General features: G+C 72.5%; 54 protein-coding genes. 31 read left to right on the top strand and 23 right to left on the bottom strand.

Annotated elements, in window-relative coordinates; translation table 11 throughout:
* Nucleotides 1-210: 210 nt before the first annotated feature.
* Nucleotides 211-981: a hypothetical protein gene (locus tag ACIGO8_RS22155; protein ID WP_399733188.1), complete on the bottom strand. Its 771-nt coding sequence runs from the start codon at nucleotides 979-981 to the stop codon at nucleotides 211-213.
* Between the two features lie 92 nt (nucleotides 982-1073).
* Between ACIGO8_RS22155 and ACIGO8_RS22160 the strand changes: the two genes are divergently transcribed.
* From ACIGO8_RS22160 to amaP, 5 genes are read left to right on the top strand one after another with little or no spacing between them, the layout of a single operon-like run.
* A complete protein-coding gene (locus ACIGO8_RS22160; protein WP_399733191.1) occupies nucleotides 1074-1535 on the top strand; it encodes an Asp23/Gls24 family envelope stress response protein in 462 nt (153 codons plus the stop codon).
* A 30-nt stretch (nucleotides 1536-1565) separates the two neighbouring features.
* Complete coding sequence (locus ACIGO8_RS22165; protein ID WP_399733194.1) at nucleotides 1566-1757, top strand: hypothetical protein; 192 nt, start codon at nucleotides 1566-1568, stop codon at nucleotides 1755-1757.
* Nucleotides 1754-2131, top strand: a complete 378-nt coding sequence (locus ACIGO8_RS22170; RefSeq protein ID WP_399733196.1) for an Asp23/Gls24 family envelope stress response protein — start codon at nucleotides 1754-1756, stop codon at nucleotides 2129-2131. The genes ACIGO8_RS22165 and ACIGO8_RS22170 overlap by 4 nt, the downstream gene beginning before the upstream one ends.
* Nucleotides 2128-2844: a DUF6286 domain-containing protein gene (locus ACIGO8_RS22175; protein ID WP_399733199.1), complete on the top strand. Its 717-nt coding sequence runs from the start codon at nucleotides 2128-2130 to the stop codon at nucleotides 2842-2844. Before ACIGO8_RS22170 ends, ACIGO8_RS22175 begins: the two co-directional genes overlap by 4 nt.
* Nucleotides 2845-2849: 5 nt before the next feature.
* Nucleotides 2850-3437 carry an alkaline shock response membrane anchor protein AmaP gene (gene amaP / locus ACIGO8_RS22180; protein ID WP_399733202.1) on the top strand — a complete coding sequence of 196 codons (588 nt, stop codon included), beginning with the start codon at nucleotides 2850-2852 and terminating at the stop codon, nucleotides 3435-3437.
* Between the two features lie 225 nt (nucleotides 3438-3662).
* Here amaP and ACIGO8_RS22185 read toward each other — a convergent pair whose 3' ends face one another.
* The 6 genes from ACIGO8_RS22185 to ACIGO8_RS22210 all read right to left on the bottom strand — a co-directional run bounded on the left by ACIGO8_RS22185 (nucleotide 3663) and on the right by ACIGO8_RS22210 (nucleotide 9508).
* Entirely contained in the window at nucleotides 3663-4418 is a 756-nt protein-coding gene (locus tag ACIGO8_RS22185; protein ID WP_399733205.1) for an SDR family oxidoreductase, read from the bottom strand.
* A gap of 4 nt (nucleotides 4419-4422) precedes the next feature.
* Nucleotides 4423-6213 (bottom strand): glycoside hydrolase family 15 protein, encoded by a 1791-nt coding sequence (locus ACIGO8_RS22190; protein ID WP_399733208.1) that lies wholly within the window; start codon nucleotides 6211-6213, stop codon nucleotides 4423-4425.
* Between the two features lie 63 nt (nucleotides 6214-6276).
* Nucleotides 6277-7206: an SURF1 family protein gene (locus tag ACIGO8_RS22195; protein ID WP_399733211.1), complete on the bottom strand. Its 930-nt coding sequence runs from the start codon at nucleotides 7204-7206 to the stop codon at nucleotides 6277-6279.
* Nucleotides 7207-7286: 80 nt separating this feature from the next.
* Nucleotides 7287-7520 carry a hypothetical protein gene (locus ACIGO8_RS22200; protein ID WP_393647220.1) on the bottom strand — a complete coding sequence of 78 codons (234 nt, stop codon included), beginning with the start codon at nucleotides 7518-7520 and terminating at the stop codon, nucleotides 7287-7289.
* A gap of 187 nt (nucleotides 7521-7707) precedes the next feature.
* Complete coding sequence (locus ACIGO8_RS22205; RefSeq protein ID WP_399733213.1) at nucleotides 7708-8682, bottom strand: DEDDh family exonuclease; 975 nt, start codon at nucleotides 8680-8682, stop codon at nucleotides 7708-7710.
* Nucleotides 8683-8875: 193 nt separating this feature from the next.
* Nucleotides 8876-9508 carry a TetR/AcrR family transcriptional regulator gene (locus tag ACIGO8_RS22210; protein WP_399733216.1) on the bottom strand — a complete coding sequence of 211 codons (633 nt, stop codon included), beginning with the start codon at nucleotides 9506-9508 and terminating at the stop codon, nucleotides 8876-8878.
* 104 nt (nucleotides 9509-9612) lie between these two features.
* On the opposite strand from ACIGO8_RS22210, the gene ACIGO8_RS22215 reads away from it, so the two are divergent.
* The 6 genes from ACIGO8_RS22215 to ACIGO8_RS22240 are packed head-to-tail and all read left to right on the top strand — an operon-like array spanning nucleotide 9613 to nucleotide 15691.
* Nucleotides 9613-10419 (top strand): acetoacetate decarboxylase family protein, encoded by an 807-nt coding sequence (locus ACIGO8_RS22215; protein ID WP_399733219.1) that lies wholly within the window; start codon nucleotides 9613-9615, stop codon nucleotides 10417-10419.
* Nucleotides 10419-11303, top strand: coding sequence for an SDR family NAD(P)-dependent oxidoreductase (locus tag ACIGO8_RS22220; RefSeq protein ID WP_399733222.1), 885 nt, complete (start codon nucleotides 10419-10421; stop codon nucleotides 11301-11303). Before ACIGO8_RS22215 ends, ACIGO8_RS22220 begins: the two co-directional genes overlap by 1 nt.
* Before the next feature lie 12 nt (nucleotides 11304-11315).
* Nucleotides 11316-12599 (top strand): amidohydrolase family protein, encoded by a 1284-nt coding sequence (locus tag ACIGO8_RS22225; RefSeq protein ID WP_399733224.1) that lies wholly within the window; start codon nucleotides 11316-11318, stop codon nucleotides 12597-12599.
* Nucleotides 12596-13852 (top strand): amidohydrolase family protein, encoded by a 1257-nt coding sequence (locus tag ACIGO8_RS22230; protein ID WP_399733227.1) that lies wholly within the window; start codon nucleotides 12596-12598, stop codon nucleotides 13850-13852. Before ACIGO8_RS22225 ends, ACIGO8_RS22230 begins: the two co-directional genes overlap by 4 nt.
* A 24-nt stretch (nucleotides 13853-13876) precedes the next feature.
* The gene (locus tag ACIGO8_RS22235) at nucleotides 13877-14590 is read left to right on the top strand and encodes a VIT family protein (protein WP_399733230.1); all 714 of its coding nucleotides are present in this window, start codon (nucleotides 13877-13879) and stop codon (nucleotides 14588-14590) included.
* A 57-nt stretch (nucleotides 14591-14647) separates the two neighbouring features.
* A complete protein-coding gene (locus tag ACIGO8_RS22240; RefSeq protein WP_399733232.1) occupies nucleotides 14648-15691 on the top strand; it encodes a zinc-dependent alcohol dehydrogenase family protein in 1044 nt (347 codons plus the stop codon).
* On the opposite strand, the gene ACIGO8_RS22245 is transcribed toward ACIGO8_RS22240, so the two are convergent.
* Both ACIGO8_RS22245 and ACIGO8_RS22250 read right to left on the bottom strand, forming a co-directional pair.
* Nucleotides 15681-16982 carry a CoA transferase gene (locus ACIGO8_RS22245; RefSeq protein ID WP_399733235.1) on the bottom strand — a complete coding sequence of 434 codons (1302 nt, stop codon included), beginning with the start codon at nucleotides 16980-16982 and terminating at the stop codon, nucleotides 15681-15683. The two genes, ACIGO8_RS22240 and ACIGO8_RS22245, sit on opposite strands and share 11 nt — an antisense overlap.
* A 107-nt stretch (nucleotides 16983-17089) precedes the next feature.
* Nucleotides 17090-18628 carry a S8 family peptidase gene (locus ACIGO8_RS22250; RefSeq protein ID WP_399733238.1) on the bottom strand — a complete coding sequence of 513 codons (1539 nt, stop codon included), beginning with the start codon at nucleotides 18626-18628 and terminating at the stop codon, nucleotides 17090-17092.
* Between the two features lie 307 nt (nucleotides 18629-18935).
* On the opposite strand from ACIGO8_RS22250, the gene ACIGO8_RS22255 reads away from it, so the two are divergent.
* The 3 genes from ACIGO8_RS22255 to moaA all read left to right on the top strand — a co-directional run bounded on the left by ACIGO8_RS22255 (nucleotide 18936) and on the right by moaA (nucleotide 22099).
* Nucleotides 18936-19310, top strand: coding sequence for a DUF485 domain-containing protein (locus ACIGO8_RS22255; RefSeq protein ID WP_399733241.1), 375 nt, complete (start codon nucleotides 18936-18938; stop codon nucleotides 19308-19310).
* Nucleotides 19307-20944 (top strand): cation acetate symporter, encoded by a 1638-nt coding sequence (locus ACIGO8_RS22260; RefSeq protein ID WP_399733244.1) that lies wholly within the window; start codon nucleotides 19307-19309, stop codon nucleotides 20942-20944. The genes ACIGO8_RS22255 and ACIGO8_RS22260 overlap by 4 nt, the downstream gene beginning before the upstream one ends.
* A 165-nt stretch (nucleotides 20945-21109) precedes the next feature.
* Nucleotides 21110-22099, top strand: coding sequence for a GTP 3',8-cyclase MoaA (gene moaA, locus ACIGO8_RS22265; protein ID WP_399733247.1), 990 nt, complete (start codon nucleotides 21110-21112; stop codon nucleotides 22097-22099).
* Here moaA and ACIGO8_RS22270 read toward each other — a convergent pair.
* Both ACIGO8_RS22270 and ACIGO8_RS22275 read right to left on the bottom strand, forming a co-directional pair.
* The gene (locus tag ACIGO8_RS22270) at nucleotides 22082-22300 is read right to left on the bottom strand and encodes a hypothetical protein (protein WP_399733250.1); all 219 of its coding nucleotides are present in this window, start codon (nucleotides 22298-22300) and stop codon (nucleotides 22082-22084) included. The two genes, moaA and ACIGO8_RS22270, sit on opposite strands and share 18 nt — an antisense overlap.
* Before the next feature lie 194 nt (nucleotides 22301-22494).
* Nucleotides 22495-22830 carry a DUF3099 domain-containing protein gene (locus tag ACIGO8_RS22275; protein WP_399733253.1) on the bottom strand — a complete coding sequence of 112 codons (336 nt, stop codon included), beginning with the start codon at nucleotides 22828-22830 and terminating at the stop codon, nucleotides 22495-22497.
* A 168-nt stretch (nucleotides 22831-22998) separates the two neighbouring features.
* Here ACIGO8_RS22275 and ACIGO8_RS22280 point away from each other — a divergent pair, with 168 nt between their 5' ends.
* Nucleotides 22999-23274, top strand: a complete 276-nt coding sequence (locus tag ACIGO8_RS22280; protein WP_399733256.1) for a GlsB/YeaQ/YmgE family stress response membrane protein — start codon at nucleotides 22999-23001, stop codon at nucleotides 23272-23274.
* 79 nt (nucleotides 23275-23353) lie between these two features.
* Here ACIGO8_RS22280 and tyrS read toward each other — a convergent pair whose 3' ends face one another.
* The 3 genes from tyrS to ACIGO8_RS22295 all read right to left on the bottom strand — a co-directional run bounded on the left by tyrS (nucleotide 23354) and on the right by ACIGO8_RS22295 (nucleotide 27628).
* On the bottom strand, nucleotides 23354-24622 hold the full coding sequence (tyrS, locus tag ACIGO8_RS22285; RefSeq protein ID WP_399733258.1) for a tyrosine--tRNA ligase: 1269 nt from the start codon (nucleotides 24620-24622) through the stop codon (nucleotides 23354-23356).
* A gap of 85 nt (nucleotides 24623-24707) precedes the next feature.
* A complete protein-coding gene (locus tag ACIGO8_RS22290) occupies nucleotides 24708-26099 on the bottom strand; it encodes a metallopeptidase TldD-related protein (protein ID WP_399733262.1) in 1392 nt (463 codons plus the stop codon).
* Nucleotides 26096-27628 (bottom strand): TldD/PmbA family protein, encoded by a 1533-nt coding sequence (locus tag ACIGO8_RS22295; RefSeq protein WP_399733265.1) that lies wholly within the window; start codon nucleotides 27626-27628, stop codon nucleotides 26096-26098. Before ACIGO8_RS22295 ends, ACIGO8_RS22290 begins: the two co-directional genes overlap by 4 nt.
* 186 nt (nucleotides 27629-27814) lie before the next feature.
* Here ACIGO8_RS22295 and fabG point away from each other — a divergent pair, with 186 nt between their 5' ends.
* The 3 genes from fabG (at nucleotide 27815) to ACIGO8_RS22310 (ending at nucleotide 29887) form a co-directional block, all read left to right on the top strand.
* Complete coding sequence (fabG, locus tag ACIGO8_RS22300; protein WP_399733268.1) at nucleotides 27815-28534, top strand: 3-oxoacyl-[acyl-carrier-protein] reductase; 720 nt, start codon at nucleotides 27815-27817, stop codon at nucleotides 28532-28534.
* A 4-nt stretch (nucleotides 28535-28538) separates the two neighbouring features.
* Nucleotides 28539-29315, top strand: a complete 777-nt coding sequence (gene fabI / locus ACIGO8_RS22305) for an enoyl-ACP reductase FabI (RefSeq protein ID WP_399733271.1) — start codon at nucleotides 28539-28541, stop codon at nucleotides 29313-29315.
* Between the two features lie 173 nt (nucleotides 29316-29488).
* Nucleotides 29489-29887: a hypothetical protein gene (locus ACIGO8_RS22310; protein ID WP_399733274.1), complete on the top strand. Its 399-nt coding sequence runs from the start codon at nucleotides 29489-29491 to the stop codon at nucleotides 29885-29887.
* On the opposite strand, the gene ACIGO8_RS22315 is transcribed toward ACIGO8_RS22310, so the two are convergent.
* Nucleotides 29856-30545, bottom strand: a complete 690-nt coding sequence (locus ACIGO8_RS22315; RefSeq protein ID WP_399733277.1) for a FadR/GntR family transcriptional regulator — start codon at nucleotides 30543-30545, stop codon at nucleotides 29856-29858. The genes ACIGO8_RS22310 and ACIGO8_RS22315 overlap by 32 nt on opposite strands.
* Nucleotides 30546-30610: 65 nt before the next feature.
* Here ACIGO8_RS22315 and ACIGO8_RS22320 point away from each other — a divergent pair, with 65 nt between their 5' ends.
* The 4 genes from ACIGO8_RS22320 (at nucleotide 30611) to ACIGO8_RS22335 (ending at nucleotide 33033) form a co-directional block, all read left to right on the top strand.
* The gene (locus ACIGO8_RS22320; RefSeq protein ID WP_399733280.1) at nucleotides 30611-31969 is read left to right on the top strand and encodes a CynX/NimT family MFS transporter; all 1359 of its coding nucleotides are present in this window, start codon (nucleotides 30611-30613) and stop codon (nucleotides 31967-31969) included.
* A 17-nt stretch (nucleotides 31970-31986) separates the two neighbouring features.
* Nucleotides 31987-32103, top strand: coding sequence for an SGM_5486 family transporter-associated protein (locus ACIGO8_RS22325; protein WP_399733283.1), 117 nt, complete (start codon nucleotides 31987-31989; stop codon nucleotides 32101-32103).
* Nucleotides 32104-32263: 160 nt separating this feature from the next.
* Nucleotides 32264-32479, top strand: coding sequence for a hypothetical protein (locus ACIGO8_RS22330; RefSeq protein WP_399733286.1), 216 nt, complete (start codon nucleotides 32264-32266; stop codon nucleotides 32477-32479).
* 35 nt (nucleotides 32480-32514) lie between these two features.
* Nucleotides 32515-33033 (top strand): SixA phosphatase family protein, encoded by a 519-nt coding sequence (locus tag ACIGO8_RS22335; RefSeq protein ID WP_399733289.1) that lies wholly within the window; start codon nucleotides 32515-32517, stop codon nucleotides 33031-33033.
* 71 nt (nucleotides 33034-33104) lie between these two features.
* Here ACIGO8_RS22335 and serB read toward each other — a convergent pair whose 3' ends face one another.
* Nucleotides 33105-34346 carry a phosphoserine phosphatase SerB gene (serB, locus tag ACIGO8_RS22340; protein WP_399733292.1) on the bottom strand — a complete coding sequence of 414 codons (1242 nt, stop codon included), beginning with the start codon at nucleotides 34344-34346 and terminating at the stop codon, nucleotides 33105-33107.
* A 223-nt stretch (nucleotides 34347-34569) separates the two neighbouring features.
* Here serB and ACIGO8_RS22345 point away from each other — a divergent pair, with 223 nt between their 5' ends.
* Nucleotides 34570-37131: an FHA domain-containing protein gene (locus tag ACIGO8_RS22345; protein WP_399733295.1), complete on the top strand. Its 2562-nt coding sequence runs from the start codon at nucleotides 34570-34572 to the stop codon at nucleotides 37129-37131.
* Between the two features lie 94 nt (nucleotides 37132-37225).
* Here the strand turns inward: ACIGO8_RS22345 and ACIGO8_RS22350 are convergent, their stop codons facing one another.
* From ACIGO8_RS22350 to ACIGO8_RS22360, 3 genes are all read right to left on the bottom strand, one after another.
* Nucleotides 37226-37990, bottom strand: coding sequence for a transglycosylase SLT domain-containing protein (locus ACIGO8_RS22350; RefSeq protein ID WP_399733297.1), 765 nt, complete (start codon nucleotides 37988-37990; stop codon nucleotides 37226-37228).
* 291 nt (nucleotides 37991-38281) lie between these two features.
* Nucleotides 38282-39367 (bottom strand): S-adenosylmethionine:tRNA ribosyltransferase-isomerase, encoded by a 1086-nt coding sequence (locus ACIGO8_RS22355; RefSeq protein ID WP_399733300.1) that lies wholly within the window; start codon nucleotides 39365-39367, stop codon nucleotides 38282-38284.
* Nucleotides 39367-40062, bottom strand: a complete 696-nt coding sequence (locus ACIGO8_RS22360) for an SDR family NAD(P)-dependent oxidoreductase (protein WP_399733303.1) — start codon at nucleotides 40060-40062, stop codon at nucleotides 39367-39369. The genes ACIGO8_RS22355 and ACIGO8_RS22360 overlap by 1 nt, the downstream gene beginning before the upstream one ends.
* A gap of 189 nt (nucleotides 40063-40251) precedes the next feature.
* On the opposite strand from ACIGO8_RS22360, the gene ACIGO8_RS22365 reads away from it, so the two are divergent.
* The 3 genes from ACIGO8_RS22365 to ACIGO8_RS22375 all read left to right on the top strand — a co-directional run bounded on the left by ACIGO8_RS22365 (nucleotide 40252) and on the right by ACIGO8_RS22375 (nucleotide 42452).
* On the top strand, nucleotides 40252-41397 hold the full coding sequence (locus tag ACIGO8_RS22365) for a GAF domain-containing sensor histidine kinase (RefSeq protein WP_399733306.1): 1146 nt from the start codon (nucleotides 40252-40254) through the stop codon (nucleotides 41395-41397).
* Complete coding sequence (locus ACIGO8_RS22370) at nucleotides 41390-42040, top strand: response regulator (RefSeq protein WP_399733309.1); 651 nt, start codon at nucleotides 41390-41392, stop codon at nucleotides 42038-42040. The genes ACIGO8_RS22365 and ACIGO8_RS22370 overlap by 8 nt, the downstream gene beginning before the upstream one ends.
* Nucleotides 42041-42212: 172 nt before the next feature.
* On the top strand, nucleotides 42213-42452 hold the full coding sequence (locus tag ACIGO8_RS22375) for a chaplin (protein WP_399733312.1): 240 nt from the start codon (nucleotides 42213-42215) through the stop codon (nucleotides 42450-42452).
* Between the two features lie 213 nt (nucleotides 42453-42665).
* Here ACIGO8_RS22375 and ACIGO8_RS22380 read toward each other — a convergent pair whose 3' ends face one another.
* Complete coding sequence (locus ACIGO8_RS22380; protein ID WP_399733316.1) at nucleotides 42666-43457, bottom strand: hypothetical protein; 792 nt, start codon at nucleotides 43455-43457, stop codon at nucleotides 42666-42668.
* 176 nt (nucleotides 43458-43633) lie between these two features.
* Here ACIGO8_RS22380 and ACIGO8_RS22385 point away from each other — a divergent pair, with 176 nt between their 5' ends.
* The 4 genes from ACIGO8_RS22385 (at nucleotide 43634) to ACIGO8_RS22400 (ending at nucleotide 46849) form a co-directional block, all read left to right on the top strand.
* The gene (locus ACIGO8_RS22385; RefSeq protein WP_399733320.1) at nucleotides 43634-44431 is read left to right on the top strand and encodes an ABC transporter ATP-binding protein; all 798 of its coding nucleotides are present in this window, start codon (nucleotides 43634-43636) and stop codon (nucleotides 44429-44431) included.
* Between the two features lie 71 nt (nucleotides 44432-44502).
* Complete coding sequence (locus ACIGO8_RS22390) at nucleotides 44503-44931, top strand: NfeD family protein (RefSeq protein ID WP_399733323.1); 429 nt, start codon at nucleotides 44503-44505, stop codon at nucleotides 44929-44931.
* Nucleotides 44932-45035: 104 nt separating this feature from the next.
* Nucleotides 45036-45983 (top strand): SPFH domain-containing protein, encoded by a 948-nt coding sequence (locus ACIGO8_RS22395; RefSeq protein WP_399733326.1) that lies wholly within the window; start codon nucleotides 45036-45038, stop codon nucleotides 45981-45983.
* Nucleotides 45984-46075: 92 nt separating this feature from the next.
* Nucleotides 46076-46849 carry a sulfite exporter TauE/SafE family protein gene (locus tag ACIGO8_RS22400; RefSeq protein WP_399733329.1) on the top strand — a complete coding sequence of 258 codons (774 nt, stop codon included), beginning with the start codon at nucleotides 46076-46078 and terminating at the stop codon, nucleotides 46847-46849.
* A gap of 72 nt (nucleotides 46850-46921) precedes the next feature.
* Here ACIGO8_RS22400 and ACIGO8_RS22405 read toward each other — a convergent pair whose 3' ends face one another.
* The 3 genes from ACIGO8_RS22405 to ACIGO8_RS22415 form a co-directional block, all read right to left on the bottom strand.
* On the bottom strand, nucleotides 46922-47428 hold the full coding sequence (locus ACIGO8_RS22405) for an HNH endonuclease (RefSeq protein WP_399733332.1): 507 nt from the start codon (nucleotides 47426-47428) through the stop codon (nucleotides 46922-46924).
* A gap of 174 nt (nucleotides 47429-47602) precedes the next feature.
* Entirely contained in the window at nucleotides 47603-48136 is a 534-nt protein-coding gene (locus ACIGO8_RS22410; protein ID WP_399733335.1) for a YbhB/YbcL family Raf kinase inhibitor-like protein, read from the bottom strand.
* Nucleotides 48137-48198: 62 nt separating this feature from the next.
* Entirely contained in the window at nucleotides 48199-48981 is a 783-nt protein-coding gene (locus tag ACIGO8_RS22415; protein WP_399733338.1) for a sporulation protein, read from the bottom strand.
* A gap of 106 nt (nucleotides 48982-49087) precedes the next feature.
* On the opposite strand from ACIGO8_RS22415, the gene ACIGO8_RS22420 reads away from it, so the two are divergent.
* Nucleotides 49088-49729, top strand: coding sequence for a DNA-3-methyladenine glycosylase (locus tag ACIGO8_RS22420; RefSeq protein ID WP_399733340.1), 642 nt, complete (start codon nucleotides 49088-49090; stop codon nucleotides 49727-49729).
* Nucleotides 49730-50035: the final 306 nt, after the last annotated feature.

Below are 50035 nucleotides of genomic sequence, written 5' to 3' on the forward strand. Positions count from 1 at the left end.
CGCCAGCCCGACCTGCGGCGCGGGTGGACCACCCCGGCCTCGGCGACCGAGGCGGCCGGGCGGGCGCCGCGCCGTGCGGAACCTCGCGGGTCCGCCCTGCGGTGCGGCGGGACCACGCCGGCCTCGGCGACCGTGCAGTCCGAACGGGCGCCGTGCCGTGCGGGACCTCGCGGGTCCGACCGGCGGTGCGGCGCCGCATCCGGTGGAGGCTCAGCGCAGCTCCGACACCAGCAGCGTGACCCTCGCCGTCTCCGGGGCGGCGGCGGTCACGCCGGTCCGGACCGCCCGGACGACGTCGAGCGGCCGATGGCCCTCGGTCACCGCCACCTCGACGCGCAGCTGACCGGGGCCGGTCCGCCGCAGCGGCGGGCCGAAGGCGTCGGTCAGCGCCGCGACGCCCGGGACCGCGAGAGCCGCGAACGCGGCGGGATCCTCCGGCGTGGGCGGCGTCGTTCGCCCGAGTGGCGGAGCGGGGGCCGGGAAATCCGCGGGCTCTTCGACCAGGTCCGTGATCCGCAGGTCCACCTCGGCGACCTTGAGGCCGAGGATCCCCTCCGCCGCGGCGAGGAGCGCGACCCGCAGCCGCCCCGAGAGGTCCGGCAAGGGATGCCCCACCACCGCCGCGAAGTCCAGCACGACCCGCAGCTCCCCATGGGGCAGCCCGCCCGGCGGCACCGCGAATCCACCCGCGGGCGGGGCGGGCGCGTCGGGCGCGGCGGCGCCTCCCGCCTCGGCCGCCGCTCCGGCCGGCCCGGCCGCCCCGCCCGCCTCCGGCGGCCCCGCCGCCCCGATCGGCCCTGTCCGTCCCGCCGGTTCGTCGGCGAGGTGGAAGCGGGGCCGGCCCGGCAGCACTCCGCGTACGTTCCGGGCGGCCGTCACGAGCAGAGCCCGTACCGCGCTTTCAGCGATCCACGCGCCGTCGGACGCTCCGCCGAGCGGCAGCAGCCGGTCCGTCGTGCGCCACACCTCAGCTGTCGTCATTCCTCCAGCCTGCCGCATCCCCGGCGCGAGATCGGGTAAGCGGCCTTAATGTGAGCGAATGAGGTGAAGTCGGACAGAAGGGATGGGTTGCGATGGCCGACAGTGTGCGTTCCGAGCAGCAGGGCCAGACCTCCGTGACCAAGCGCGGTGGCGGCGACCCCGCATCGCGGGGCCGGACCACGATCGCCGACGGGGTCGTCGAGAAGATCGCCGGCATGGCCGCGCGCGACGTCGTCGGCGTCCACGCCATGGGCAGCGGACTCTCCCGCACCCTCGGCGCGGTCCGCGACCGCGTGCCCGGCGGTGGCGGCACCAAGGCGGGCGTCACCCGCGGAGTCAAGGCCGAGGTCGGCGAGGTGCAGACCGCGCTCGACCTGGAGATCGTCATCGAGTACGGCGTCTCCATCGCCGAGGTCGCCGGCGCCGTCCGCGAGAACGTCATCGCCGCTGTCGAGCGCATGACGGGCCTCGAGGTCGTGGAGGTCAACATCGCCGTCAGCGACGTCAAGCTGCCCGAGGACGAGGAAGAAGAGCCGGAGACACGGCTCCAGTAGCGGACGGCCGTACGGCGGAAAGGGCTCAGCATGAGCATGGCGGTGGTCGGTCTGGTGGCCGGCATGGCGCTTGGTTTCGCCGGATATTTCGGCGGCTTCGGCGCGTTCGTCCTCGTCGCCGCCCTGGGAGCGATCGGCTTCGTCGCCGGCCGCTTCCTCGACGGGGACCTGGAAGCGGGCGACTTCTTCCGGGGCCGTGAGCGCGGCGACCGGCGGCGGTGACGGGGGTGGCGGACCTGGTGGAACAGCGGGCGGACCGGGTGGGAGCGGCGGCCCGGGGAGCGACCACGATCGCCGACCGGGTCGTCGCGAAGATCGCCGCGCAGGCGGCCCGCGAGGCCCTGACCGCCCTGCCCAAGGGCGGCTCGGCTCCGCACGCCTCGGTGGTCGTCCACCGTGACGTCGCGCGGGTCTCGGTCAGCGTCGAACTCGACTATCCCTCCGACATCGGCCGCCAGTGCGGTGCCGTCCGCGGCAGGGTCCGGCACCGGGTGGAGGAACTCGCGGGCATCGAGGTCCACGAGGTGTCCGTCCACGTCGAGCGGCTGCACTCCCCGCACACGGCCCACGACCGGACCCACGAAAGGTTGCGATGAACACCCCGCGGCCCGCACCCGGGCCCCCACCCTCCGGCTCCGGCTCCGGTTCCGGCGCCGAGGCCCCGTCGGGCCCCGAGGCCGGGCCCGCCGTCAAGGCCGCGCCGGGTCCCGGATCCGTACGTCGCGACGACGCCGACCGGCGGCGGGAGGACTCGCCGCCGGGCCCGCGCGTACGCCGCTTCTGGGCCGTACGGCGCATCCCGGCCGCGATCCTCGCCGCCGTCGTCCTCGGCGGCGCCGGACTGCTCCTCTACGACATCGCGGCCGTCCGCGCCGAACGCAGCGCCATGGCCTGGCGCCGCTCGCTCGCCGATGAGCTCGCCACCCGGCACCTCGACGACACCTGGGTGATCGTCGGCGCGGCCGTCGCCATGGCCCTCGGCCTCTGGCTCCTCGTCCTCGCCGCCACTCCCGGCCTGCGCGCCGTGCTGCCCATGCGCCGCGAGCACCAGGACGTGCGCGCCGGCCTCGACCGCGAGGCCGCCGGGCTCGCCCTGCGCGACCGCGCCATGGAGGTCTCCGGCGTGCGGTCGGTACGGGTCAAGACCGGCCGCAGGAAAGTGGCCGTCCGCGCCGTCTCGCACTTCCGCGAACTCGACGAGGTGCGCGGCGACCTGGAGACCGTCCTCGCGGCCGGCATCGACGAACTGGGCCTGGCCCGTCCGCCGGCCCTGACCGTGCGGGTGGCCAGGCCGCCCAGGAAGGGGTGAGCGGCATGTCCGTCGTGCTGCGGCGCGTCAACCGGATCGTGCTGGCGCTGGCCGGGCTGGTGCTCGTCGTTCTCGGCGGGGCCGTGCTCGCGGCCGCCCTCGACCTGTCCGTCCCGTCCTGGTGGCCCTGGTCGGGCCCCGACGACGTGCTGCTCACCCGCTCCCAGCGGCAGCACTGGCGCGGCGAGAGCTGGTGGTGGCCGACCGTCATCGCCGTGCTCGGGCTCGTCGTGCTGCTCGCCCTGTGGTGGCTGGTGGTCCAGTTCCGGCGGGCCCGGCTCCGCGAGGTCCTCGTGGACAGCGGCGACGGCGAGGAGGCCGTGCTGCGCGGCCGGGCCCTGGAGGACGTCCTGGAGGCGGACGCGACGGCGCAGGAGGGCGTGGCCCGGGCCAAGGTGATGCTCACCGGCCGCCGCACCGCGCCGCGCGGCCGCGTCGCGCTCCTCCTGGAGCCCTACGCCGCCCCGGCCGAGGCCCTGACCACGCTCGCCTCCGACGCCCTCGGCCACGCCCGCACCTCCACCGGCCTCGCCGCCCTCCCCACCGAGGCCCGCCTCCGCGCCGCCAAACACCGCGCCCGCCGCGTCACCTGACCCGCCCCCCGACAGGCCCCCCACCCGTCCCGCGACCGCCCGACGGCCCGGCTCGCCCACCAGGCACCCGCGCCTCGCGGGCACTCGACCGAAGCCGGCCGGTACCCGGCAAGCGGCCGACGGCCCGGCTCGCCCACCAGGCACCCGCGCGGCCGGCGCTCGCCGACCCGCGCGGCCCGCGCCCCCGCAGGCGCCCCCGCCCGGCAGGCGCCGGCCGACGGCAGGTCAGAAGCCGCTGCGGGCGCCGCCGTCCACCGGGAGCATGACGCCCGTCAGGTAGGAGGCGGCGGGCGAGAGCAGGAACGCGGCCGTGCGGCCGAACTCGTCGGGGGTGCCGTAGCGGCGCAGCGGGATCGTGGCCTCGTTCGCCGCGCGGGTCGCCTCCGCGTCCCCGGACATCGCGTCCAGCGAGCGCACCCGGTCGGTGTCGATCCGGCTCGGGAGCAGGCCGACCACCCGGATCCCGCGCGGGCCGAGGTCGTTGGCGAGGGACTTGGCGAAGCCGGCCAGGCCGGGCCGCAGGCCGTTGGAGATGGCCAGGCCCGGGATCGGCTCGTGCACCGAGGCGGACAGCACGAAGCCGATCACGCCGCCCTCCGGCAGCGCCTCCGCCGCCGCCCGCGCCAGCCGCACCGCGCCCAGGAAGACGGTGTCGAACGCGCTCGCCCACTGCTCGTCGGAGTTGTCCGCCGCGAAGCCCGGCGCCGGGCCGCCCACGCTGATGAGGATGCCGTCGAAGCCGCCGAACCGGGACCGCGCCTCCGCGATCAGCCGCGCCGGGGCCTCCGGGTCGGCGTTGTCCGCGGCGACGCCCGCCGCGTCCGGGCCGAGCGCGGCCGCCGCCTCGGCGACCGTCTTCTCCTCCCGCCCGGTCAGCAGCACCTTCGCGCCCTCCGCGAGCAGCGCCTCCGCCGAGGCCCGGCCGAGCCCTCGGGTCGCGCCGGTCACCACGTACACACGGTCCTTCAGTCCAAGATCCATGCGCCTATCCTGCCGCCTCGTCCTCCACGGCGGCCAGCGCGAGCGCGGTGTTCACCAGGCCGATGTGGCTGAAGGCCTGCGGATAGTTCCCCAGCTGCCGCCCCGTCGCCGGGTCGTACTCCTCCGCGAGCAGCCCGACGTCGCTGCACAGCACGACGAGCCGCTCGAACAGCTCCCGCGCCTCCTTCACCCGGCCGGTCAGCCGCAGCGCGTCCGCCATCCAGAACGAGCACACCAGGAAGGTGCCCTCCTGCCCGGGCAGGCCGTCGATCGCGGCGCCGGTCGCCGAGTAGCGGCGCACGAAGCCGCCCTGCGTCAGCTCCGCCCGTACCGCGTCGACCGTCCCGATCACCCGCGGATCGTCCGGCGGCAGGAAGCCCACCTGCGGGATCAGCAGCGTCGCCGCGTCCAGCTCGCGCGAGCCGTACGCCTGGGTGAAGGTGTTGCGCTCCGGGTCGTAGCCCTTCGCGCAGACCTCCGCGTGGATCTCGTCCCGCATCGCCCGCCAGCGCGCCGCGTCGCCCGGCAGCGAGGGATCGCGGTCCAGCGTGCGCACCGCGCGGTCGGCCGCCACCCAGGCCATCACCTTGGAGTGCACGAAGTGCCGGCGCGGCCCGCGCACCTCCCACAGCCCCTCGTCCGGCTCGCGCCAGGTCGACTCCAGGAAGCCGAGCAGGCTCAGCTGGAGGTTCCACGCGTGCCGCTGCGCCGGGATCCCGGCCTCCCGGGCCCGGTGCAGCGAGTCCATCACCTCGCCGTACACGTCGAGCTGGAACTGCTCCACGGCCGCGTTGCCGATCCGCACCGGCGCCGAGTCCGCGTAACCGCGCAGCCACGGCAGCACCATCTCGGGCAGCCGGCGCTCGCCCGCCGGCCCGTACATGATCTGCAGGTCGGCCGGATCGCCGGCCACCGCGCGCAGCAGCCAGTCGCGCCAGGCCGCCGCCTCCTCGACGTAGCCCGCGGACAGCAGCGCGCCGAGCGTGAGCGAGGAGTCGCGCAGCCAGCAGGCCCGGTAGTCCCAGTTGCGCACGCCGCCCAGTTCCTCCGGCAGGGAGGTGGTGGGCGCGGCGACGATGCCGCCGGTCGGGGCGTAGGTGAGCGCCTTCAGGGTGATCAGGGAACGCAGCACGGTCTCCCGGTAGGGACCGGTGTACGTGCACCGGGCCGCCCACTCCCGCCAGTCGGCGAGCGACTGCTCCAGGGCCTCGAAGGGGTCGACGAGGTCGGGGCGCGGCTCGTGGGAGGGATGCCAGGTGAGGACGAAGGCCACCTTCTCGCCGGCCGAGACCTTGAACGACGAGCAGGTCGCGAACTGCTGGCCCCAGGTCTTCACCGGCGGCTCGCTGCGCAGCCATACGGAGTCGGGTCCGGCGACCGCGACCCGGTGGCCGTCGGCGCGCCGCACCCACGGCACGATCGAGCCGTAGTCGAAGCGCAGCCGCAGCGTCGCGTTCATCTCCACTGTGCCCTCGACGCCCTCCACGATGCGCATCACGTCGGGCGCCTGGTCGCGCTGGGGCATGAAGTCGACGACCTTGACCGTGCCCGTACGGGTCTCCCAATACGTCTCCAGGACCAGGGAGTCCTCGGCGTAGCGGCGGCTCGTGCAGGTCGTGGCGCCCTTGGGCGCGATCGTCCAGTGGCCGTTCTCCTCGTCGCCGATGAGGGCGGCGAAGCAGGCCGCCGAGTCGAAACGGGGCAGACACAGCCAGTCGATCGACCCGTCGCGGCCGACGAGCGCGGCGGTCTGGAGATCCCCGATGAGGGCGTAGTCGTCGATACGTTGCGTCACGCTTTGGGCTGTTCCCGGAAGCGGCGACGGTCAATCAGGCCGACGGGCGGAGTGGCGCAGGCCTCACGCCGAGGCGGTGGCCGGCTCGGCCGTCCCACCCGGTCCGTCCGCTCCGTCCGTCCCGTCCGCTCCGTTCGTCCCGCCCGGCCCGGCGGTGTCGTCCGGTCCGGCGGTGTCGTCACCCGTGGCGCCGTCCGCTGCCTCCGCCTCGCGGGCCTCCGCCTCGCGGGCCTCCGCCTCGCGCGCCGCGGCCTGGCGGTCGCGCTTCTCGCGCCGGACCAGGATCACCCAGCCCACCGGCACGCCGGCCGAGAACAGCCACCACTGCACGGCGTACGCCATGTGCGAGCCGATCGAGTCGTGATCGGGATCGGGGATCAGCTCGGGCGTGTCGCCGGCCGGCTTCGGGGCGGTCTGCTCGATGTAGCCGCCGAGGACGCTGCGGCCGAGCAGCGCGGCCTGCTGCGCGCTGTTGATCAGCATGACCTGACGGTCCGGCAGGCCCTTGAGGTCCTTGATGCCGCTGGCGCCGGTCGTCTCGTCGGGCATCAGCCGGCCGGTGACCGTCACCTCGCCCTTGGGCGCGGGCGGCACGTCCGGATAGGCGCGCTGGTCGCCGGCGGCCTCGATCCAGCCGCGGTTGACCATGACGACCTTGCCGTCCTTCAGGACCAGCGGGGTCAGGACGTGCACGCCGACCCGCTCGTCGGACGAGACGCGCCGGCGCACGACGACCTCGTGCGCGGTGTCGAAGGTGCCGGTGGCGGTGACGTGGCGCCAGTAGTCCGGGCGCGGGACGGTGTGTCCGGGCGAGGTGAGCCGCTCGACGGGGACGGGCTTCGCGTCGAGGTTGTCCGCGATCAGGGTGTTCTGGGCGACCCGGTGCTCGTGCCGGTGGAACTGCCAGAAGCCCAGCTCGATCATCACGGGGATGAGGACGAGGGCCAGGAGGGTGAGGATCACCCACTGCCGGGACAACAGGAAGCGGTACACCCCATGACCGTACCTCTGGGGCCACGGGGTGACCGCACGGGGGTTCCGGTCGCCGGGCGACCGACCGGAGGATCGTTTCGTCACACCTTGTCGACGATGCCCACCTTCCCCTCCGCACGGGCGCAGTGGCCCCCGCAGTACCAGTTGCCCTCGACCTCGACGCCCTGGCCGATGATCTGGACCCGGCAGTGCTCGCAGATGGGCGCCATGCGGTGGATGGCGCAGGCGAAGCAGTCGAAGACGTGCACCGCGCCCTGCGCGTGCACCTCGAAGGACATGCCGTAATCGTTTCCGCAGACCTCACAACGTGCCATGCGCCACAGGGTGGCGCCGGCGGCGGGCGAAGGCGGGACGGCACGCCCGGCCTTCGCCCGCCGGTCACTCGTCTGCCGTCACCGGCCCGCCGCCACCCGCCCGCGGCCGCAGCCGGGCAGCGCGCGCCGGCGGGCGCGCGTCGTCGTCGCCGCCCGTCGCCACGCTCCCGCCGTCACCCGCCCGTCGTCACTCGTCCGCCGGGGCCACGTCCCTCAGGAGCTGGGTGTAGGCGGCCTCGTCGACGATCGGCGTGCCGAAGGCCTTCGCCTTGACCGTCTTGGAGGTGGCCGCGTCCGGGTCGTTGGTGACCAGCAGGCTGGTGAGCCGCGACACACTCGTCGCCACGTGCAGGCCCGCGTCGGCCGTGCGGTCCTCCAGCAGTTCGCGGTCGACCGAGGTGTCGCCCGAGAAGGCCACCCGCATGCCCTGCTTGAGTGGTTTGTCCGACTCGTAACGTCCCGGGTTCGGATACGGGCACGGCGGCCGCTTCCGCGAGGGCCGCCAGGTGTTGGACCGGTACGAGGCCTGATAGCCGATCCGCGGCCGCTCCGGTCCCGAGGCCCACTCGGTGAGCGGACGGCACTCGAGCAGCGGCAGCCGCACGTTCCGCTCGGCGGCCGCGTGCAGACTCGGCCGGAACGCCTCCGCGAGCACTCGCGCGTCGTCAAGGGCGTTGTGCGCCCGCTGCTGCACCACGCCGAAGTGCGCGGCCAGCGACTCCAGCTTGTGGTTCGGCAGCGGCAGCGCCAGCTCCTTGGAAAGGGCGATGGTGCACAGCCGCTGGCGCACCGGCGCCGTCCGCTCGGCCCGGGCGTACTCACGGGCGATCATCTGCCAGTCGAACATGGCGTTGTGCGCGACCAGCACCCGGCCGTCGAGCCGCGCCGCGAACTCCTCGGCGATGTCTGCGAAGAGCGGCGCGCCCTCCAGCACGTCACTGGTCAGCCCGTGGATCCACACCGGGCCCGGGTCCCGCTCGGGATTGACCAGCGTGTACCAGTGGTCCTCCACGTCGCCGTGGACGTCGAGGCGGTAGACGGCAGCCGACACTATCCGGTCGTCGCGGGCGAGGCCGGTGGTCTCCACGTCGACGACCGCGTACCCCTGTGGGTAGGCGGCCGGCCACGTCGCTGCTGTCGTACGGTCGTCGAGCATGGTCACTGAGAATACGGGCCGCCGCTGACAGCGCCGCTCCCGGTGCCCGTTTCCGTGGCCGAAACCGTTCGCCCGGGAGCGCCGGGCCGGGCGTCACCGGCCGGGCGCCCCCGCCACCGGCCGCCGCCCGGTGGCGAGTTCGCGCCGCGCCGCACGCCGCCCGTCCCGCCGCGCCGCACGCCGCCCGTCCCGCCGCGCCTCACGCCAGCAGACCCGCCACCAGCGCTCGTACCGCCGTCAGGAACAGCCGCTCGGTGTCGACCGGTGCCGCCAGGACCTCGGTCAGGGCCGGGTCGGCGGCCGCGTCCGCGTCCGCGCCGGCCGCCTGCGCCGACCACAGGTCGGTCTCGGCGGGGGACTGGGCCGGGGCGCGTTCGCGGTTGCGTTCCACCAGGACGTGGCCGACGACCTGGAACTGGACCGCGCGCACCAGGTCGGCGGCCCGGGCGCCGCGCAGACCGGCGGCGTGGGCCTCGTGGATCAGGGCCCGCTGGGCGGGCAGGAACATGCGTTCCGTCAGACCGCGTTCGTGGACCATCGCCACCAGGTGAGGCCGCTCCCGCAGCGCCCGGCGCAGCAGCCGGGCCACCGAGACGATCCGCTCGGCCGGGTCGGCGCCGCGCGGCCGCAGGGTGCCGAGGTCGGCGACGGTCCGCTCGACGAGCGCGTCGAGCAGCGACTCGCGGTTGCCGACGTGCCAGTAGATCGACGTCACCGCGGTGCCGAGCTCGGCGGCGAGGCGGCGCATGGTGAGCGCGTCCGGGCCGTGCTCCTTGACCAGGGCGGCGGCGGTGTCCAGGACCTCGTCGCGGGTCAGCGCGCTGCGTGCCATCGGTGAAGATCCCCCAACTCCCGTGGTGTGCACGGCTCTTTACCCTGCCGGGTCCTCGGTGTAACTGTGTTACAGGCCGATACGTTCCCGAAGGGTGGTACGTCATGGCACGAGTACGGTACGGGGCGCGCACCGAGGCGGAGATCGCCGCGACGCGCGCGAGGAGCGCCGGGCTTCCCGACATCTGGTCCACCGGGGTCGTCGCCGTCTGGGAGACCGACCCGGACGTGGTGGCGGCCGTCCTGCCGCCGCCGCTCAAACCCACCGGGCGCCCGCTCGTCCGCGCCAACATCAGCAAGGTCGACCTGCCCGGCTATCCGCTCGGCGCCGGCTCCGTCGCCGTCGCCGCCGCCCACGGCGGCCGGGAGGGCTGGTATCCGCTGGTCATGCCGATGACCCACGAGCGCGCGCTGACCGGCGGGCGCGAGGTCTTCGGCGAGCCGAAGAAGCTCGGCGAGGTCGTGGTCGAGCGCGACGGCCTGGTGGTGCACGCCTCGCTCGCCCGCCACGGCATCGCCTTCGTCGAGGTGCGCGGCGCCGTCTCCGGCGCGCTGCCGCTGCCCGAGCCCACCGAGAAGACCGACTTCTACTTCAAGTTCCTGCCGGCCGTCGACGGGGCCGGATCCGGCTTCGACGGCGACCCGGTGCTCGTGCACTGCGTCCGCAACGAGAAGGTGCGCCGGCTGGAGCGGGTCACCGGGGACGTCGTCCTGCGCGAGTCGATGTACGACCCGGTGGCCGACCTCCCGGTGCGCCGCCTCGTCGAGATCACCATCGGCGAGAAGACCACCGACCAGAAGGGCCGGGTCGTCGAGCGGATCGACCCGAGGGCCCTGCTGCCCTACCTCCACCAGCGGTACGACGACCCGCAGCAGGCGCTCGACGCGCCGCCGGAAGGGAGCGCCCTCTGATGGAGCTGCGTGAGGGACAGGTCGCCGTCGTCACCGGCGCCGCCGGCGGCATCGGCCTCGCCATGGCCCGCCGGTTCGCCGCCGAGGGCCTCGCCGTCGTCCTCGGCGACGTCGAGGAGGCGCCGCTGGCCAGGGCCGCCGAGGAGCTGATGGAGAGCGGGGCGCAGATCCTCGCCCGTACCGTCGACGTCAGCGAGGCCGACTCCGTACGGGCCTTCGCCGACGCCGCGTACGACACCTTCGGCGCCGTCCACGTGCTGTGCAACAACGCGGGCGTCGGCTCCGGCGCCGAGGGCCGCATGTGGGAGCACGACCCGAACGACTGGAAGTGGGCCTTCGCCGTCAACGTGTGGGGCGTCTTCCACGGCATCCAGGCCTTCGTGCCGAGGATGCTCGCGGGCGGCGAGCCCGGCCACGTCGTCAACACCTCCTCGGCCGACGGCGGCATCGCCCCGCTGCCCACCGCCTCCGTCTACGCCGTCACCAAGGCCGCCGTCGTCACCATGACCGAGTCGCTCTACGCGCACCTGAAGGCGGAGCGCGCGCGGGTGGGCGCGTCCGTCCTCTTCCCCGGCCCGCACATGCTGCGCACCGGACTGTGGGAGTCGCACCGCAACCGGCCCGAGCGGTACGCCAAACAGCGCCCGCGCACCACTCCGTACCGCAGCCTCGACCAGTGGGAGGCGGCGATGAAGGAGGCCGGGCACGAGGTGGCCTTCACGCCGGTCGAGGAGGTCGCCGGGCACGTCGTCGACGGGATCAGGGCCGACCGGTTCTGGATGCTTCCCGAGAGCGAGCACAGCGACCGGCAGATCAGGGCGCGTTCGCGGTCGATGCTCGACCGCTCCGATCCGTCGTATCTGGAGAGCTTCATCCTCGACTGAGAGGGCTTGGCCATGAGCCACGAAGACCCGTATCTGATCATCTCCTCCGACTGCCACGCCGGGCTTCCCACCGAGGAGTACCGGCCCTACCTCGACTCCCGGTTCCACCGCGACTTCGACGACTTCCTCGCCGGACGCGAGGCCCGCCGCGAGGCCATGACCCGGCTCGGCGTACGCAACGAGACCTTCGCGAACAAGTGGTTCAGCGACAACGAGGAAGGTCTGCGCGGCGGCTGGGACTCCGCCCAGCGGATCAAGGAACTCGACGGCGACGGCGTGGCCGCCGAGGTCGTCTTCCCCGACGCGGACGCCGTCGACAGCCAGACCGCCGCGCCCTTCGGCGTCGGCCTCGGGCTCTCCGGCGACCAGGACCCGCGGCTCGGCATGGCGGGCGCGCAGGCGCACAACCGCTGGCTCGCCGAGTTCGTCTCCCGGCACCCCGAACGCCACTGCGGAGTCGCCCTGCTGCCCGTCACGGCCGAACCGGCCGAGGTCGTCGCCGAGATCCACCGGGCCAAGGAGTCCGGCCTCGGCGCGCTGATGATCCCGTCCATGTGGGTGGACAAGGAGCCCTACCACGACCGGCGTTACGACCCGGTGTGGGCGGCCGCCGCGGAGACCGGGATGCCGGTGGTCACGCACTCGGGCGCCGCGCCGCGCCACGAATACGGTGACCACCTCGGCATCTACGTCTCCGAGGTCACCTGGTGGCCGGCCCGGCCGCTGTGGTTCCTGCTCTGGTCGGGAGTCTTCGAGCGGCACCCGGGGCTGCGCTTCGGCGTCGCCGAGTCCGGCTGCTGGTGGCTGCCGAACCTGCTGTGGTTCATGGACCGCCTCTATCTGGGCGCGCACGGCGGCAAGAAGCTCTCGCCGTTCGCCGAGCTGAAGAGGCCGCCGAGCGAATACCTCGACCGGCAGGTGTTCGTCTGCGCCACCAACACCAAGCGGCGGGAGCTGGCGCAGCGGTACGAGATCGGCGTCGACAACATCCTGTGGGGCTCCGACTTCCCGCACCCGGAGGGCACCTGGCCCGACACCCGCGCGTGGCTGCGGAACACCTTCCACGACATCCCGGTGGCGGAGACCCGGCGGATGCTCGGCCTGGCCGCCGCCGAGGTCTTCGGATTCGACGTCCGGAAGCTGGCTCCGCTCGCCCGGCGCATCGGCCCCACGCCCGCGGACCTCGGCCAGAGCGCCGACCAGGACGCCGTCGAGGCCTCCTGGGCCCGCTCCCGCGAGGTCGGCCGGCACTGGCTCACCGACCACGACTTCCCGGTCCTGGGGGTGACGCCGTGACCTCGGACGCGACCGACCGCTACACCGTCGTCTCCGCCGACTGCCACGCCGGCGCCGACCTGCTCGACTACCGGCCCTATCTGGAGAAGAAGCACCACGACGACTTCGACGCCTGGGCGGCGACCTACGTCAACCCGTACGAGGACCTGCTCGCCGACACCGCCGACCGCAACTGGAACTCGCAGCGGCGGCTGCGCGAGTTGGAGGCGGACGGCATCGTCGCCGAGGTCGTCTTCCCCAACACCATCCCGCCGTTCTTCCCCAAGGCCTCCCTGATGGCCCAGCCGCCCACCCGCTCCGAGTACGAGCGGCGCTGGGCCGGGCTCCAGGCGCACAACCGCTGGCTCGCCGACTTCTGCGCGGACGCGCCGGGCCGCCGGGCCGGAGTGGCGCAGATCCTCCTCAACGACGTGGACGCGGCGGTCGCGGAGATCCGCCGGACCCGCGAGGCGGGCCTGACCGGCGGCATCCTGCTGCCCGGGGTGCCGCCGGGCTCGCCGGTGCCGGAGCTGTACGCGGAGGCGTACGACCCGATCTGGGCGGTCTGCGCGGAGCTGGACGTCCCGGTCAACCACCACGGCGGCTCGGCGTCGCCGCCGCTCGGCGACGAGCCGGCCGCGCGGGCGGTCTTCATGGTGGAGACCACCTGGTTCTCGCACCGGGCGCTGTGGCACCTCATCTTCGGCGGCGCGTTCCGCCGCCATCCGGGCCTGAAACTGGTCCTCACCGAGCAGGGCTCCGGCTGGATCCCGGGCGTGCTGCAGATGCTGGACTACTACCACGGCCGGCTGGTCGCGGCCTCGTCGACGGCGTCCAAAGCGTCCGCGGCGTCCACGGCGGAGTCGAAGTTCGGCGCGGGACTCGCCGAGTCCATGGGCAAGGGGCCCGGCGAGGTCTGGCGGGACAACTGCTTCGTCGGCGCGAGCTTCATGCGCCCGCACGAGGTGCCGCTGCGCCACCGGATCGGCCTCGACAAGATCATGTGGGGCAGCGACTACCCGCACGACGAGGGCACCACGCCCTACTCCCGTGAAGGTCTCCGCATCGCCTACGCGGGCCTGCCCCGGGAGGAGGTCGCCGCCATGGTCGGCGGCAACGCGGCCCGGGTCTACGGCTTCGACCTCGACCGCCTCGACGCCCTGGCCGCCGTCCACGGGCCGTCCGTCGAGGAGATCGCCGAGCCCCTGGAGAAGATTCCGCAGGGCGCGACCAGCCCGGCCTTCGCCCCGGGCGGGTCGGTCCGCGTGTGGTGACGCCACGGGTGCGACCCTCCTGGGGTGACTGAAGCGCCCGCACACGACGAGGCCCACGGCGGCGGCCTCGGCTCCCGGCTCAACTGGCTCCGGGCCGCCGTGCTCGGAGCCAACGACGGAGTCGTCTCCACCGCGGGCCTCGTCGTCGGCGTCGCCGGCGCCACCCAGTCCCGGTCCGCCCTGCTCACCGCCGGCCTGGCCGGCCTGCTGGCCGGGTCGATGTCGATGGCGGCGGGGGAGTACGTCTCCGTCTCCACCCAGCGCGACTCCGAGAAGGCCGCGCTCGCCCAGGAACGCCGCGAACTGCGCGAGCGGCCCGAGGCCGAACTCGCCGAGCTCGCCGAACTCCTCACCGCCCGCGGCCTCACGGCGGACGTCGCCCGCGAGGCCGCCGAACAGCTCACCGCCCGCGACGCCCTGCGCGCCCACGCGCGCGTGGAGCTCGGCATCGATCCGGACGAGCTCACCAACCCGTGGCACGCGGCCGGCGCCAGCTTCCTCGCCTTCACCGCCGGCGCCCTGCTCCCGCTGCTCGCGATCGTCCTCCCGCCGGCCGCCCACCGCCTCTGGATCACGGTCGTCTCCGTCCTCGCCGCCCTCGCCTTCACCGGCTGGTCCAGCGCCCGCCTCGGCGCCGCCCCACCCACCCCCGCGATCCTCCGCAACGCGGCGGGCGGAGCCCTCGCGATGGGCGTGACGTACGCGGCGGGCTCGCTCCTGGGAGCGGCGGGCGTCTAGGCGATGTACGGTGAACGTCGTACAACCTGAGCACCCGCACAGCGAGGAACGTCCGTCATGCGCGCCACCACCATTCACGCACCCTTCGACATGCGCGTGCAGGACGTGCCCGACCCGGTGATCCAGGAGGCCACGGACGTCGTCGTCCGCGTGCTGCGCGCCTGCATCTGCGGCAGCGACCTGTGGGCCTACCGCGGCGCGTCCGCCCGGCAGCCCGGCCAGCGCATCGGCCACGAGTTCCTCGGCGTCGTGGAGGAGACGGGCGCCGACGTGCACGGCTTCGCCACGGGCGACCTCGTCGTCGCGCCCTTCGTCTGGTCCGACGGCAGCTGCGACTACTGCGCCGAGGGCCTCCAGACCTCCTGCCCCAACGGCGGCTTCTGGGGCTCGGCCGGCTCCGACGGCGGCCAGGGCGAGGCGGTCCGGGTGCCCTTCGCCGACGGCACCCTCGTCAAGCTGCCCGCCGACGCCGCCTCCGACGACCACCTGCTCACCGCGCTGCTCGCGCTCTCCGACGTCCTCGGCACCGGTCACCACGCCGCCCTCGGCGCGGGCGTGCGGCCCGGCTCCACCGTCGCCGTCGTCGGCGACGGCGCCGTCGGCCTGTGCGGCGTCCTCGCCGCCAGGCGGCTCGGCGCCGAGCGGATCATCGCCCTGGGCCGGCACACCGCCCGTACCGACATCGCCCGCGCCTTCGGCGCCACCGACGTCGTCGCCGAGCGCGGCGAGGCCGCCGTGGCCGCCGTACGCGAACTCACCGGCGGCCACGGCGCGCACGCCGTCATCGAGGCCGTCGGCACCGAGCAGTCGATGAGCACCGCCGTCGCCGTCACCCGCGACGGCGGCGCCATCGGCTACGTCGGCGTCCCGCACGGCAGCGGCACCGGCCTCGACCTCTCCACGATGTTCGACCGCAACATCGCCCTGCGCGGCGGCGTGGCGCCCGTCCGCGCCTACATCCCGGAACTCCTCCCGGACGTCCTCGAGGGCCGCGTCGACCCGTCCCCGGTCTTCGACCTCACCGTGGGCCTCGACGGCGTCCCGGACGGCTACCGGGCCATGGACGAGCGCACCGCGCTGAAGGTCCTCGTCAAGCCGTGAGCCAGGCGGGCGCGTCGGCCCCTGCCACGCCCGGCGGGCGCGACCAGCCCGCCGGCCCGCCCTCGTACGAGACCGGGGACAGCGCGTGCCGCAGCCGGCCCAGCGGGCCCTCGGTCTCCTCGAGGTGGCGCTCCGGCTCGTAGCGGGGCAGCGCGTGGGTCAGCCAGTGGCCGGTCTGCGCCAGTGCGAGCCGTACGAGACGGGTGCCGCCGTCCCGGTCCTGCTCGGTCAGCGAGCGCAGCACCGCCGCCGCCAGGAGATAGCCCGTGCCGTGGTCGAGCGCCTGCGCCGGCAGCGCGCCCGGCTCCGCCGCCGAGCCCTCCACGGCCGCGATGCCCGTCGCCACCTGCACCAGGCTGTCGAAGCCGCGCCGCCCGGCCCACGGCCCGTAGTCGCCCCACGCCGACAGCCGGGCCACCACCAGGCCCGGCCGCCGAAGGTCGAAGCGGTCCAGGGCGCCCGGCCGGTAGCCGGTGACCAGCACGTCGGCCGCGTCCAGGAGTTCGCCGAAGGTGCGCCGGTCCGCGGGCCGGTCCAGGTCGAGGGCCGCCGTCCGCTTGCCGATGTCGGTGTCGGCGTGCTGGTCCGGCAGCTCCGGGTTGGCCGGCGGGTCGATCCGCAGCACGTCCGCGCCGAGCAGCGCCAGCGTCCGGGTGGCGACCGGGCCCGCGATGACCCGGGTCAGGTCGAGCACCCGCAGCGGCCGCCCGGCGCGCGGCCGCGGCGCCGCCTCGTCCAGCCGCTCCCGGGTCAGCAGCGGGCGCGCGGCCACCTCCCGGCCCTGCTCGTGCGCCGCCCACTCCTCGGGCGTGCGCAGCGCGACCGCCAGGCCGCCGGCCCCGTACACGGCCGTCTCGACCTCGACGGCCTTCCGCTCGCCGATCGCCGCCGCCACGGCCGCCACGTCGTCGGCCGCGCCCAGCGCTCCCAGCAGCGCCGCCTTGTGGTGCGGATAGTTGGCGTGGGTGCGCACCCAGCCGTCGGCCGCCCGCCAGAACCGCGACAGCGGCGCGAAGTTCACCGGCGCCCGCCCGTCGATCCGCAGGTGACGCTCGCTCACGAAGGCCGTCGCCACGGCCCCGTCGTCCACCCGTACCGCCCCGGCCGCGCCCGCGTGCTCGGCCGCCGCGAGCGAGCAGACCGCGACCGCCGCCCGGGCCAGGTCCATCACCGGCAGCCGGGCCGGCAGCAGTCCCGAGACGCCGCCGTACGCGACCCGGTCGACGAGGGCGGGATCGCCGCCCAGGGCCGACCACAACAACTCCGTACCCGTACGCGCTGTGTTGTTCATGGACCGCACTATGGCACTCAGTGCCACGAGAAGGGCCCCGGTGTGGCGCACCGCACCTCACCAGGGCCCCTCGAACAGCCGCAGGGCGTACGCCTACGGCCGGTGCGCTACTTGCGGACCGCCGCCAGCGCGTCCACGATGCCGGCCCCGTAGAAGCCGTTCTTGTTCGTGCCGCCCTCGCACACCGCGTCGACCTTGCCGTCGCCCTCGATGTCGTACGGGTTGGTGCACGCGTGCTCGTTCGCCTGCGCGTACAGCAGCGCCTTCAGCGCGGCCGCGCTCGCGTGCGGGTGGGTCGACTTCAGCAGCGCGAGGACACCCGCCACGTGCGGCGAGGCCATCGACGTGCCGGCCTTGTAGTTGTAGCCGCCGTTGACCGTGGTCGACAGGATGCGGCCGTTGACCGCCGGGGCGTCCGGGGTCTGGTACTCGGTGCGGTCGCCGCCGGGCGCCGCCACGTCGATGACGCCGAGACCGTAGTTGGAGTAGGACGCCTTCAGGTCCTTGGCGCCGGTCGCGGAGACCGTCACCACGCCCGGCAGCATCGCCGGGTAGTCGAAGCACTCCTTCGGGTCGATGACCCGGTCGCCCGGAGTGGTGTCGTTCGGGCTGCTGTTGTCGAGGATCGAGTCGGCCGCCAGGTCGAACTTGGAGTTGCCGGCCGCCGCCACGTTGACCGTGCCCTTGCGCTCCGCGTAGCGCGTGGCCCGGGTGACCGCCTCGATGAGGGCCTTCTGGTCCTCGTCGTTCTTGCAGGCGAACATCCACGGGTCGGTGTAGTAGCTGTTGTTGGTGACGTCGATGCCGTGGTCGGCCGCCCACATGAAGCCGCACACCACGGCCTCGGTGTAGAAGAAGCCGTCCGGCGTGGACACCTTGATGCCGGCGAGCTTCACGCCCGGCGCGACACCGGTGACGCCGACGCCGTTCTTCGCGGCGCCGATGGTGCCCGCCACGTGCGTGCCGTGGTCGCTCTCGCCGGCCTGGGGACGCCACGAGCCGGGCGTGGTGTCGGCCTTGCCGCTGACGCAGTTGGCCGAGGCGGCGGCGTCGAAGTTCGGCGCCAGGTCCGGGTGGGTGTCGTCCACGCCGGTGTCGATGATGCCGACGGTGACGCGCTTGCTGCCCAGGGTCTTCTGGTGCGCCTGGTCGGCCTTGATGGCCGGCAGGTCCCACTGCAGCGGCTCCAGCGGGTCCTGCTCGTCGGAGGCGGCGGCCGCGGCGGCCTTCACCTCGGCCGGCGTGAGCGCCTGGCCGCCCTCGTCCACCGAGTCGTCCGACTGGGCGGCCAGCGGCGCCGTACGGGTCGAGCCCGCCGACACCACACCGCGCGCCCCACGGATCGTCTTCGCGAACTCCGGGTTCTTGGAGTGGACGACGATCACGCCTATCCGGTCGTAGGAGACGACCACCTCACCGCCCGCGGCGGCGATCGCCTTGCGCACCGACGCGGCCGTCTTGGCGCCGCCGTCGATGTTCACGACGTACGACAGCTTCGGGCCGTCCGCGGCCACGGCGGCCGCCGGCGCGTCGCTCAGCTCCGCGGCGGAGGCGGCGCCGGAGGGCAGGAAGCCGAGCGAGGCAGTGAGCGCGAGACCGGCCGGCAGAGCGAGTACTCGGCCGCGCCTCGATCCCAGATGAGCCATGGGTTCTCCACATCATCCGTATGTACTGCCCGGGCGCCGATTGCGCGCGGGCAGGTGCATGACGAGTGAAGCTATCGCCGATCTTCCCCGGCCATCAATGAGTTGAGAAGACTTCATGAAGATCCGGGCGAAGAAAAGCATTTGTCTGAACCGCTTCGCGGTGCGCTCCGTGCCGTTGTGCAGGGGAGGAGTTCCGCCCGGAACGCCGTTCCCGCGCCCAGTGAGGCCCCTTTTGTCCCAGCCCGCCGCACCCGCGTCCCCAGGACCACACGGACCACAAGGACCCCGAGGACCCCAAGGAGAATCCGTGGCTACCGACGCCGCCCCGCCGCCGCCCCGCAGCGGCACGGATCCCGCCGCGCCCGCCCGCCCCACCACGCAGGAGTTCGTCCAGGTGCAGCAGAGCGCCGAGTTCGGCGAACTGCGCCGCACCTACCGCTCCTTCGCCTTCCCGCTGACGATCGCCTTCATCGCCTGGTACCTGCTGTACGTGCTGCTCTCCAACTACGCGGGCGGCTTCATGGGCACCAAGGTCTTCGGCCACATCAACGTCGCCTTCGTCCTCGGCCTCGCCCAGTTCCTCACCACGTTCCTCATCGCCTGGTTCTACTCGCGGCACGCCGCCGAGAAGCTCGACCCCAAGGCCGAGGCCATCAAGTCCCGTATGGAGGCCGACGCATGAGCCACCCGGCGCCCCTCACGCACACCGTGCTCGCCGCCTCCTCCACCGAGCACCGGCCCCTGATCATCACGCTGTTCGCCGTCTTCGTCGCCGCCACCCTCGGCATCACCGTCTGGGCCGGCCGGCAGACCAGGAGCGCCTCCGACTTCTACGCGGGCGGCCGGCAGTTCACCGCCTTCCAGAACGGCCTCGCGGTCTCCGGCGACTACATGTCCGCCGCCTCCTTCCTCGGCATCGCCGGCGCCATCGCCCTCTTCGGCTACGACGGCTTCCTCTACTCGATCGGCTTCCTCGTCGCCTGGCTGGTCGCGCTGCTCCTCGTCGCCGAGCCGCTGCGCAACTCCGGCCGCTACACGATGGGCGACGTCCTCGCGTACCGGATGCGGCAGCGCCCGGTCCGCACCGCCGCCGGCACCTCCACCATCGTCGTCTCGATCTTCTACCTGCTCGCGCAGATGGCCGGCGCGGGCGTCCTCGTCTCGCTGCTCCTCGGCATCACCAGCGACGGCGGCAAGATCGCCATCGTCGCCCTCGTCGGCGTCCTGATGATCGTGTACGTGACCATCGGCGGCATGAAGGGCACCACCTGGGTCCAGATGGTCAAGGCCGTGCTGCTCATCGCCGGCGCCCTGCTCATGACCTTCCTGGTGCTGCTCAAGTTCGACTTCAACGTCTCGGCTCTGCTCGGCTCCGCCGCCGAGCAGAGCGGCAAGGGCGCGGCCTTCCTGGAGCCCGGCCTCAAGTACGGCGCCAGCGGCACCTCCAAGCTGGACTTCCTCTCGCTCGGCATCGCGCTCGTCCTCGGCACGGCCGGCCTGCCGCACATCCTGATCCGCTTCTACACGGTGCCGACCGCCAAGGCCGCCCGTAAGTCGGTCAACTGGGCCATCGGCATCATCGGCGCCTTCTACCTCATGACGATCGCGCTCGGCTTCGGCGCCGCCGCCCTCGTCGGCCCGGCCGCGATCAAGGCGCAGAACCCGGCCGGCAACACGGCCGCCCCGCAGCTCGCCGAATACCTCGGCGGCGGCGTCGGCACCACCGGCGGCGCGGTCCTGCTCGCCGTGATCTCGGCCGTCGCCTTCGCCACCATCCTCGCCGTCGTCGCCGGCCTGACGCTCGCCTCCTCGTCCTCCTTCGCGCACGACATCTACGCCAACGTCATCCGCCAGGGCAAGGCGACGGAGAAGGAGGAGATGCGGGCCGCCCGCTGGGCCACCGTCTTCATCGGCGCCGTCGCGATCGTGCTCGGCGCCTTCGCCCGCGACATGAACGTGGCCGGACTCGTCGCCCTCGCCTTCGCGGTCGCCGCCTCCGCCAACCTCCCGACGATCCTCTACAGCCTCTTCTGGAAGCGCTTCACCACCACCGGCGCCCTGTGGTCGATCTACGGCGGCCTGTTCAGCTCCGTCTTCCTGGTGCTGTTCTCGCCGGTCGTCTCCGGCAACCCGAAGACGTCGATGTTCAAGGGCGTCGACTTCCACTGGTTCCCGCTGGAGAACCCGGGCCTGATCTCCATCCCGCTCGGCTTCCTGCTCGGCTGGCTCGGTTCGCTGCTCTCCAAGGAGGAGTCCGACAAGGGCAAGTACGCCGAACTCGAGGTCAAGTCCCTCACCGGTGTCGGAGCGCACTGAGTCGTATACGGTCCGCAGCAATGCACCGGCCGCGTCGTAGAGTTCTACGACGCGGCCGGTCCGGTCCTCGTGACAATCGGCCCGTGCCCGATGTCCGAGCCGTCACGTAGGCTCGAACGAGAAAGCAGCCGGAAGATTCGAACCGGAAGAAGGGGAGGGGGCCCAGTGCTCATCGACACGTACGGCCGAGTCGCCACCGACCTGCGGGTTTCCCTCACCGACCGGTGCAATCTGCGCTGCACCTACTGCATGCCGGAAGAGGGCCTGCAGTGGCTGGCGAAGCCCGATCTGCTCACCGACGACGAGATCGTCCGCCTGATCCGCATCGCCGTCACCGACCTCGGCGTCACCGAGGTCCGCTTCACCGGCGGCGAGCCGCTGCTCCGCCCCGGCCTCGTCGGCATCGTCGAGCGCTGCGCCGCCCTGGAGCCCAGGCCCCGCATGTCGCTCACCACCAACGGCATCGGCCTCAAGCGCACCGCCGCCGCGCTCAAGGCCGCGGGCCTCGACCGGGTCAACGTCTCGCTCGACACCCTGCGCCCCGAGGTCTTCAAGACCCTCACCCGGCGCGACCGCCACCACGACGTCCTCGACGGCATGGCCGCCGCCCGCGACGCCGGCCTCACCCCGGTCAAGGTCAACGCCGTCCTGATGCCCGGGCTCAACGACGACGAGGCACCCGACCTGCTGGCCTGGGCCGTCGAGCAGGGATACGAGCTCCGCTTCATCGAGCAGATGCCCCTCGACGCCCAGCACGGCTGGAAGCGCGACGGCATGATCACCGCCGGGGACATCCTCGCGTCCCTGCGCACCCGCTTCGAGCTCACGCCGGAGGGCCAGGACGAGCGCGGCTCCGCGCCGGCCGAGCGCTGGGTCGTCGACGGCGGCCCCCACACGGTCGGCGTGATCGCCTCCGTCACCCGCCCCTTCTGTCGGGCCTGCGACCGCACCCGGCTCACCGCCGACGGCCAGGTGCGCACCTGCCTCTTCGCCACCGAGGAGACCGACCTGCGGGCGGCGCTCCGCTCGGACGCCCCGGACACGGTCATCGCCGGGATATGGAAGAAGGCGATGTGGGGCAAGAAGGCCGGCTCGGGCCTGGACGACCCGAGCTTCCTCCAGCCGGAGCGCCCGATGTCAGCGATCGGCGGCTGAGTCCCACTCGCTCAGCGGGACGACGTCCTTCAGGAAACCCCGTACGCCCAGGAACTGGGACAGGTGCTCGCGGTGCTCCTCGCACGCGAGCCAGGTCTTGCGCCGCTCCGGCGTGTGCAGCTTGGGGTTGTTCCAGGCGAGCACCCAGACGGCGTCGGCCCGGCAGCCCTTGGCGGAACAGATCGGCTTGTCTTCGCTCACGGGACCATTGATCACTCGGACATTGTCCAGCAAGGGCGATGCCGAGCAGCCACGGGGGGAGCTGCCCGGCATCGGTCCGTCGCTCCGACGGGGGATGCGGAGCGCGTAGGCAGTATGTCACGGCGCATGGGGTGCGGTGCACCGGAACTTCATGATTGATCTGAGCTTTTCTTGAGCTTCACGCAGCCGCGCGCTCACGCCGTGTGATCGCTCCCGCTGGGCGTGCGTTCCGCTCCCGCCTCCAGTTCGGGCCGCACCGGCGGCGGCACGAAGGTGGAGGGAAGCGACGGCGCGCTCTCGCGCCCGGCGTTGGCGATCACCACGGCGATGTAGGGGAGCACCGCGCCGAGCACCAGGGCCACGATCGCCACGTACCGCTCCACGTTCCACAGCGACGCGGCGAGGATCACCGACACGGTGCGGATCGACATCGAGATCACATACCGCCGCTGCCGGCCCCGGACGTCGTCGGCGAGGCCCTGCCGGGCGCCGGTGATCCGGAAGACCTCGGTTCCGCCACGCTTCCGCATCACGTTCCACCACCCACGAGCCGCGCCGGAACCTCCCCGGTCCGGACCTGTTTCCACGGTACGCCCGCCGCCGCCGGCGGGGGAGGCCGGGGCACGGACGGAGGCGCCCGACATGCGCCGAACAGCCGATACGACCAGACTGGCCGCACATGCTACGAGGAGGCGACGATGGGTTGGTTGTGGGCGATCATTGTGGGCTTCGTCCTGGGTCTGATCGCGAAGGCGATCCTGCCGGGCAAGCAGCAGATCCCGCTGTGGCTGACGACCGTGTTCGGCATTCTGGGCAGCGTCCTCGGCAACGCGGTCGCCACCTGGATCGGGGTCAACGACACCAAGGGCATCGACTGGACCCGCCATCTGCTCCAGCTCGCCGGCGCCGTCGCCGTGGTCGGGGTGGGAGACATGCTGTGGGCCTCGCTCCGGGGCAACAGACAGCGGGCCTGACCGCCCGCCACCGGCACACCGGAGGCCCGGTACGGCGCACCGCGCGCGTACCGGGCCTCCGGTCGTACCGGGACGACGGTCAGCCGGCGACCAGCTCGATCGCCGCCAGGTTCTTCTTGCCCCGGCGCAGTACCAGCCAGCGCCCGTGCAGCAGCTCGTCCGCCGACACCTCGGCGTCCTCGGCGGTCACCTTCACGTTGTTCACGTAGGCGCCGCCCTCCTTCACCGTCCGGCGGGCCGCCGACTTGCTCGGCGCCAGACCGACCTCGGTGAACAGGTCCACCACCGGGCCGAGCTCCGTCACCCGCGCGTGCGGCAGCTCGGACAGGGCGGCGGCCAGTGTCGCCTCGTCGAGCCCGGCCAGCTCGCCCTGGCCGAACAGCGCCTTGGACGCGTCGATCACGGCCTGGCACTGGTCGGCGCCGTGCACCAGCGTGGTGAGCTCCTCGGCGAGCGCGCGCTGGGCGGTACGGGCCTGCGGCCGCTCGGCCGTGAGCGCCTCCAGCTCCTCCAGCTCCGCGCGGGACTTGAAGGACAGGATCCGCATGTAGGTGGAGATGTCCCGGTCGTCCACGTTCAGCCAGAACTGGTAGAACGCGTACGGCGTGGTCATCTCCGGGTCCAGCCAGACGGCGCCGCTCTCGGTCTTGCCGAACTTGGTGCCGTCGGCCTTCACCATCAGCGGGGTCGCCAGCGCGTGGACCTGCGCCCCCGGCTCCAGCTTGTGGATCAGGTCCAGGCCCGCCACCAGGTTGCCCCACTGGTCGGAGCCGCCCTGCTGCAGCGTGCAGCCGTAGCGCCGGTACAGCTCCAGGAAGTCCATGCCCTGGAGCAGCTGGTAGCTGAACTCGGTGTAGCTGATGCCCTGCTCGGACTCCAGGCGCCGGGCCACGGAGTCCTTGGTCAGCATCTTGTTGACCCGGAAGTGCTTGCCGATGTCCCGCAGGAACTCGATCGCCGACATCCCGGCGGTCCAGTCCAGGTTGTTCACCATGACCGCGGCGTTCTCGCCCTCGAAGGACAGGAACGGCTCGATCTGCGAACGCAGCCGGTTCACCCAGTTCGCGACCGTCTCCGGGTCGTTCAGGGTGCGCTCGGCGGTCGGCCGCGGGTCGCCGATCTGGCCGGTGGCACCGCCGACCAGCGCCAGCGGCCGGTGCCCGGCCTGCTGGAGCCGGCGGACGGTGAGCACCTGGACCAGGTGGCCGACGTGAAGACTGGCCGCGGTCGGGTCGAAACCGCAATAGAACGTGACGGGACCGTCCGCGAGCGCCTTGCGCAGGGCCTCTTCGTCGGTGGACTGGGCGAAGAGCCCACGCCACTTCAGCTCGTCGACGATGTCCGTCACGTCGTCCGTCTCCTCGGCAACTCGGTGAATCGACTGGGTGTGCAGAATGTTCGGGTACAGAGTGTTCCCGGTCAGTCTAGGCGGGTCAGACGCCCTTGCTGACCGAGCTCATGTTGAAGTCCGGCACGCGCAGCGCGGGCATCGCGGCCCTGGTGAACCAGTCGCTCCACTCGCGCGGTAGCGTCTTCTCCGTCCGGCCCGCCTCGGTGGCCCGCGACAGCAGGTCGACCGGCGACTCGTTGAACCGGAAGTTGTTCACCTCGCCGACCACCTCGCCGTTCTCGACCAGGTAGACGCCGTCCCGGGTGAGGCCGGTCAGCAGCAGCGTCGCCGGGTCGACCTCGCGGATGTACCACAGGCAGGTCAGCAGCAGCCCGCGCTCGGTCCCGGCGACCATCTCCTCCAGGGAGCGCTCGCCGCCGCCGTCCAGGATCAGGTTCCCGATCCCGGGCGCCACGGGCAGCCCGGTGAGGCCCGCCGTGTGCCGGGTGGTGAGCAGCCGGTCCAGCTTCCCGTCCCGTACCCAGTCCGTGGCGGACAGCGGCAGGCCGTTGTCGAAGACGGAGGAGTCGTCGCCGGAGGAGTGGGCGATCACGAACGGCGCGGACTCCAGGCCCGGCTCGTCCGGGTCGCTGCGCAGTGTCAGCGGCAGCGGCGAGAGCGTCTCGCCGATGCGGGTGCCGCCGCCGGGCTTGGAGAAGACCGTGCGGCCCTCCACCGCGTCCCGGGCGGTCGACGACCACATCTGGTAGATCAGCAGGTCGGCCACGGCGGTGGGCGGCAGCAGCGTCTCGTACCGCCCGGCGGGCAGCTCGATCCGCCGCTCCGCCCAGCCGAGCCGATGGGCCAGCTCGGCGTCGAGCGCGGCCGGGTCCACGTCCTTGAAGTCGCGCGTGGAGCGGCCCGCCCAGGCGGAGCGGGTGCGGTCCGGCGACTTGGCGTTGAGCTCGAGGGTGCCGGTGGGCTGGTCGTGGCGGAGCCGCAGTCCGGTGGACGTGCCCAGGTAGCTGGAGGTCATCAGGTGGTTGGCGAACCCGTACAGCTCCCGGCCGCCGGCCCTCGCCCGGGCGAAGGCCTCGCCGAGCGCGGGCGCGAAGGCGTCGAACACCGAGGAGGTGGTCTCGGCCGGGGCGTCGGTGAAGTCGGGGGACGCGGGCACGCCCGCCACCAGCGGCTGGGCGTCCTCGGCCGGTCCGGCGGCCCGCGCCGCCTCCTCGGCGGCCCGCACCAGCGGCTCCAGGTCGTCGGCGGTCACCGCCGAGCGCGAGACCACGCCGGAGGCGGTGCCCTGGGCGCCGTCCACGGTCGCGATCACGGTGAGGGTCCGGCCGCGGGTGACGCCGTTGGTGGTGAGCGCGTTGCCGGCCCAGCGCAGATTGGCCGAGGACTCCTCGTCGGCGATGACGACGCACCCGTCCGCGCGGGACAGCTCCAGGGCCCGCTCGACGATCTCGTACGGCTTGCTGACGCGGCTCATCGACCGGCCTCCTGCGTCGTGTTGAGGATGTTCACGCCCCGGAACAGGGCGGACGGGCAGCCGTGCGAGACCGCGGCGACCTGGCCCGGCTGGGCCTTGCCGCAGTTGAACGCGCCGCCGAGGACGTACGTCTGGGGCCCGCCGACCTGCTCCATGGAGCCCCAGAAGTCGGTGGTCGTCGCCTGGTACGCGACGTCCCGCAGCTGGCCGGCGAGCCGGCCGTTCTCGATGCGGAAGAAGCGCTGCCCGGTGAACTGGAAGTTGTAGCGCTGCATGTCGATCGACCAGGACCGGTCGCCGACCACGTAGATGCCCCGCTCCACGCCGCCGATCAGGTCCTCCGTGGACAGCCCGCCCGGGTCCGGCTGCAGCGACACGTTCGCCATCCGCTGCACCGGCACATGACCGGGCGAGTCGGCGAAGGCGCAGCCGTTGGAGCGGCCGAGGCCGGTCAGCCGCGCGATCCGGCGGTCCAGCTGGTAGCCGACCAGGGTGCCGTTCCGCACCAGGTCCCAGGACTGCGCCTCGACGCCCTCGTCGTCGTAGCCGATGGTCGCCAGGCCGTGCTCGGCCGTCCGGTCGCCCGTCACGTTCATCACGGAGGAGCCGTACGCCAGCGTGCCGAGCTGGTCGAAGGTGGCGAAGGAGGTGCCCGCGTAGGCGGCCTCGTAGCCGAGCGCCCGGTCCAGCTCGGTGGCGTGGCCGATCGACTCGTGGATGGTCAGCCACAGGTTGGACGGGTCCACGACCAGGTCGTAGCGCCCGGCCTCGACGCTCGGCGCCCGCATCTTCTCCGCGAGCAGCTCCGGGATCTCCTCCAGCTCCTTGTCCCAGTCCCAGCCGGTCCCGGTCAGGTACTCCCAGCCCCGCCCGACCGGCGGCGCGATCGTCCGCATCGAGTCGAACTCGCCGGACGCCGCGTCCACCGCGACCGCCGTGAGCTGCGGGTGCAGCCGCACCCGCTGCTGGGTGGTGACGGTGCCCGCCGTGTCCGCGTAGAACTTGTTCTCGAAGACGGTGAGCAGCGAGGCGTCCACGTGCGCCACGCCCTCGGCCCGCAGCAGCCGCGCGCTCCAGTCGGCCAGCAGTCCGCTCTTCTCCTCGGCGGAGACGGTGAACGGGTCGATCTCGTACGAGGAGATCCAGGTCCGGTCCGCGTGCACCGGCTCGTCGGCCAGCTCCACCCGCTCGTCGGACCCGGCCGCCGCGATCACCTTCGCCGACAGCTTCGCCATGGCCACGGCCTGCGAGGCGACCCGCGCGGCCCCGTCCATGGTCAGGTCCACCCCGGACGCGAAGCCCCAGGCCCCGCCGTGCACCACCCGCACCGCGTAGCCGAGGTCCGTGATGTCCGAGGAACCCGAGGGCTTGGCGTCCCGCAGCCGCCACGAGGCGCTGCGCACCCGCTCCAGGCGGAAGTCGGCGTGCTCCGCGCCGAGCGCCCGCGCCCGCGCGAGCGCCGCGTCGGCCAGCGCCCGCAACGGAAGCTGGAGGAAGGCTTCGTCGAGGGAATGGGTCCCAGATTGCACAGCTGTCTCCTGTCGTGTGAGACCGGTCGCCCCTGATCATGTCGTGCTTTCCGCCGCGATGCCCAGACCTTTCTGTAGGGACCCGACAGCGACATCCGTACGCCACTGTCAGGGCCCGATTCTCCGTATCGCGGAAGGGACCGATAGGTTTTCGGCGTACCAGACCGCTATCGAAAGGGTGATCCGTTGAGCCGCTCGGTTCTCGTCACCGGAGGCAACCGGGGCATCGGCCTCGCCATCGCCCGCGCGTTCGCCGAGGCAGGCGACAAGGTCGCGTTCACCTACCGCTCCGGCGAGCCGCCGGCCGCCCTGACCGACCTGGGCTGCCTCGCCGTCAAGTGCGACATCACCGACGCCGAGCAGGTGGAGCAGGCCTACAAGGAGATCGAGGCCGCGCACGGCCCGGTGGAGGTCCTCGTGGCCAACGCCGGCGTCACCAAGGACCAGCTCCTCATGCGCATGTCCGAGGAGGACTTCACGTCCGTCCTCGACACCAACCTCACCGGCACCTTCCGGGTCGTGAAGCGCGCCAACCGCGGCATGCTGCGCGCCAAGAAGGGCCGCGTGGTGCTGATCTCCTCGGTCGTCGGTCTGCTCGGCTCGGCGGGTCAGGCGAACTACGCCGCCTCCAAGGCGGGTCTGGTCGGTTTCGCGCGGTCGCTGGCCCGGGAGCTCGGCTCGCGCAACATCACCTTCAACGTCGTCGCGCCCGGTTTCGTCGACACCGACATGACCGCGGTGCTCACCGACGAGCAGCGCGCCGGCATCGTGTCCCAGGTGCCGCTGGGCCGCTACGCGAAGCCGGAGGAGATCGCCGCCACGGTGCGGTTCCTCGCCTCCGACGACGCCTCGTACATCACTGGAGCCGTCATCCCGGTTGACGGCGGATTGGGCATGGGTCACTGATCACATGAGCGGAATTCTCGAGGGCAAGCGCATCCTGATCACCGGTGTGCTGATGGAGTCCTCCATCGCCTTCCACGCCGCGAAGCTGGCCCAGGAGCAGGGCGCGGAGATCATCCTCACCGCCTGGCCCCGGCCGACGCTGACCGAGCGCATCGCCAAGAAGCTGCCTCAGCCCGAGAAGGTCAAGGTCCTGGAGCTCGACGTCTCCAACGACGAGCACCTCGCGCGCCTGGAGGGCCAGGTCCGCGAGCACCTGGGCGACCGCCTGGACGGCATCGTCCACTCCATCGGCTTCGCCCCGCAGGACGCCCTCGGCGGCAACTTCCTCAACACGCCGTTCGAGTCCGTCGCCACCGCCATGCACGTCTCGGCCTTCTCGCTGAAGTCCCTGACGATGGCACTGCTGCCGCTGATGAGCGAGGGCGGCTCCGTCGTCGGCCTCACCTTCGACGCGAAGTTCGCCTGGCCGCAGTACGACTGGATGGGCCCGGCCAAGGCCGCCCTGGAGGCCACCAGCCGTTACATGGCCCGTGACCTGGGCGAGCGGGACATCCGCTGCAACCTGGTCTCGGCCGGTCCGCTCGGTTCGATGGCCGCCAAGTCGATCCCGGGCTTCGAGGACCTGGCGAAGGTCTGGGACAGCCGCTCCCCGCTGACGTGGGACCTGTCCGACCCGGAGCCGGCCGGCCGCGCCATCGTGGCGCTGCTCTCCGACTGGTTCCCGAAGACGACCGGCGAGATCGTCCACGTGGACGGCGGTCTGCACGCGATCGGCGCCTGACGCCCGCGAGAGCCGTACCGGCAGTACATGTGAGGGCCGGGTGCCCGCCGTCGTGGCGGGCACCCGGCCCTCGCCGTTTTCGCAACCCGTGCCCGAGTCGAAAACTCCGGCGAATCACCCCAGACTGGGTCAGAGCGTGATGTTCCGGCTACTGACGGGGAGGAGGTACGGGCATGCGCGCGCTGCATCGTGGGGCCGCCGCACTCGCCACGGCCGCCACTCTCTTCACCGGGATCGCCGTCGCGGCCGAAGTGCGCGCCGCACCGCCTCCCGCGGACGACGGCCCCGCCGTCGCCGGGCCCGCCGCCGAGGCCGGCCAGGGCCCGGAGGACTTCGGCGCCTCCTGCCGCACCCTGGTCCAGGGCTCCGTCGTCACCGCCCACTGCCAGAACCCGTATCCCCGCACCGACCGCGTCCGCCTGCACGTGGAGTGCGCCCGCTGGTGGGACGTGGACACCGACAGCGCGCCCGTCGACGTCGGCCCCGCCGACTACGGCCAGGTGACCGGCCGCTGCTGGAAGGAGGTCCGCGCGGCCTGGATCACCCACGAACCGGCGGCGCCGGGCTCCTGAGGCACAGGAACGGATAGCTCGCCGCCTCGGCCGCGGCCCGCTCGGCGTCGCCCTCGCGGACCGCCTCCACCAGCCGCGCGTGGTCCATGTGGTTCTCCGGCCGCAGCTCCCGGCCCACGTCCTCGCGCAGCCAGTCCCGCAGCACATGCCCGAGGTCGGCGTAGAGCTCGATGAGCACGTCGTTGTGCGAGGCCACCACCACCGCGTGGTGGAAGGCCGCGTCCACCGTCACGAACTCCTCCGCGTCGCCCGACTCCCACGCCTCCTCGCGCCGCAGGAGCAGGGCGTCCAGCTGCCCCAGGTCCCGGTCGGTGCGCCGCTGCGCCGCGAGCCGGGCAGCCGAGGACTCCAGCGTGGAGCGCAGCTCCGCCACGTGCCGCGGATCGGACCCGGCGAACCTGCGGTGCATGACGCCGGCGAGCTCGCTCGTCGCCACGACATAGGTGCCCGAGCCCTGCCGGATGTCGAGCAGTCCGTTGTGGGCGAGCGCCCGGACCGCCTCGCGGACGGTGTTACGGGCGACGCCGAGCTGCTCGACGAGCTCCGGCTCGGTCGGGATCCGTGTCCCCACCGGCCACTCGCCCGAGGTGATCTGGTTCCGCAGCTGCGTGATCACCTGGTCGGAGAGCCCGCTACGCCGCGGATGGCCGAGCGCCATGGGGTGCACCTTCCGTATCGTTCGAGATTGGACAACCAATCATCCCATGATTCTATGATGGCCTCATGCCTGACGAGCCGCAGACCCTCGACCCCGCCGCCACGACGGCCCGCCCCACCCGGGGCACCGCCGATTCTCCCGCACCCGCGGGCACCGCCCGCTGGGTCGCCGGGCTCGTCGCCGTCGGCCTCGTCCTGGCCGCGCTCAACCTGCGCCCGGCCATCACCAGCCTCGGCGCCCTCCTCGAGGAGGTCAGCGCGGGCCTGCACATGAGCGGCACCGTCGCCGGCGTCCTCACCTCCGTGCCACCGCTCTGCTTCGCCGTCTTCGGCATCACCGCCCCGCGCCTCGCCCGCCGTTTCGGCCCCGCGACCGTGGTCTGCGCCGGCATGGCCGCCATCTTCGCGGGCCTGGTCCTGCGCCCCTTCGCCGGCGGCACCGCCGCCTTCCTCGCGGCCAGCGCCCTCGCGCTCATGGGCATCGCGCTCAGCAACGTCCTCATGCCGGTCCTCGTCAAGACGTACTTCCCGGACCGCATCGGCAGCATGACCGGCCTCTACTCCATGGCCCTCGCCATGGGCACCTCCGTCGCCGCCGCGGCGACCGTGCCCATGACCGAGGCCCTCGGCGGCGATTGGCGGCTCGGCCTCGGCGTCTGGGCGGGCCTCGCCGCCCTCGCCGTCCTGCCCTGGCTCCCGCTGCTGCGCCACCGCGCCACCGGCCCGGCGGCGTCGGCCGCCGGGGGCGGGGGAGCGGCGTCCGGCGGAAGCGGCGGTGGGAGCGCGGCCGGGACCGAGGCCTCCGGCGGAAGCGCCGCCGGAACCGCGGCCGAGGCCGCGCCCGCGCCGCGGGTCACCCGTAGCCGCACCGCCTGGGCCCTCGGCTGCTTCTTCGGCCTCCAGGCCACCGGCGCCTACATCACCATGGGCTGGATGCCGCAGATCTTCCGCGACGCCGGCGTCCCCGCCTCCACCGCGGGCGTGCTCCTCGCCGTCACCATGGTCATGGGCGTACCGCTCGCCTTCGTCATACCGGGCCTCGCCACCCGCATGAAGAACCAGGGCCCCATCGTCGTCGCCCTCGGTCTGTGCGGCCTCGGCGGCTACACCGGCCTCTACTTCGCCCCGGCCGGCGGCGCCTGGCTGTGGGCGCTGCTGCTCGGCGTCTCCAACTGCGCCTTCCCGCTCGCCCTCACCATGATCGGGATGCGCTCGCGCAGCGGCGCCGGCGTCGTGAGGCTCTCCGCCTTCGCCCAGAGCGTCGGCTACCTCATCTCCATCCCCGGCCCGCTCCTCGTCGGCGTCCTCTACCAGCACAGCGGCGGCTGGGGCCTGCCCATCGCGCTCATGGGCGGCCTGATGATCCCGCAGATGATCGTGGGCAGCCTCGCCGGCCGGGACCGGACCGTCGAGGACGAATGCTGAGATGCGACACTGAGGCCATGCCCGTACTCGAACCGAATCCTCCGAACGGCCAGAAGAAGCTCCTCGTCGTGTTCGGCACGATGATCGCCATCACGGCCGTCATCGCCGTCATCGCCTCCTTCGCCTCTCCCTGACCGCCGCCCGCCCTCGCGGGAGGTGGGGTTGTCCCCACCGTCCCCTAGGGGGCAGGTGTCAGGGTGAAGTGGGTGGATCACCTGATGGGCCGGAGCCCGCGCGCTCCGTACGTTGGAGACAACGAAGTCATCGAGGAGATCCCACCCCACGGAGGCGGCCATGACGGCGCGAACCCCCACCGGTCACCCGACGGTCCGGACGGCCCCGACGTCCGGCGTCGACACCCGGCTGCCCTGGTGGGCGCTGGTCCTGCCGGTGGCCGCGTTCGCCGCCCTCTTCCTCCTCATAGCGGGACCCGGAGAGACGCACGCGCTGAGCGGTGGCGCCGGTCTCGGGCACCTCCTGGAGCAGATCCAGCAAACGCTGTCTCTCTGAGTCGGCCCCGGACGATTCATGCGAAGCTGGGGAGCATGAGCGTCGACACACCCCGAAGGATCGTGCTGCTCCGACACGCCAAGGCGGACTGGCCGCAGACCTCCGACCACGAGCGCCCGCTCGCCGATCGCGGTCGCACGGACGCCCCCGTCGCGGGCCGCAAGCTCGCCGACACCGGCATCGACTTCGACCTGGCCCTCTGCTCGACCGCGCTGCGGACGCGGGAGACCTGGAAGCTCGCCGTCCAGGAGCTGCCCGAGCGCCCCAAGACGGTGTACGAGGAGCGGATGTACGAGGCCTCGCCCGGCGAGCTCATCGCCCTGGTCAACGAGACCCCGGACACCGTCGCCAACCTGCTGCTCATCGGCCACAACCCCGGGATGCAGGGCCTCGCCGACATCCTCACGGGCGAGGCCGAGGGCGACGCGCAGGCCCGGATGAACCGCACCGGCTTCCCGACCTCCGCCTTCGCCGTCGTGACCTTCGAGGGCTCCTGGAAGGCCGTCGAGCCCGGCGTCGGCACCCTGGTCGACTTCTGGGCCCCGCACGCCTGACCGACCGCGCCCCACCCGTACGCGAAAGGGCCCGGCCGTCGCTCGACAGCCGGGCCCGCTCGCGTACGGGATCAGTGCGGCAGGTCGCCCGCGGCGCCGTCGGCCGCCTCCGCCGCCTCGACCTCCTCGCGCGTGATGCCGAGCAGGTAGAGGACGGTGTCCAGGAAGGGCACGTTGACCGCGGTGTCCGCGGCCCGCCGCACCACCGGCTTGGCGTTGAACGCCACGCCGAGACCGGCCGCGTTCAGCATGTCCAGGTCGTTGGCGCCGTCACCGATCGCGACCGTCTGCGCCAGCGGCACACCCGCCTCCGCGGCGAAGCGGCGCAGCAGCCGCGCCTTGCCCGCCCGGTCCACGATCTCCCCGGTCACCCGGCCCGTGAGCCGGCCGTCGACGATCTCCAGGGTGTTCGCCTGGGCGAAGTCGAGACCCAGCTTCTCCTTGAGGTCGTCGGTGACCTGCGTGAAGCCGCCCGAGACCACGCCCACCTGGTAGCCGAGCCGCTTGAGGGTACGGATCAGGGTGCGGGCGCCCGGCGTCAGCCGCACCTCGGTGCGCACCTTGTCCACCACGGACGCGTCCAGGCCGGCGAGCAGCTCCACCCGGGCGTGCAGCGACTGCTCGAAGTCCAGCTCGCCGCGCATCGCCGCGGCCGTCACCTCCGCCACCTTGTCCTCGCAGCCGGCGTGCGCCGCGAACAGCTCGATGACCTCGTCCTGGATGAGCGTCGAGTCGACGTCCATGACCACCAGCCGCTGGGCCCGCCGGTGCAGCCCGGCGGAGACCACGGCCACGTCGACGCCCACCGAGTGCGCCTCTGTGGCGAGCGCGGTGCGCAGCGGCTCCGTCGCGCAGCCCGAGACGGCGAACTCGACGGCCGTCACCGGATACTTGGCGAGCCGGAAGATGCGGTCGATGTTGCCGCCGGTCTCCGCGATCCGCGCCGCTATGGCTGCCGTCTGCTCGGCGGTCAGCGGGTGTCCGAGCACGGTGACGTGCGAGCGTCCCTCGCCGCGCGGACGGTTGTCGCCCGTGCCCGAGATGATCTCGGCCTGCAGCTTCATGGACTCGGCCCAGCTGTGCACGGTCGCCCGCAGCTCACCCTGCGTGGCGACGGTCGGCTCGGTGACGAGCGCGCACAGCACGAGACGGCCGCGGGACACGACCTGCTCGATGTCCACGACGTCGACGGAATAGGCGGCGAGGGTGTCGAAGAGTCCGGCGGTGATCCCGGGGCGGTCCTTGCCGAAGATCTTGACCAGGAGAGTGGGCACGTCCGCGGTGGGAACGTCCGATGTCTGCGATGCGCTCATGGTGCTTCCACCGTATCGGGCACCGGGTGCCACCCGGCGCCCCGTCCCGCCTGACGGACACCCGCACGGCCCTCGGGCCGCCATGCGAGGTGCCGCGCGCGGGCGTACGCAAGCTCTTCACGCGGCCCGACTTTCGGATACGGGCCGAGGCCTGAAATAGTTCCCCCGGATGGTCATCATCCCTGGGCTCCCGAAGGCGGGAGCCGCATCGGGGGACACAACAGTGGGGCATGGAGTGCCAGAACTCGTACTGGATTTGAATGGAAGGACCTGGACCCTCGATCCGTCCAGGTCGTACACCCTGGGCCGGGATCCTCAGGGCGACCTGGTGATCGACGACGCCAGGGTCTCGTGGCGGCACGCCACCATCAGCTGGAGCGGCCGGAGTTGGGTCATCGAGGACCACGGCTCCACCAACGGCACGTTCGTACAGGGCCAGCGGGTCCATCAGGTGGAGATCGGCCCGGGCTCGGCCGTCCACCTCGGCAACGCCACCGACGGCCCGCGGCTCGGTCTCGCCGCCGCCGGCGCGCCGGCCGCGCAGCAGGCCGTCCCGCAGCAGCAGCCGGTGCCGCAGGCCGTGCATCAGCCCGCCCACCACGGCGTGCATGAGGAGATGACGCACCAGGCCCCGCCGCAGCACCAGGCTCCGCCGCAGCAGGGCTGGCAGCAGCAGGCGCCGCACCAGCACCAGGCGCCGCACCAGGCCCCGCCGCAGTTCCCGCACCAGCAGGCCGGCCCGCAGGGCGCGCAGCCGGTCTACGGCGACCGCAGCCCCACGACGTTCCACCAGCTCAACCTCGGCCGCGTCATGCGCATCGGCCGTGCGCTCGAGAACGAGCTGGTCGTCTCCGACCTCCAGGTCTCGCGCCTGCACGCCGAGTTCCACGCGACGCCCGACGGCCGCTTCGAGATCCGCGACCTCGGCTCGCACAACGGCACGTACGTCAACGGTCAGCCGATGCCCAAGGGCGGCACCGCCCTCATCGGCCCCAACGACATCGTCGGCGTCGGCCACTCGACGTTCCGGATCGTCGGCAACCAGCTCGAGGAGTTCGTCGACACCGGCGAGGTCTCCTTCTCGGCCCGCCACCTCACGGTCACCGTCGACGGCGGCAAGCAGATCCTCAAGGACGTCACCTTCGGCGTTCCCGAGAAGTCGCTGATCGGCGTCATCGGCCCCTCCGGCTCCGGCAAGTCGACCCTCCTCAAGGCGCTCACCGGCTACCGGCCCGCCGACCAGGGAGACGTCCTCTACGACAACCGGAGCCTCTACAAGCAGTTCGCCGAGCTGCGCCAGCGCATCGGTCTGGTCCCGCAGGACGACATCCTGCACAAGGAGCTGACCGTCCAGAAGGCGCTGCGCTACGCGGCCAAGCTCCGCTTCCCCGGCGACACCGCCGAGGCCGAGCGCGAGGCCCGGATCGGCGAGGTGCTGCGCGAGCTCAAGCTCGACATCCACAAGGAGAAGAAGGTCACCTCCCTCTCCGGTGGCCAGCGCAAGCGCGTCTCCGTCGCCCTGGAGCTGCTGACCAAGCCGTCGCTGATCTTCCTGGACGAGCCCACCTCCGGCCTCGACCCGGGCATGGACCGCGACGTCATGCAGCTGCTGCGCGGCCTCGCCGACGACGGCCGCACGGTCCTCGTCGTCACCCACTCCGTGGCCGAGCTGGGCCTGTGCGACAAGCTGCTCGTGATGGCGCCCGGCGGCTCGGTGGCGTACTTCGGCCCGCCGGACGAGGCGCTGAACTTCTTCGGCTACTCCACCTGGGCCGATGTGTTCTCCGCGTTCGAGAACTACCGCGACTACGACTGGGCGGGCCGCTGGAAGGGCTCGCAGCACTACCAGATGTACGCGGCCGAGATCGACGCCGTCGCCGCCCAGCCGGTCCAGCTGCCGCACCAGGCCCAGCAGGCCCTGGCCCGTCCGCCCAAGCCGCAGGGCTGGGGCTCCCAGCTGTGGACCCTGATCCGCCGCTACGTGTCGGTGATCGCCTCCGACAAGGGCTTCATGGCCCTGATGGTGATCCTGCCGGCCGTCCTCGGCGCGGTCTCGGTGGTCATCCCGGCCGACTTCGGCCTGGGCCGGCCCAAGCCGCCGTCCCGCTTCAACGGCGACGCCGGCACGATCATGCTGATCCTCGCGGTCGGCATGTGCTTCTCGGGCGCGGCCAACTCCGTACGAGAGCTGATCAAGGAACGGGTCATCTACGAGCGGGAGCGCGCCACCGGCCTGTCCCGTTCCGCGTACCTGATGTCCAAGGTCATCGTCCTCGGCCTGATCACCGCCTTCCAGGGCGTGATCATCTGCGGCATCGGCTTCTCCACCCGTGAGCTGCCGGAGGAGGGCCTGTTCATGCCGCCGGCCGCCGAGCTGTGCGTCCAGGTCATCGCGCTCGGCCTGACCTCGATGATGGTCGGCCTGGTCATCTCCGCCCTGGTGAAGACCGCCGAGAAGACCATGCCGCTGCTGGTCATGTTCGCGATCGTCCAGGTCGTCTTCACCGGCATCCTGTTCCAGGTCTACGGCTCGCCCGGCCTGGAGCAGTTCGCCTGGCTGATGCCGTCGCGCTGGGGCATCGCCGGCGCCGGCACGACGCTCGACCTGGCCCACCTGATGCCGCCGTGGGACCACAAGAACCCGGACAACACCGACGCGCTGTGGGAGCACACCGTCGGCCAGTGGAGCCTCGACCTCGGCATCCAGCTGCTGATGGCGACGGTCTGCTGCGTCCTGGTGGCGCGGCTGCTGCGCCGCCACGAGCCGGAGGTCATGCGCAAGTAGCGCGGGCCCCGCACCGTACGCCCGAGGGCGGCACCCCGTGCAGGGGTGCCGCCCTTCGGCATGTCCGCGGTCCGCCCCGGCCGGCCGGACGGGCTCAGTACGCGCTGTTGACGTTGTCGATCGAGCCGTAACGGTCGGCCGCGTAGTTGCAGGCGGCGACGATGTTGGCGACCGGGTCGTACTGGTCGAACTTGGTGCCGGGGATGTGGTAGGCCTTGAAGGTCGGGTAGATGACCTGCAGCAGACCCTTGGACGGGACGCCGTTGATGGCGTTGATGTCCCAGTTGTTGATCGCGAACGGGTTGCCGCTGGACTCGCGCATGATGTTCCGGTGGATGCCGTTGTAGGTGCCCGGAATGTTGTGCTTGTCCATGATGAACAGCGCCTCACGGATCCAGCCGTCGAGGTTGTTCGCGAAGACGGGCTTGCGGGCGGCGGCGCGGCTCGCGGCCGCCTTCGCCTCGGCGCGCTTCTTGGCGTCGGCCTTCGCCTTCGCGGCGGCCTGGGCCTTGGCGGCGGCGGCCTTGGCCTTCGCGGCCTCGGCCTTCTTCTTCGCCTCGGCGGCGGCCTTCGCGGCGGCCTTGGCCTTGGCGTCGGCCTCCTGCTTCGCCTTGAGGGTGAAGGTGGAGGTCTGCTGGTCCAGGCTGGCGGCCAGCGCCTTGGCCTCCGGGCTGTTGGCGTTGTAGGACCACGCCACCTGCTGGGTGTGGGCCAGGGCCTGGGGCTCGACCTCGGTCGAGCCGTGGTTCGGGACGAGGGTGAAACCGAGCGCCGCGGCACTCAGCGCGGCGACGCCGGCGATCGCGGCCTTGTGGGTCTTCTTCAGACCACGACTGTGGCCAGGGGTGTTCGCAGACATGCAGGACTACCTCTTCGAATCGCTGGGGGTCGCTCAGGCCGGGGCGGCGCTGCGCCTTGCTCGGCGGCGACGGACGCAATTCTTAGCGGCAGCAAAATCCTGTGGCAAAGGTGTGACGTACGATCCCGGGTAGTGGATCAGGGCCCGCGAACGGACGCCGCCGGACCGGCCCGCGACCAGTTCCGGCAGCACTCATCTGTCCTTTACGTGACCACTAGCGGCGTTCGTAAGTGATGTGGGTCCTATGCGCGGGCTCACATCGGCCGCGTAACAGACTCACCATGCGTTGCATCAGCAATGCGGACCGTGAGGCCCCTCCTCCGGGAGGAGGAGGTGGACGTCCCCGAACTCGTGCCAGAGGTAGCGCTCACGCACCGCCTCGGCGTACGCCCGCCCCAGCGCGGGCCTCCCGGCCACCGCCTCCAGCATCAGCAGATGCGAGGCCTCGGGCTCGTGCAGCCCGGTCAGCAGCCCGTCCACCACCCGCACACCCCGCTCCGGCGTGACGACCAGATCCGTCCACCCGCCGGCCGCCCGCACCAGGCCTCCCGCGCCGGCCGGCACCGCCGACTCCAGCGCCCGCACGGCCGTGGTCCCCACCGCGATCACCCGGCCCCCGCCCGCCCGCGCCGCGTTCACCAGCCAGGCCGTCGCCGCCGGCACCGCGAAACGCTCCGGGTACGGCGGCTCGTGCGCCTCCGCCGACGACACGCCCGTGTGCAGCACCAGCGGCGCGAACTGCACGCCCCGGCTCACCAGCTCCGCCACCAGCCGCGCCGTGAACGGCCGCCCCGCGCTCGGCATCTCCGCCGAGCCCGCGCCGTCCGACGACGGCAGCGCGAACACCGTCTGATACGCGGACACCGGCTGGTCCCGCTCCGTGTACCCGTAACGGATGGGCCGCCCGTACCGCGCGAGCAGCCCCGGCACGCCCGCGTCCGGCCGCGCCCACCACAGCCGCTGCGACCCGCCGCCCAACGGCTCCTCCAGGACCAGCCGGGCCCCGCCCGGCAGACGCACCACCGCACCCGCCGGCCCGCCCGCCCGCGGCCGCGTCGCCCCGGCCCCGTCCGGCACGCGCAGCTCCACCGCCCACCGGCCGTCGTCGCCCCGCGTCGAGAAGTGCACGACCACCGGCCGCCCGCCCGGCTCCGCGCCGAGCCGCCCGTCCACCGCGGCCGCCAGCGTCGCCGACGTGTTCACCACCAGCACGTCCCCGGCCCGCAGCAGCTCCGGCAGCTCCCGGAACGCCCGGTGCGACACCTCCGTCCCGCGCGACACCATCAGCCGTACGTCGTCCCGGCCGCGCCCCGGCCCGCGCTGTTCGGCCGGCACCCGCGCCGACAGCTCCTGCGGCACCCGCACCGCGAGACCCATCACGCCTCCAGGAACGCCGGCGCCGCGTACCGGCCGCTGGCCGGCCGCTCGTCGAGCAGCCGCAGGAAGACCGGAGCGACCTCGGCCGGAGCCGGCGTCCCCGACAGGTCCTCGCCGGGCTCCGCGGCGGCCAGCATGTCCGTCCGCATCCCGCCCGGATCCACCCACCACACCCGCAGCCCCGGCTCCTCCACCGCCAGGACCGCCGACAGCTGGTCCAGCGCCGCCTTCGTCGCCCCGTACGCGCCCCACGTCCGGTACGCCTCCGCGGCCGCGTCCGAGCTCAGGTTCACCACCGCCCCGGCCGGCGCCTCCCGCAGCAGCGGCAGCGCCTCCTGCAGCAGCCCCAGCGGCGCCACCACGTTGACCTCCAGCGCCGCCCGGAACCCCTCCAGCGCCTGCCCGGCCAGCGGCACCAGCGGCTCGGCGCCCAGGATCCCCGCGTTGTTCACCAGCAGATCGAGCCCGCCGAGCTCCCGCGCCGCCGCCACCAGCTCCCGCCGGTGCGCCGCGTCCGTCACATCACCCGCGAGCGCCACCACCCGGACACCCCGCGCGCGTGCCGCCTTGGCACTCTCCTCCAGCGTCCTCGCCGTACGGGCGTCGAGCACCAGGTCCCAGCCCCGCCCGGCCAGGGCCACGGCCAGCGCACGCCCCAGCCCCTTCGACGCTCCCGTGACGATCGCGACAGCCATGACGCCCATCCCCTCTTCCCTGCGACTCCGCCTTCCACGGAACGGCTCCAGCCTCCGGCGCCCGACCGGCCCACCGCTTCGTCCACCGGCCCCGACCGTCCAGGGCACTTCGACCTAGGCCCCCGGTCCCGGTCCACCGCCGTCCCCGGGCGGATACGGACCGTCACACCCCACCGGTACGGTGAACACATGAGCCATCGACCGAGCTCCGGCCTGGCCGCCGTGAGCAGCGCGCTGCTGGCGATGAACCGCCAGATGGAGGTCCGCGACGTCCTCAAGACGATCGTCGCCTCCGCGCGCGAGCTGCTCGACGCCGAGTACGCGGCGCTCGGCGTCCCCGACGACCACGGCGGCTTCGCCCAGTTCGTCGTCGACGGCGTCACCGACGAGCAGTGGCGCGCCATCGGTCCGCTGCCCCGCCAGCACGGCATCCTGGCCGCCATGCTCCACAAGGCCGAGCCCGAGCGCCTCGCCGACGTCCGCGAGGACCCGCGCTTCGAGGGCTGGCCCGCCGCCCACCCCGACATGTCCGACTTCCTCGGCCTGCCGGTCCGCGACGGCGACGAGATCCTCGCCGCCCTCTTCCTCGCCAACAAGCGCTGCCCCAAGCCGTCCGCAAGCTGCGGCTTCACCGCCGAGGACGAGGAACTGCTCAGACTCCTCGCCCAGCACGCCGCCATCGCCCTGACCAACGCCCGGCTCTACGAACGCAGCCGCGAGCTCACCATCGCCGAGGAGCGCTCCCGCCTCGCCCACGAGCTGCACGACGCCGTCAGCCAGAAGCTGTTCTCGCTCCGGCTCACCGCCCAGGCCGCCGCCGCCCTCGTCGACCGCGACCCGGCCCGCGCCAAGGGCGAGCTCCAGCAGGTCGCCGAGCTCGCCGCCGAGGCCGCCGACGAGCTGCGCGCCGCCGTCGTCGAGCTGCGCCCCGCCGCCCTCGACGAGGACGGCCTCGTCCACACCCTGCGCACCCAGATCCAGGTCCTCGACCGCGCCCACACCGCCCGGGTCACCTTCGACAGCCCCGGCATACGCGCCCTGCCCGCCGCCCAGGAGGAGGCCGTGCTCCGGGTCGCCCAGGAGGCCCTGCACAACGCGCTGCGGCACTCCGGCGCCCAGCACGTCACCGTCACCCTCGCCCGCAGCGGCCAGGGCGCGCGGCTCACCGTCGCCGACGACGGCAAGGGCTTCGACCCGGCCACCGTCCGCCGCGCCGGCCGGCACCTCGGCCTCGTCTCCATGCGCGACCGGGCCGGCGGCGTCGGCGGCCGGCTCACCGTGACATCGGCCCCCGGGCGGGGCACCACGATCGAGATGGAGGTCCCCGGTGGCTGAGAAGAGGATCAGGGTGCTGCTGGTCGACGACCACCAGGTCGTCCGCCGCGGACTGCGCACCTTCCTGGAGGTGCAGGAGGACATAGAAGTCGTCGGAGAGGCCGGCGACGGCGCCGAGGGTGTCACGGCCGCCGAGGAGCTGCGGCCCGACGTCGTCCTCATGGACGTGAAGATGCCCGGCACGGACGGCATCGAGGCGCTGCGGCGGCTGCGCGAGCTGGAGAACCCGGCCCGCGTCCTGATCGTCACCAGCTTCACCGAGCAGCGCACGGTGGTGCCCGCGCTGCGCGCCGGAGCGAGCGGATACGTCTACAAGGACATCGACCCGGACGCGCTCGCCGGCGCCATCCGCTCCGTCCACGCGGGCCACGTCCTGCTCCAGCCCGAGGTCGCGGGCGTCCTCCTCAGCCAGGACGACAGCGGCCACGGCGGCGGCACGGGCCGCGGCTCGACCCTCACCGAGCGGGAGCGCGAGGTCCTCGGCCTGATCGCCGACGGCCGCTCCAACCGCGAGATCGCCCGCGCGCTCGTCCTGTCCGAGAAGACGGTCAAGACGCACGTCTCCAACATCCTCATGAAGCTGGACCTCGCGGACCGGACGCAGGCCGCGCTCTGGGCCGTACGGCACGGTCTGACCTCGTAGCGGTGCCCGAACGGTTCCCGAGTGGTCCCCGAGCGGTCCCGGGGTACGACCGTTCTACTTGTCATACCGTCGGGTGGATGTCCCCCGTTCGGCGCAACCGGGCGGGGCCGGCGGCGTTCTCCATGGCGTGCTGCGGCGGACCGGCCGCAGCGATGACCAGGAGGATCCTGAAGTGAACAACCTCAAGAAGGCCGCTGCCCTCACCATGGTCGCCGGTGGCATCGTCGCCGCCGGTGCCGGTGTCGCCTCCGCGAACGCGGACGCCCAGGGCCAGGCCCTCCACTCGCCCGGTGTCGCCTCCGGCAACCTGGTGCAGGCCCCGGTCCACGTCCCCGTGAACGTCTCCGGCAACACGGTCAACGTGATCGGCCTGCTCAACCCCGCCTTCGGCAACGGCGCCGTCAACCACTGACGCCTCCCCGAACCACCGGCCCCCGGGACGATCCCCCCGGGGGCCGGCCTGTTTCCAGGCCTACGAGCCCCCCGCGGCGTCTCCCGCCGCACCTGCCCGGCGCGCGTACCTGCTTCGCGCCCCATCCGGCCCGCGCCGCACCGGCCCGCACCGCGGCAGCAGGCGCCCCGCCGCCCGGCGAGCCCCAGCCGCCCCCAGCCCCTCAGCCGCCGCTCAGAAGCCCCGCTCCCGCTCCCGCTCCTCCACGTACGCGTTGTACGCGGCGACCTGGGCCCGGCGGGCCACCCGCTCCACCGGGCGCAGCGCGGCGCCCCGCGCCGCCATCTCGGCCGCGCTCACCGCGCCGCCGTGGCCGTGGTCGTACGCCAGGTCGACGAGGAGCCCGATCCGCTGGGCCAGCTCCAGCACCCGGACCGCGCGGGCCGGATAGCCCGGCGCCAGGACCTCACGGCCGGCCTCGGCCCGGGCGCGGTAGGCGTCACGGGCCGCGTCCGCCGCCGGACCCGCGGCGGCCACGTCCAGCCGGGTCAGCACCGTCGTCGCCTCCCGCAACGCCTCCGCCAGCTCCCGCTCCGCCTCGCCCAGCGACGGCACGTCCGCCGGCGGCGCCTCCCGCACCGACAGGCAGTGCCACACGACCTCCACGTGCACGTCACCCGCCGGCCCCGCCTCGAAGACCTCCGGCACCAGGCCGTACGGCGCGCCGAAACCCACCGCCGCCTCCTCCGCCTCAAGAGCCCGCGCGTTGAACTCCGGCGGACCGCTCAGCCCCAGCGGATGCCCCGGCGCCGGCAGCGCCACCCGCCACCCGGTCACCCCGAGCCGCCGCAGCCGCCCCAGCGCCAGCGTCAGGCCGACCGGCCCCGCCTCGCCCGGCAGCCCCTCCACGCGGTGCACCGCGTCCTCTCCGACAATCGCGAGCGCCGCGTCGTCCGGCGACACCGCACCGGCCAGCAGGGCATTGCCCCAAGCGGCCAGCCGTCCTGAGCGTGGTTCCGAAAGCATGCCCTCAGCCTAAGGGCGCGCCTCCTCGCCCAGACCGGTCCCAAGCCCGCCCACACGGCGCAAAGCAAGCCCTAAGGACCGGCCCGGCCCGCCGGTGGCGTAGGTTTTCCCTGGACGCCGCGCCCACAGGCGCAAGGCGACGACACGACTCGACCGCAAGGGGAGACAACGCGCTCATGAGCGATGTACTGGAGCTGGTGGACGTATCCGTGGTCCGCGACGGACGCGCTCTGGTGGACGAGGTCTCCTGGTCGGTCAAGGAGGGCGAGCGCTGGGTCATCCTCGGCCCCAACGGCGCGGGCAAGACCACGCTCCTCAACATCGCCTCCAGCTACCTCTTCCCCAGCAAGGGCGCCGCCACCGTCCTCGGCGAGCGCCTCGGCGGCGTCGGCACCGACGTGTTCGACCTCCGTCCGCGCATCGGCATGGCCGGCATCGCCATGGCCGAGAAGCTCCCCAAGCGCCAGACCGTCCTCGAGACCGTCCTCACCGCCGCGTACGGCATGACCGCCACCTGGCACGAGGACTACGACCCCGTCGACGAACAGCGCGCCAAGGCCTTCCTCGACCGCCTCGGCATGAGCGACTACCTGGACTGCAAGTTCGGCACCCTCTCCGAGGGCGAGCGCAAGCGCACCCTCATCGCCCGCGCGATGATGACCGACCCCGAACTGCTGCTCCTCGACGAGCCCGCCGCCGGTCTCGACCTCGGCGGCCGCGAGGACCTGGTCCGCCGCCTCGGCCGGCTCGCCCGCGACCCGATCGCCCCCTCCATGATCATGGTGACCCACCACGTCGAGGAGATCGCGCCCGGCTTCACCCACGTCCTGATGATCCGCCAGGGCAAGGTCCTCGCCGCCGGACCCATGGAGATGGAACTGACCTCCCGCAACCTCTCCCGCTGCTTCGGCCTGCCGCTCGTCGTCGAGCGCGTCGGCGACCGCTACACCGCACAGGGCCTGCCCCTCCAGTAGTCCGCCGGGCGCCGTTTCCGCACAGAACCGCGCCCTGTCCCGGAACGCCCCACCGCCCCTACCATGACCATGTGGACATCGACGCATGGATCTGGTGGCTGATCGGCGCGGTGGGGCTCGGCATTCCCCTCGTCCTCACCGCGATGCCCGAGTTCGGCATGCTCTCGGCGGGCGCCGTCGCCGGCGCGGTGACCGCGGCCCTCGGCTTCGGCGTCGTCTCCCAAGTCGTCGTCTTCGCCGCCGTGTCCGTCGCCCTCATCGCCGTCGTACGCCCCATCGCCGCCCGGCACCGCGACGGCCGTCCCCAACTCGCCACCGGCATCGATGCCCTGAAAGGCCGTCAAGCCGTCGTCCTGGAACGGGTGGACGGCGCCGGAGGCCGCATCAAGCTGGCCGGCGAGGTCTGGTCCGCCCGCGCCCTCGACGCCGGGCAGAGCTTCGAACCGGGCGAGCAGGTCGACGTCGTCGACATCGACGGAGCGACGGCCGTCGTCATGTGACCGAACCTCGCCCATGACGCTCCGCGGTCTGGGAAACTCGATCATCACGATCTTCGCGATCATCATCTGGTCATCAACCGGCAGCGAGAGGCACAGGGAACACGATGTCAGCAGTCATCATCGTCCTGATCATTCTGGTGGTGCTTGTCTTCATCGCCCTGATCAAGACCATCCAGGTCATTCCCCAGGCGAGCGCCGCCATCGTCGAACGCTTCGGCCGCTACACCCGCACCCTCAACGCCGGCCTCAACATCGTCGTCCCGTTCATCGACCGCATCCGCAACCGGATCGACCTGCGCGAGCAGGTCGTGCCCTTCCCGCCGCAGCCGGTCATCACCCAGGACAACCTGGTCGTCAACATCGACACCGTCATCTACTACCAGGTGACCGACGCCCGCGCCGCGACCTACGAGGTCGCCAGCTACATCCAGGCCATCGAGCAGCTCACCGTCACCACCCTCCGCAACATCATCGGCGGCATGGACCTGGAGCGCACCCTCACCTCCCGCGAGGAGATCAACGCCGCGCTGCGCGGAGTCCTCGACGAGGCCACCGGCAAGTGGGGCATCCGCGTCAACCGCGTCGAGCTCAAGGCGATCGAGCCGCCCACCTCCATCCAGGACTCGATGGAGAAGCAGATGCGCGCCGACCGTGACAAGCGCGCCGCCATCCTCACCGCCGAGGGCATCCGCCAGTCCCAGATCCTCACCGCCGAGGGCGAGAAGCAGTCCGCGATCCTGCGCGCCGAAGGCGAGGCCAAGGCCGCGGCCCTCAAGGCCGAGGGCGAGGCCCAGGCCGTCCGTACGGTCTTCGAGGCCATCCACGCCGGCGACCCCGACCAGAAGCTGCTCTCCTACCAGTACCTCCAGATGCTCCCGAAGATCGCCGAAGGCGACGCCAACAAGCTCTGGATCGTGCCCAGCGAGATCGGCGACGCCCTCAAGGGCCTCTCCGGCGCCTTCGGCAACGTCGCGCCCGGCGTCCCCGGCTTCAACACCAAGAGCGGTACGGGCGACGGCGGCGGCCGCCGCGAGGAACCCACCGTTGACTGACACGTACACGTAATTTCGGGCATGATCGGTGCGAGCCCCTCGACTCCGGCCGCATACGGGGCGGGGAGGCGACTCACCGAACCCGTAAGGAGATGGCGTTGTCCATCTGGGAAATGCTCGCGGTCCTCGCGGCCGGCACAGCCGCCGGAGCCATCAACACCGTCGTCGGATCGGGAACGCTCATCACGTTCCCGGTCCTGCTCGCCACCGGCCTGCCGCCCATCACCGCGAACGTCTCCAACGCCCTCGGCCTCGTGCCCGGCTCCATCAGCGGAGCCATCGGCTACCGCAGCGAACTCACGGGCCAGACCACCCGCGTCCTCCGCCTCGGCGCCGCCGCCCTCCTCGGCGGACTCCTCGGCGCCGTCCTCCTCCTCGCCCTGCCCTCCGACGCCTTCGACGCGATCGTCCCCGTCCTCATCGGCATCGCGCTGGTCCTCGTCCTCGTCCAGCCCCGCATCGCCGCCGCCGTCCAGCGCCGCCGCGAGGCCAAAGGCACCGAGGCCCACCCCGACGGCGGACCCGCCCTCCTCGTCGGACTCTTCCTCGCCAGCATCTACGGCGGCTACTTCGGCGCCGCCCAAGGCGTCCTGTACATCTCGCTGATGGGCCTGCTGCTCCACGACACCCTGCAGCGCATCAACGCCGTCAAGAACATCCTCGGCGCCGTCGTCAACGGCGTCGCCGCCGTCTTCTTCCTCTTCGTCGCCGACTTCGACTGGACCGCCGTCCTCCTCATCGCCGTCGGCTCCACCATCGGCGGTCAGATCGGCGCCAAGATCGGCAAACGACTTCCGCCCACCGTCCTGCGCGGCGTCATCATCGCCGTCGGCATCGTCGCCATCCTCCAGCTCACCCTGAAATGACGACGGGGCCCGCCCCGACAGGGGCGGGCCCACGACCGCACGACACCGGCACCCATCGGCCCTCGGGTCCCGCTAGGCCGCCTGCTGCGCCAGCCACTCCGGCAGCTCCGAGCGCTCCGCCGCCTTCAACGCGAGCAGCATCGCGTCCTGCGGAGTCGGTACGAACGGCTCGTGCAGCAACGGCATCCCCGCCTGCTCCGGCGTCCGGTCCGCCTTACGGTGGTTGTCCTCCGCACACGAGGCCACCGTGTTCAGCCAGCTGTCCCCGCCACCCTGCGCCCGCGGCACCACATGGTCCACCGTCGTGGCCCGCCGCCCGCAGTACGCGCACCGGTGCTGGTCCCGCACCAGCACACCCCGCCTCGACCACGGGGCCTGTCTTCGGAAGGGCACCCGCACGTACCTGCAGAGCCTGATCACCCGTGGCACCGGCATGTCCACCGCCGCCGCCCGCACACGAAGACCGGGGTGCTCCTGCTCCACGACGGCCTTGTCCTGCAGGACAAGCACCACCGCACGGTTGAGTGTGACCGTCGAAAGCGGCTCGAAGCTCGCGTTCAGAACCAGCGTGTCCCGCATTGTGCCCACCTCCCGTGTGCCGGCCCACCCCCGTGGCGGGCTTGGATCAACTCTGGCCGGGCGCGCCGGGTAGGACAACGCAATATCCGCGCAAAGAAAGATGCCCGCTTCTGATCTCTCCAAGACCAGAAGCGGGCAAACAAAAGGCGAACGATCAGCCCTGAACGATCAGGCTCACGCGGGATCCTCGTACTCCGCGACGAGCTGCGCCCGCCCGAGCGTGTGGAACCGGAGGTTGAAGCCGACCGCGGCCGGCGACGCGTCCGCGTCCGGACCCAGCTTCTCCTGGTCCACCGCGTACACCGTGAAGACGTAACGGTGCGGCCCGTCGCCCTTCGGCGGAGCGGCCCCGCCGAACTCCTTCGACCCGTAGTCGTTACGGGCGTGCACCGCACCCGCCGGCAGACCCTCGAACGAACCCGAACCGGCACCCGCCGGCAGCTCGGTCACCGACGCCGGCAGGTCGAACAGCACCCAGTGCCAGAACCCGCTGCCCGTCGGCGCGTCCGGATCGAAGCAGGTCACGGCGAAGCTCTTCGTCCCCGCCGGGAAACCCTCCCACCGCAGATGCGGAGACGTGTTCCCCTCCGCGTACACCTGAGCGTCCTTCAGGACCCCGCCCGCCACCACGTCGTCGCTCACCACGGTGAACTCCGGCACCGGCGGATGGAAGTCGTGGGGAAGCGGCGCCCGCTCGGCCTCGGCCACGTCTGAACCTCCGAATCGCTGACTCGTCTCAACAGCCTTGCACGGCCGAGCCTAGGGGGTGCCTAGAGCCAGTTGCGACGACCGCCGACCTCGGCGAGCCACTGGTTCAGGTACGCCGCCCAGTCGGTCGTGTGGAAGTCGTGCAGCCCCACCGTGAACGACCGGTACGAGTCGCTGCCCTCGGTGAACAGACCCGGCTTCTTGTCCATCTCCAGGACGACGTCCATCTCGCGGTCGTCCGCGACGAAGCTGACCTCGACCTGGTTCAGACCCCGGTACTGCTGCGGCGCGAAGAACTCGATCTCCTGGTAGAACGGCAGCCGCTGCCGCGTCCCACGGATGTGCCCGCGCTCCATGTCCGCGTTCTTGAAGCGGAAGCCCAGCTGGATGAACGCGTCCAGGATCGCCTGCTGCGCCGGCAGCGGGTGCACGTTGATCGGGTCCAGGTCGCCCGAGTCCACCGCACGGGCGATCTCCAGCTCCGTCGTCACACCGATGTGCATCCCGCGCAGCTGCTGCCCCGCGATCGCCGTGACCGGCGTCTCCCACGGGATCTCCAGACCGAACGGCACCACGTGCACCGCGCCGGCCTGCACCTCGAAGGCCCCACCGAGCCGCACCTTCACGAACTCGATGTCCTGCTTGTACTCCTGGTCGTTGCCCTCGACCTCGACCCGCGCCTGCAGCCCGACGGACAGGCCCTCGATCTGCTGGGCGACCGAACCACCCTGGATCCGCACCTCGCCCTGGACGACACCGCCCGGAACCACGTTCTCCTCGGTGAGCACGGTCTCGACCGACGCCCCGCCCGCACCCAGGCTCGCGAGCAGCTTCTTGAACCCCATCGACGACTCCCTATCTGTCCTGCGGTGTCCTGACCCCTACATACGCGTGACGACCGTAGCCGGTTCCGCACCCTCACCCGGACGCCCCCCAGTACCCTCGGACGCCATGACCGAGAGCCCGGACCGCACGCCGCTGCCGCGGAACTTCTTCGACCGCCCTGTCCTGGAGGTCGCGCCCGACCTCCTCGGCCGCACCCTGGTACGGAACTCGCCCGAAGGCCGCATGGAACTCCGCCTCACCGAGGTGGAGGCGTACGCGGGCGCGATCGACCCCGGCTCCCACGCCTTCCGCGGCCGCACCCCGCGCAACGCCGCCATGTTCGGCCCGCCCGGACACGCGTACGTCTACTTCACCTACGGCATGTGGCACTGCCTCAACCTGGTGTGCGGCCCCGAGGGCGAGGCGAGCGGAGTCCTGCTCCGCGCCGGCGAGATCCTCACGGGTGAGGAACAAGCCAGAAAGCGACGACTCTCGGCCCGATACGACTCCGAGCTCGCCAAGGGCCCCGCCCGCCTGGCCACCGCCCTCGACGTCGCCCGCTCCTTGAACGGCACCGACGTCTGCGCCGGCCCCGACGCTCCCTTGTCCCTCCTCACCGGCACCCCGCCCCCACCCGACCAGATCCTCACCGGCCCCCGCACCGGAGTCGGCGGCGAAGGCGCCCCCCACCCCTGGCGCTTCTGGATCGACGGCGACCGCACGGTGAGCCCGTACCGCGCCCACGTGCCCAGGAAGCGCCGGGCTTGACTCGGCTCCGGGAGATGCGTAATGTGGCCCGAGCCGCTTGAGACGGGCAGTGCTCACTGAAGCCTCCCGGGAGCGGCCATCCACTCCTTACAACGACTCCCAACGGGGCTCATTTCGGCATGCCGGAATGTGTTTCGAAAGGCTCGATTATGAGTCGCCAGGGAAATCCGCTAAAGTAGTGGACACGCCGGAAGGGCCCGGAGCGAAAGCAAAAGGGACCGGAAAGCACCGAGGAAATCGGATCGGAAAGATCTGATAGAGTCGGAAACGAAGGAAGCGCCCGGAGGAAAGCCCGCGAGGGTGAGT

Source organism: Streptomyces sp. NPDC053493 (assembly GCF_044544825.1).
Classification (GTDB): Bacteria; Actinomycetota; Actinomycetes; order Streptomycetales; family Streptomycetaceae; genus Streptomyces.

What these genes read in the sequence shown, in the direction of transcription:
- ACIGO8_RS22335 (WP_399733289.1), top strand. Translation starts at nt 32,515, where the DNA reads ATGAGCGTCGACACACCCCGAAGGATCGTGCTGCTCCGACACGCCAAG.
- ACIGO8_RS22160 (WP_399733191.1), top strand. Translation starts at nt 1,074, where the DNA reads ATGGCCGACAGTGTGCGTTCCGAGCAGCAGGGCCAGACCTCCGTGACC.
- ACIGO8_RS22250 (WP_399733238.1), bottom strand. Translation starts at nt 18,628, where the DNA reads ATGGCTCATCTGGGATCGAGGCGCGGCCGAGTACTCGCTCTGCCGGCC.
- ACIGO8_RS22330 (WP_399733286.1), top strand. Translation starts at nt 32,264, where the DNA reads ATGACGGCGCGAACCCCCACCGGTCACCCGACGGTCCGGACGGCCCCG.
- ACIGO8_RS22415 (WP_399733338.1), bottom strand. Translation starts at nt 48,981, where the DNA reads ATGGGGTTCAAGAAGCTGCTCGCGAGCCTGGGTGCGGGCGGGGCGTCG.
- ACIGO8_RS22380 (WP_399733316.1), bottom strand. Translation starts at nt 43,457, where the DNA reads ATGCTTTCGGAACCACGCTCAGGACGGCTGGCCGCTTGGGGCAATGCC.
- ACIGO8_RS22400 (WP_399733329.1), top strand. Translation starts at nt 46,076, where the DNA reads ATGGCGTTGTCCATCTGGGAAATGCTCGCGGTCCTCGCGGCCGGCACA.
- ACIGO8_RS22355 (WP_399733300.1), bottom strand. Translation starts at nt 39,367, where the DNA reads ATGGGTCTCGCGGTGCGGGTGCCGCAGGAGCTGTCGGCGCGGGTGCCG.
- ACIGO8_RS22155 (WP_399733188.1), bottom strand. Translation starts at nt 981, where the DNA reads ATGACGACAGCTGAGGTGTGGCGCACGACGGACCGGCTGCTGCCGCTC.
- ACIGO8_RS22210 (WP_399733216.1), bottom strand. Translation starts at nt 9,508, where the DNA reads ATGGCACGCAGCGCGCTGACCCGCGACGAGGTCCTGGACACCGCCGCC.
- ACIGO8_RS22325 (WP_399733283.1), top strand. Translation starts at nt 31,987, where the DNA reads ATGCCCGTACTCGAACCGAATCCTCCGAACGGCCAGAAGAAGCTCCTC.
- ACIGO8_RS22310 (WP_399733274.1), top strand. Translation starts at nt 29,489, where the DNA reads ATGCGCGCGCTGCATCGTGGGGCCGCCGCACTCGCCACGGCCGCCACT.
- amaP (WP_399733202.1), top strand. Translation starts at nt 2,850, where the DNA reads ATGTCCGTCGTGCTGCGGCGCGTCAACCGGATCGTGCTGGCGCTGGCC.
- ACIGO8_RS22240 (WP_399733232.1), top strand. Translation starts at nt 14,648, where the DNA reads ATGCGCGCCACCACCATTCACGCACCCTTCGACATGCGCGTGCAGGAC.
- ACIGO8_RS22215 (WP_399733219.1), top strand. Translation starts at nt 9,613, where the DNA reads ATGGCACGAGTACGGTACGGGGCGCGCACCGAGGCGGAGATCGCCGCG.
- ACIGO8_RS22220 (WP_399733222.1), top strand. Translation starts at nt 10,419, where the DNA reads ATGGAGCTGCGTGAGGGACAGGTCGCCGTCGTCACCGGCGCCGCCGGC.
- ACIGO8_RS22360 (WP_399733303.1), bottom strand. Translation starts at nt 40,062, where the DNA reads ATGGCTGTCGCGATCGTCACGGGAGCGTCGAAGGGGCTGGGGCGTGCG.
- ACIGO8_RS22395 (WP_399733326.1), top strand. Translation starts at nt 45,036, where the DNA reads ATGTCAGCAGTCATCATCGTCCTGATCATTCTGGTGGTGCTTGTCTTC.
- ACIGO8_RS22225 (WP_399733224.1), top strand. Translation starts at nt 11,316, where the DNA reads ATGAGCCACGAAGACCCGTATCTGATCATCTCCTCCGACTGCCACGCC.
- ACIGO8_RS22260 (WP_399733244.1), top strand. Translation starts at nt 19,307, where the DNA reads ATGAGCCACCCGGCGCCCCTCACGCACACCGTGCTCGCCGCCTCCTCC.
- ACIGO8_RS22175 (WP_399733199.1), top strand. Translation starts at nt 2,128, where the DNA reads ATGAACACCCCGCGGCCCGCACCCGGGCCCCCACCCTCCGGCTCCGGC.
- ACIGO8_RS22420 (WP_399733340.1), top strand. Translation starts at nt 49,088, where the DNA reads ATGACCGAGAGCCCGGACCGCACGCCGCTGCCGCGGAACTTCTTCGAC.
- ACIGO8_RS22290 (WP_399733262.1), bottom strand. Translation starts at nt 26,099, where the DNA reads ATGAGCCGCGTCAGCAAGCCGTACGAGATCGTCGAGCGGGCCCTGGAG.
- ACIGO8_RS22275 (WP_399733253.1), bottom strand. Translation starts at nt 22,830, where the DNA reads ATGCGGAAGCGTGGCGGAACCGAGGTCTTCCGGATCACCGGCGCCCGG.
- ACIGO8_RS22245 (WP_399733235.1), bottom strand. Translation starts at nt 16,982, where the DNA reads ATGAACAACACAGCGCGTACGGGTACGGAGTTGTTGTGGTCGGCCCTG.
- ACIGO8_RS22185 (WP_399733205.1), bottom strand. Translation starts at nt 4,418, where the DNA reads ATGGATCTTGGACTGAAGGACCGTGTGTACGTGGTGACCGGCGCGACC.
- ACIGO8_RS22365 (WP_399733306.1), top strand. Translation starts at nt 40,252, where the DNA reads ATGAGCCATCGACCGAGCTCCGGCCTGGCCGCCGTGAGCAGCGCGCTG.
- ACIGO8_RS22385 (WP_399733320.1), top strand. Translation starts at nt 43,634, where the DNA reads ATGAGCGATGTACTGGAGCTGGTGGACGTATCCGTGGTCCGCGACGGA.
- ACIGO8_RS22405 (WP_399733332.1), bottom strand. Translation starts at nt 47,428, where the DNA reads ATGCGGGACACGCTGGTTCTGAACGCGAGCTTCGAGCCGCTTTCGACG.
- ACIGO8_RS22320 (WP_399733280.1), top strand. Translation starts at nt 30,611, where the DNA reads ATGCCTGACGAGCCGCAGACCCTCGACCCCGCCGCCACGACGGCCCGC.
- ACIGO8_RS22350 (WP_399733297.1), bottom strand. Translation starts at nt 37,990, where the DNA reads ATGTCTGCGAACACCCCTGGCCACAGTCGTGGTCTGAAGAAGACCCAC.
- serB (WP_399733292.1), bottom strand. Translation starts at nt 34,346, where the DNA reads ATGAGCGCATCGCAGACATCGGACGTTCCCACCGCGGACGTGCCCACT.
- ACIGO8_RS22280 (WP_399733256.1), top strand. Translation starts at nt 22,999, where the DNA reads ATGGGTTGGTTGTGGGCGATCATTGTGGGCTTCGTCCTGGGTCTGATC.
- ACIGO8_RS22315 (WP_399733277.1), bottom strand. Translation starts at nt 30,545, where the DNA reads ATGGCGCTCGGCCATCCGCGGCGTAGCGGGCTCTCCGACCAGGTGATC.
- fabI (WP_399733271.1), top strand. Translation starts at nt 28,539, where the DNA reads ATGAGCGGAATTCTCGAGGGCAAGCGCATCCTGATCACCGGTGTGCTG.
- ACIGO8_RS22165 (WP_399733194.1), top strand. Translation starts at nt 1,566, where the DNA reads ATGAGCATGGCGGTGGTCGGTCTGGTGGCCGGCATGGCGCTTGGTTTC.
- ACIGO8_RS22200 (WP_393647220.1), bottom strand. Translation starts at nt 7,520, where the DNA reads ATGGCACGTTGTGAGGTCTGCGGAAACGATTACGGCATGTCCTTCGAG.